Origin of the sequence: Bacillus cereus group sp. BfR-BA-01309 (assembly GCF_022664315.1) — a bacterium.
Lineage (GTDB): Bacteria > Bacillota > Bacilli > Bacillales > Bacillaceae_G > Bacillus_A > Bacillus_A mobilis.
Window position 1 is genome coordinate 1 of record NZ_JAKUHE010000015.1, and the last position, 55,646, is coordinate 55,646.

Genomic DNA, 55,646 nt, shown 5'->3' on the forward strand with positions numbered 1-55,646 from the left:
CATACGAAAAAACACCTCCATTGAATTTGCATACTTAGTATGCGAATTCAGGAGGTGTTTTTTTCATGTACCACTATTCGGGTTCACTTCAGATTCTAAGGTTTTTTAGTGCATATGACTCGAAAAGAATGGTCTGCTTTTTCTCATGAAATGATATCATTTTGCAGGTTTGAAAAAGGTATATATCGCTAAGAAAAAGCAAACGAAACTGAATGCGATAGGATCTTGATAGGGACTAGGTTCAGAGCCTTTCTGGATTTCTGTAAGGAAGTCGTGGGTTTTCATGTTCATTGCTCCTTTAACTAATCAGTTTTATATGATACGAGGGCTATGGTGGATAGAAGGTCTTTTTTGAAATTTCATACAATAATTATTGTATAGCAATTTGATTCCTAAAACTACAGAATGCAAAGCTTTCATAATATGTAAAATTGCATATTATTCTTTTTGGAAATTTTGTTATATTATCTTTATATTTCAATTAATGGATTTCATTAAGGTAAATGAGAATAACTGGAGGGATACTGTGAGTAAAACAGTGTTAGAAGCGTATAGTGTGGAAAGAGAAATAGAGAATATAACATATAAAAACCTATTTGTAATGATAGCAATGATTATAGGGATTTCACTCCTAGGAGGATTATTCCTTGGTTTAGCCTTTGAGATTTATGGAGAAGAAGTATTAAGTACTAATTTAGAAGGATATTATTTACTCTTATTTGATGCAGCTGTTGTTGCTATCATTTTATTAGCTTATAAACCAGTTCTTCATTTTATTAAATCTATTTGGGATGTATCCGTTTTGAAGAATGGGAAGACATATTTATATCTATTAATTGGTTTTATTATCATTGCGTTATCACAATATTTAATGTTACATGTGTTTAGTTTCGAAAGTGCAGCAGAACAGAAGGAACAATTAGGGAGCTTAAGGATTCAAAATAGCATACAAAGTATTATATATGTGTTAAGTGTTGCTATAATTACACCGGTTAAAGAAGAAATTCTATTTCGAGGTATTTTATATCGATTTCTAGAAAGGAAATATAATTTTTTAGTTGGTATTATTATTTCTTCCTTCATTTTTGGGATTCTTCATGGAGGTCTTCTAATTACAGCAACGATTATGGGGATTGTATTGGCCATGTTATACAAAAAGACGCAATCTATTATACCTAGTATTATTTTGCACATTGTATGGAACTTACTTGTGAGTATAAGTATGATTGTATCTCTATAAAAATGAATACATAACCAGTATAAAAGATGAATGGCTTAGCTATTCATCTTTTATTTTGTGTGCACGTGAAAAAGTTAATTCATGCATACAATCAAAAAATAGCTAAATACTAACAGTGAACGAACAAAGAAAGGTAGGAGTATTCTATGCAAAACTTAACAGAGCTTGAAGTAGAAAACTTACGTCATTTAATTGGTGGACATGCAACAATTATTAACAAGTTGGAGCAGTATGCACAGACGTGTACAGATCCAGAGTTGAAACAAATGCTACAAAAGGATGCGCAAGATGCAAGAAATACGAAACAGCAATTAATGACTTTCCTAGGATAGGAGGAAGCGACAGATGAATGAAAAAGATATGGTAAATGATTATTTAGCAGGGTTAAATGCAAGTTTAACAAGTTATGCAAATTATATTTCTCAGTCTGATAACGAACAGTTACATCAAACGTTAATTCAAATTCGTAATCAAGATGAGATGCGTCAACGTAATATGTATGAGTACGCAAAGCAAAAAAGTTATTATAAACCAGCTGCACCTGCGAATCCAATGATTGTCCAGCAATTAAAAAGCCAATTAAGTGCGGAATAATGGGGTGAAAAAACGAGCGAATGAAGTCGCTCGTTTTTTGTTTTGTCTCGCGATTTACTGGGCGGTAAAACCCTGCTGATTAAAGTTTTACTTTATATATGTCAATAAATATATAATGAATATTTTTCCAGTTGTAACAAATATGACGAAAATGGAATGTAACAATTCACAAAAAGGACAAAAAGTTTGTTCAATATTTCACAAAGTATCCATGGTTTATATCGTGGGAATCTCTATAATTAGGAGTGTAAAGAACACAAGAAATAGATTATATGATCAATTAGGAGAGATTGCTATGAAACGAAATACAAGAAAAATTGCAATTATCGGTACTGGATTAGTTGGATCAAGTTGTGCATATTCCATTGTGAATCAAGGCATTTGCGAAGAGCTATTATTAATTGATATAAATCATGAACGTGCAGTTGGGGAAGCAATGGATTTATCACACTGCATTAACTTTACAAATACAAGAACAAAAGTATATGCAGGAAGCTATGAAGACTGCAAAGATATGGACATCGTTATTATTACAGCAGGACCAGCACCAAAGCCTGGACAAAGTCGCTTGGATACTTTAGGAGCGAGTGCGAAGATTATGGAAAGTGTTGTTGGCGGAGTAATGGAAAGTGGATTTGATGGTATTTTCTTACTTGCATCGAACCCAGTTGATATTATTACGTATCAAGTGTGGAAATTATCTGGTTTACCTAGAAATCGTGTGATCGGTACTGGTACATCACTAGATTCTTCTCGCCTAAAAACAATTCTATCTGAAATGTTACATGTAGATCCTCGTAGTATTCATGGGTATTCATTAGGAGAACATGGTGATTCTCAAATGGTTGCTTGGTCTCACGTAACTGTTGGTGGAAAGCCAATTCTACAAATTTTAGAAGAGAAAAAAGACAAATTTGGTGAAATAGATTTAGATGAAATTGTTGAGAAGACTGCAAAAGCTGGATGGGAAATTTATAAACGAAAAGGTACTACTTATTACGGAATCGGAAATTCTCTAGCATATATTGCGAGTTCAATCTTTAACGATGATCACCGTGTCATTGCTGTATCAGCCATTTTAGATGGTGAGTACGGTGAGTATGATATTTGTACAGGAGTGCCAGCTATTATTACTAGAGACGGTATAAAAGAAATTGTAGAACTAAACTTAACAGAGGATGAGGAAACTCGATTCGCAAAATCAAACGATATTTTACGTGATTATATGAAAACAATTGGTTACTAACTTATAGGAGAAGGTGAAACAAATGAAGGAATATATAATGTCTCGTGTATTTAAAGCATCAGCTGGAATCGCACAAGGTATTTTCGTATCCCTTGGAATTGGTTTACTAATCGAAAATATAGGAAGAATTGTTGATATTCCATTGCTTATTACAATCGGAGTTGTTGCAAAATCACTTATGGCACCAGCCATTGGTGCCGGAATTGCTTTTATGCTCGGTGCAAACGGTCTTGTAATCTTCTCGGCTATGGTAGCTGGAGCGATTGGTGCCGGATCCATTTCAATTACTGAAGCAGGTCTAATCATTAAAACAGGTGAGCCAATCGGTGCATTATTAACAGCAACTTTAGCTGTATATATTGGTAAACGTTTAAGTGGGAAAACTGCATTAGATATGATGCTCGTTCCATTTGCGGCCATATTAGGTTCTGGTTTAGTCGGTATTTGGTTATCTCATAATATTACTCCTGTCTTAAATACAATTGGAGCATTTATTAAAGATAGCTCAGCTGGTAGCCCGTTCATTGCTTCTATCGTGATTGCAGTCGTTTGGGGACTATTACTTATCTCTCCAGCTTCATCAGCTGCGTTAGCGATCGCACTTAGCTTAGACGGTGTTGCAGGTGGTGCTGCTCTTGCAGGTTGCGTTGCTCAGTTTATCGGATTCTCTGTTATCTCAGCGAAAGAAAATAATTTAGGCGGTATATTAGCTCAGGCTCTTTGTACTCCGAAAGTACAGTTGCCAAATATCACTAAAAATCCAATGATTCTCGTCCCAACTGTTGTCGCCAGTGCTATAGTTGGTCCTGTATCCGCATTGATTTTCCAACTGGAAGCAGGAAAAGAAATTGCAGGTCTTGGATTAAGCTCTCTTATCGCACCAATTAATTTAATTTCCAGCGAAGGATGGGAAGTTGTTCCAGCGATGGTAATCACTTATATCATCATTCCAGTAGCTGTTTCTTATATACTTTACATTGCTCTTAAAAAAGCAGGTCGTATTCACTCTGGTGATATGACTGTACCGCAATCTTAAATTGAAAATCTCCTTTTATATAGAGAAAAGCAGACTGGAAGCCACAGTCTGCTTTTTACATTTTTTGATTTTGTTTTACTGGAACACGTACTGTTTCTTTTGCTAATAATAACTGAACGCCGAAGTAAAGTATGCTTGCAAGCGTCATTCCAGAGATGGCGTCTACAAACGCGTGTTGCTTCGTAAATAGTGTTGATAAAATAATAAGCGTACCGAAGAACATAAGGATATAATATTCAAAAGCATGTTGTTCTCTACGTCTAAAGGCAGCTAGCATAATGATGAAGGTAGTAAGTACGTGAATGCTAGGGAAACAGTTTACCGGTTGATCGATACTATAAATATAGCGGACTAGTTCGGAAAATACGTCTGATCCAACGACTGTTGGACGTGGTACAGTTGTCTGCCAAAAATAATAAATAGAAAAACAAGCAAGTTTTCCAAGAATGATACTACTTAAAGTGACATAATATTGTTTTCGATCCGCAAAGCAATAATAAATAAGTGCGCCGTATAAGTAAGGGAACCAAAGTAAATAAGGAATAATAAATGCTTTCACAAATGGAATCCAATCATCTACTACAGTTGTGACATCTACTGCGTGAACAGCCGATTTATTTAATACATCGTAAAGGGGACTTACGAGTACGAGTAGAAGTATATAACTTAACGGAAGAAAAGATGAAAGTTTAAATTTCTTCATGATAATCTCCTATGTTTAGTAATGTAAGTAAATTCAATTGATTATAATATAGAAACGTAATTTGAGCTATCGATTTTACTTACATTTTCTTGAATGAACCTTACGTTTTTGTCACTTGACTGAAAAGAAGGGGAGGGTGCTATATGAAGCGTTTATCGTATTTCTTATTTTTTATATTGATATGCCTAGTGAGTGCGGGGTGTGCAAAGGATAAAGAAGGAGAGAAATTAGAATATAACGGAAGAGCACTCGTAATTGGAGTTGTTGGAGAGAAACCGAAAGATACGTTTAGGAATGTAAAGTTCGAGGAAATAAAGTTAGAGGAACTGGAAAAGAAATCTAAGGAAGTGGATGGTTTTCTTGTCATGAAAAACCACTTTCAAGAAGCCTCAACAGAGCAGTATAAAGATGTATTTTCATCGCTAAAGAAACCAGTGTTTTTTATCGGTTTGCAAGATAAATCATATTCAACGTTTATTACAAAAGGGATAGAGTATAACAGTGCACGAAAAGATGTAAATGCTATGTATACACAAGGCTTTGCAAATATCGGAAGTGGTGAAGGACAACAATGGGCAGTTGGTTTATCAAATGGTGGAAATACTGAAGAAAGTATTCATAATATGTATATCGTCGTATTTCAAACAATTGCAGATTATTTGAGTCGATAAAGAAAGAGCATGTAAACAAGGCTTCTCCTTTATTTCACATGCAGGAATCGGTTATATAATGATCCAAATGATTCCATTGTTATGAGGTTGCTTGTAGGGACTTTTTATTAACAGTAATTCCTCAATATGCAAGAAATATGCAAATATGCATATTATATTTATTTGGATATTTTTGTATGTTAAAATTAAATATAGGGATTTTCACATATAAAGAACTGAAATCAGAAATATCCAATTAATTTTGAGAGGTGTTACATGTTTACAAATAAGAAATTAATTCGTTTTGGTCTAACATTACTTGTATGTTTATTTGTAATTGATTTTACAATTAGTTATTTTCAAACATATCTTGAATCAGCGGCAGGTATTAAATGGGTAGTCTCAGAAACTTGGAGAACTATTTTGTTAGATGCCCCTGAAAGTATACTAGTTATTTTAGGCGCAATTGCTTTATATGATTTCACAAAAGAAACATCGCCAAAAGACGCATCCATTTAAATGCGTCTTTTTTCTTTGCAGTAATTTCTTCAACATCATGGAATACTCTCCTATTATGGTCAAAATCGTTATTTCCTTTTCTCTGTACGCCTTTGTCATGTAAAGTGTTTCCAGGTTTTGTGACTATAGGATGAAATGGTTAAATAAACGTTTGTTTAAGGTATATGTTCGGTAGGAAGAAATCGATGTAGCTCAAGGGTTAACAAAGAAAAAATGGGGATTAATCAAACGTTTGTTTAAGATGTATGTTTGGTAGGAAGAAATCGATGTAGCTCAAGGATTAATGAAGGAAAGTGGGGAATTAATCAAACGTTTGTTTAAGATATATGTTCGGTGAGTGATAAGAGAAGAATCAAAAAAATTTATATATTTATTTTTTCTTAATAAATGGCGGAAAAATAAGAAAAATTTGCAGGATTATTAAAAATTATCACGAAATAAGTAAAAGTTTAGCGAATAATCGTTTGAAATAATAAAACGTTTTCTATATGATAAGGGTAAAGGTTAGTAAAAAAGTAGGTGAATTTATGACAGTAACATTTTATTCATATCCAAAGTGTGGCACATGTCAAAAAGCAAAGAAATGGTTTGAGGCAAACGATGTAGCATATGAGATGATTCATATTGTTGAAAATCCACCATCAAAAGAAGATTTACGTAATTTACATGAAAAAAGTGAATTACCATTAAAAAAATTCTTTAATACAAGTGGAATGCGTTACCGTGAACTTGGTCTGAAAGATAAGTTAAAGGATGCAAGTGAAGACGAAATGTACGAGCTTTTAGCATCTGATGGCATGTTGATTAAACGTCCAATCGTAACAAATGGAACGAATGTAACACTTGGTTTTAACGAAGAGCAGTTTGAAAGTGTGTGGAAAAAGTACCAATAAGGTATTTTTACATAATTAATACATTCACTGGAGGTACAGTCATGAGCATTCCAAATAATTTACGTTACTCTGAAGAACACGAATGGGTAAAAACTGAAGGTAATGAAGTTGTTATCGGTATTACTCACTTTGCACAAGGTGAGCTAGGCGATATCGTATTCGTTGAACTTCCTGAAGTAGGTGCAACAATCGAAGCTAACGAGCCATTCGGAAGCGTAGAATCTGTTAAAACAGTTTCTGAGTTATATGCACCTGTAAGTGGTAAAGTTGTAGCAGTAAACGAAGAATTAAGTGACCAACCAGAACTTGTTAACGAATCTCCATACGAGGGTGCATGGATGGTTAAAGTTGAACTTTCTGATGCAAGCCAAGTTGAGAAGTTATTAACTGCTGAAAAATATGCAGAAATGACAAACCAAGACTAATTATAGTCGACGAAAGGACAGCCTTTGTGCTGTCCTTTTTATTTTATGTAAAATAATGAATGCAGAATCATATACTAATTATTGTGTAGGAGAACGTTTTTTGAAAAAACTTTTCGTTTAAGTTTTTATTGTCCAGCTCCATCTCATGGCTAAACAGTCGGTTCCGCTTTTCTTTTTGATCTAGCTCCAGCGGCTAGAACAGTCGGTCATTTCACTCCTGAACTTGAGGCAAAGAGCGCCTCTAGTTCAGGAGTTCCAATGCTCTCTTGTTCTGAGCGAGCCGCTTGCGCTTTTCTTTGTCTAGCTCCACCTCCTAGTCCTTCATGTCTAAGAACCTTCCGCACGAGAAGACAAAAAGCGTCTTCTGTGCGAAAGAACCTTAGCCAACAGGGCTAAACAGTCGGCTCCGCTTTTCTTTTGCAAAAATAAACAGGAAACAACATGAAAATAACGAATATACTATATACTAAGTTAAAGGTTGTATAGTATATGGTGATCGGGTGATGACATATGATTTATGTGGAAAAAGTCATTATTGTAGAAGGTACATCAGATAGAAGAAAGATTGAATCTATTATTCGGGAACCGGTGGAAATTGTTTGTACAAATGGTACAATTGGTTTGTCGAAAATGGATGAGCTCGTTGATCAGTTTTTTGATAAGGAAGTGTATGTACTAGTGGATGCTGATGATGCTGGAGAAAAGTTAAGGAAACAGTTTCGAAAAGAATTTCCGCAAGCAGAGCATATTTATATTGATCGCTCGTACCGAGAAGTGGCAACTGCGCCATCTTCACACTTAGCAAATGTATTATGGGGAGCTGACATTGACGTTTATACAGAATATTTACGGTAAGGAATGATAGAAGTGATTGACTGGACAGGAGCCGAAGCAACAGCCCTAATAGAGAACGAAGAAAAAACAGTGTTATATGTATATACTCCAATGTGTGGAACATGCCAATTAGCAAAAAAGATGTTAACAGTTGTTGAGATGACAATTGAAGACCTCCAAATTGGAATGTTAGATTTAAATTATGCTCCGCATTTAGCGAAAGAGTATGGAATCGAAAGTGTACCGTGTTTACTTGTTTTTGAAAATGGGACACTCATGAAGAAGATATATGCATTTCATTCGGTTGAATATTTATATACGGAATTAAAGTAGGCGGCAAAGTTTTTGCCGCCTCGACATATTTCTCGGGAAATATGTCGAGATGCAGTGTGGTTACAGTATTTGTCGAGCGAAAGTAACAGGATTGCTCTTTAGTGAGAGGGAATGGTATGTGTAATAGAAAGTGATATGAAGGATGTGATTTAGGGTGAAATTATATTCTTTGCTGCAATCATTTGTAAATTACGCTAATGGTCAATATCATTTAGAGCCGCTTTTAAGACAAGGAGAAAAAACTGTTAATTTCCGCTTTGGAGATGAAAGTTGTTCGCTGCAAATTTCAAGGGATTATATAGAGTTGCTACACGAGGAAAGAGGAACGGAGCAAATCGTTTGTGTAGATGAAGAAGATGTAAAACAATTGGTGAACGGCAATGTAAGGTTGCAAATGTTAATGAACGATGGACGTGTACAATATTCAGGAACGTATCGAACGATGCTATTAGTTGAATCGATGTTTCATATATGTAAACCGATGTCAGTAGGTGCTTAAAATTCTGAAGGTTCATTTTTTACGAAAATTTCTGTTGACATGGTGTGTGGATATTGATACAATTCAATTCATAAAATATAGACAATTTCATAAATTACAAATCAGACGAAAATGTAATCTGATTTCTCTTATCAAGAGAGGTGGAGGGACTGTGCCCTGTGAAGCCCGGCAACCGTCAACTTATGTTGAAATGGTGCCAATTCCTGCAAAGCAAATGCTTTGAGAGATGAGAGAGAGGGATAATGTTGTTATATACGCATATAAACCTTTCTGCTTCTCTAAAGCGGAAAGGTTTTTTTATTGTTTGAATGTGGAGGACATTCAAATAATAAAAGTAGTGATAACGGTGGACTACACGCATTAAACATAAAAAATTGCGGAGTCGACCCAAATAAAAAAAGGGGTGATACACCATGATTCTATTAGAGAATGTAAAGAAAATATATAAAGCAAAAAGCGGTGATGTCACTGCTGTAGATAATGCCAATTTAAAAATAGACAAAGGCGAAATATTTGGTGTTATCGGATATAGTGGGGCTGGGAAAAGTTCGTTAATCAGATTATTCAATCAGCTAGAGAAACCAACTTCAGGCCAAATTACAATTGCAAATCGTGTGATTTCAGCAATTACAGGAAGTGAACTTCGTAAGGCGAGACAAGAAATCGGAATGATTTTTCAACACTTCAACTTACTTTGGTCACGAACTGTACGCGAAAATATCGAATTCCCACTTGAAATTGCAGGTGTGGATAAGGCGAAGAGAAGAAAACGTGTTGATGAGTTAATTCATCTCGTTGGATTAGAGGGAAGAGGAGATGCATATCCATCTCAGCTGAGTGGAGGACAAAAACAGCGCGTTGGTATTGCAAGAGCGCTAGCTAACAACCCGCAAGTGCTTTTATGTGATGAAGCAACATCAGCTCTTGATCCAGAAACGACAGATCAAATTTTAGATTTATTATTAGATATTAATAAGCGTCTCGGTTTAACAATTGTACTTATTACACACGAGATGCACGTGATTCGAAAGATTTGTAATAGAGTGGCGGTAATGGAAAAAGGAAAGATTGTAGAGACGGGTCCAGTACTTGATGTATTCCGTAATCCGCAGAAAGACATTACGAAACGATTTGTACAGCAGTTAACGGATTCTGAAGATACAAATGAAACGATTGAAAGTTTAATTGAAAAGTATCCAGATGGTAAAGTCGTTCGTTTGCAGTTTATCGGTGAAGCTGTAGAAAGACCAGTACTTCAAAGATTAATGCAACGCAGTGATATAGAAGTTAGCATTTTGCAAGGAAATATCGCACAAACGAATAACGGTTCTTACGGTAGTTTAGTTGTTCATTTAAATGGTGAGGAAACAGCGATTCAGCAAGCAATAGAGGGAATACATCAAGATCAAGTAGAGCTGGAGGTGATCGCACATGGATAAATTACTCGCAAATGTTGATTGGAATCAAATGTTAGAAGCAACTGGTGAAACGTTATATATGACGGCAATCGCAGCTCTTGCGACATTTGTTTTAGGACTAATTTTAGGATTGTTACTCTTTATGACAGCGAAAGATAATTTATGGGAAAACAAGACGGTTAACACAGCGATTGGAGCGTTCGTAAATATATTCCGTTCGATACCGTTCATCATTTTAATCATTTTATTAATCCCATTCACAAAGATTCTGCTTGGAACAATTCTTGGAGCGAGTGCAGCACTGCCGGCTTTAATTATTGGAGCGGCACCATTTTACGCGAGAATGGTTGAAATTGCACTTCGTGAAATTGATAAGGGTGTAATCGAAGCTTCAAAAGCGATGGGAGCAAAAACAAGCACAATTATTTTAAAAGTGCTAATTCCAGAATCATTACCAGCATTAGTATCTGGCATTACAGTTACGACAATTGCTTTAGTAGGCTATACAGCAATGGCGGGAGTTGTTGGTGCTGGTGGCCTTGGAACACTTGCATATTTAGAAGGATTCCAACGAGGAAATAACGATGTAACAATCGTTGCGACAATTTGTGTATTACTAGTTGTATTTTTCATTCAGTGGATTGGTGATCGTGTAACGGTTCGAATAGATAAACGATAATAAAAAAACGGGAGGATGTTTCAAATGAAAAAATTATTACTTACAGCACTTATTTCAACTTCAATTTTTGGGTTAGCAGCTTGTGGCGGGAAAGATAAAGATGAAAAGAAACTAGTTGTAGGGGCTTCTAACGTGCCGCATGCGGTTATTTTAGAAAAGGCTAAACCTTTATTAGAGAAAAAAGGAATTGAGTTAGAAATTAAAAAATTCCAAGACTACGTGTTACCAAATAAATCGTTAGCGGATAAGGATTTAGATGCAAACTACTTCCAGCACATTCCGTATTTAGAAAAAGAAATAAAAGATAAAAAATACGATTTTGAAATTGCAGGAAAAATTCATTTAGAACCAATTGGTGTATATTCTCAAAAATATAAGAGCTTAAAAGAGCTTCCAGACGGGGCGACAATTATTATGAGTAATTCCGTTACTGACCATGGACGTGGTTTAGCAATTTTACAAAAAGAAGGCATTTTAAAAATTAAAGACGGAGTAGATCCAGTTAGTGCAACTCCAAAAGATATTGCAGATAATCCGAAAAACTTAAAGTTCAAAACGGATATTGAGCCTGGTTTGTTACCACAAGTGTATAACAATAAAGAAGGCGACGCTGTTTTAATTAACTCGAACTATGCAATTGATGCGAAATTAACCCCAGAAAAAGATGCAATTGCAATTGAAGGCGATGATTCTCCATACGCAAACGTATTAGTGGTTCGTAAAGGTGATAAAGATAAAAAAGCAATTAAAGAGCTTGTAGAAGTATTACATTCTAAAGAAATTGAAGACTTTATTACTAAAGAATATAAAGGGGCAGTTGTTCCTGTAAAAGAATAATTGCGATTGAAGGATCAGACTCTCCGTATGCAAATATTATTGCAGTTCGTAAAGGTGACTAGAAGAAAAAAGAAATTAAAGAATTAGTAGAAGTACTGCATTCGAAAGAAATTCAAGACTTTATTAATAAAGAATATAAAGGTGCTGTACTTCCGGTAAGTGAATAAATATGAGGAAAGGACTGGAAAATTACCAGTCCTTTTTTCTTTATATAAATAAGAAGAAAGGTGTATCATATAAGGATGCAAGGGAAATACTTATATACATTTGTGAAAAAATTGTTACTTTTTTTCGTCGTTTGCGATATCATTTTATTTGATATAAGATTAGAATGAGAATAAAATGAGAATATGAACGTTTTAGGAATTTTTAAAATGTATATATAGGATTAATGGAGGTATTGAGATGGCTGGTTCTACATTAACGGTTAAAGACTTACACGTATCAATTGATGGCAAAGAAATTTTAAAAGGTGTAAACCTTGAAGTAAAAGGTGGAGAAATCCACGCAATTATGGGACCTAACGGAACAGGTAAATCAACTTTATCTTCTGCGATTATGGGTCACCCAAAGTATGAAGTAACAGAAGGTAGCATCATCATCGACGGTGAAGATGTATTAGAAATGGAAGTAGACGAGCGCGCACAAGCAGGTCTATTCCTAGCAATGCAATATCCAAGTGAAATTAGCGGAGTAACAAATGCTGACTTCTTACGTTCTGCAATTAACGCACGTCGTGAAGAAGGCGATGAAATTTCTCTTATGAAATTTATCCGTACATTAGATAAAAACATGGAATTCCTAGAAATGGATCCAGAAATGGCACAACGTTACTTAAACGAAGGTTTCTCTGGTGGAGAGAAAAAACGTAACGAAATTCTTCAATTAATGATGATTGAGCCAAAAATCGCAATCTTAGATGAAATCGACTCAGGTCTTGATATTGATGCATTAAAAGTTGTATCTAAAGGTATTAACCAAATGCGCGGCGAAGAGTTCGGTTGCCTAATGATTACGCATTACCAACGTTTATTAAACTACATCACTCCAGACTTCGTTCACGTTATGATGAACGGTCGTATCGTTAAATCTGGTGGCCCTGAGCTTGCACAACGTCTAGAAGCTGAAGGTTATGACTGGATTAAAAAAGAATTAGGTATTGAAGACGAAACAACAGAGCAAGAAGCGTAAGAGAGGAGCATAAACATGACAATCGGTACATTACCTTTCGATCAAGAAACAATCCGTCAACGCGCAAGCGAAGTAAACGAAGCTGCTTGGTTGACTGAGTTCCGCTTACAAGCTCTTGCACAAGCAACTGAACTTCCAATGCCAACGCCTGATAAAACGAAAATTGAGAAATGGGACTTTATCGGAAAAGGCGACGCTGCTAAGCAAGAGCCTGTAAGTTCTTTAACAGAGCTTCCAGAAGCAGTGAAAAACTTAATCGATGAAAATAACAGCGTATTGGTACAACGTACTGGTACAACTGCGTTCGTTTCTTTAGCAGACGAAGCAAAAGAAAAAGGTGTTATTTTTACAGACATCGTAACAGCTGCAACAGAGCATGCTGAACTATTACAAAAGTATTTAATGAAAGACGGCGTGAAAGTAGACGAGCATCGTTTAACTGCACTTCATGCTGCATTAATCAACGGCGGTGCATTCGTATATGTTCCGAAAAACGTTGTTCTTGAAACTCCACTTCAAGCTGTATTCTTAGTAGACGGCGAAGAAGCTAACGTATATAACCACGTATTATTCGTAGCTGATGCGAACAGTACTGCAACTTATGTAGAAAACTACGTTGCAAATGAAAATGCTAAAGGTATTGCAAATATCGTAGCAGAAGTAATCGTGGAACAAGGCGCACAAGTGAAATTCGGTGCGGTTGATCTATTAGCAAAAGACGTAACAACTTACGTTAACCGCCGCGGTGTTGTAGGTCGCGACGGCCGCATTGATTGGGCTCTAGGCCTTATGAATGACGGAAACACAATTTCAGAGAACGTTACAAACTTAATGGGCGACGGTTCATATGCTGATACGAAAACAGTAACAATTGGCCGTGGTAACCAAACACAAAACTTTACAACTAAAGTTGTTCACTTCGGTAAACACTCTGAAGGTTGGATTTTAAAACACGGTGTACAAAAAGATAGTGCAACATCTATCTTTAACGGAATTGGTAAGATTGAACACGGTGCATCTAAATCAAATGCACAACAATCTTCTCGCGTTCTTATGTTAGATGAGAAAGCTCGTGGGGATGCAAACCCAATTCTTTTAATCGACGAAGATGATGTAATGGCAGGTCACGCAGCTTCAGTAGGCCGCGTAGATCCGTACCAATTATACTACTTGATGAGCCGTGGTATTCCAAAACGCGAAGCAGAACGTTTAGTCATCCATGGATTCTTAGCACCTGTAGTAAATGAGCTTCCAATTGAAGGAGTAAAAGCACAGCTTGTTGAGGTAATTGAAAGGAAAGTTCGCTAATGAATATTCATGAAATACGCAAACAGTTTCCAATTCTTGATCAAAAAGTGAACGGCAAACAACTTGTATATTTCGATAGTGCAGCAACTTCTCAAAAACCAATTCAAGTCATTGAAACGTTAGAACGTTACTATAAAGAATATAATTCTAACGTGCATCGCGGTGTTCATACGCTCGGTACGAAAGCTACCGACGCGTATGAAGGTGCACGCGAGAAAGTTCGCAAGTTTATTAATGCGAAATCAATGGAAGAGATTATTTTCACGCGCGGAACGACAACTGCATTAAATACAGTAGCGGCTAGCTATGGTCTTGAAAATGTAAAAGAAGGCGATGAAATCGTTATTTCTTACATGGAACACCATAGTAACATCATTCCGTGGCAACAAGTTGCGAAGAAAACTGGTGCAACTTTAAAATACCTTCCGCTTCAACCAGACGGTACAATTTCTTTAGAAGATGTTCGTCAAACAGTTACACCGAATACAAAAATCGTTTCTATTATGCAAGTTTCAAACGTGCTTGGAACGATTAACCCTGTAAAAGAAATCGGAGCAATCGCACACGAAAATGGCGCAATTATGGTCGTTGACGGTGCACAAAGTACACCTCATATGAAAGTAGATGTACAAGATTTGAACTGTGATTTCTACGCATTATCTGCTCATAAGATGTGCGGACCTACAGGTATCGGCGTATTATATGGTAAAAAAGAATTGCTAAACAATATGGAGCCAATTGAATTTGGCGGTGAAATGATTGATTTCGTAGATTTACAAGAATCTACTTGGAAAGAGCTTCCGTGGAAGTTTGAAGCAGGCACACCGATTATCGGTAATGCAATCGGACTTGGAGCGGCAATTGATTTCCTAGAAGAAATCGGTCTTGATAATATTGAAAAGCATGAACATGAATTAGCGCAATATGCTTTAGAAAGACTATCAGAAGTAGATGGCGTTACAATTTATGGTCCAAAGCATCGCGCTGGTCTTGTTACATTTAACATTGACGACGTACATCCTCACGATGTAGCGACAGTATTAGATGTAGAAGGCATTGCGGTTCGCGCAGGACACCACTGTGCACAACCGCTTATGAAGTGGCTGAAAGCTTCTTCTACAGCACGTGCGAGCTTCTATTTATATAATACAAAAGAAGAAATTGATACATTTGTTGAATCGCTAATCAAGACAAAGGAGTATTTCACAAATGTCATTTAATAATTTAGATACGTTATATCGTCAAGTTATTATGGATCATTATAAGAATCCTCGTAACAATGGCGTGTTAGAAGATAGTGTTACAGTTAACTTGAACAATCCAACTTGCGGTGATCGTATTCAACTTACGATGAAAGTAGAAGAAGGTATTGTGCAAGAAGCGAAGTTTGAAGGAGAAGGATGTTCTATCTCAATGTCTTCAGCTTCAATGATGACACAAGCAGTAAAAGGTAAGAAAATTGAAGAGGCACTTCAGCTTTCTAAAATTTTCTCTGACATGATGCTAGGAAAAGAGTACGATGACAGCATTGATTTAGGAGATATTGAAGCATTACAAGGCGTATGCAAGTTCCCTGCACGTATTAAATGTGCAACATTAGCGTGGAAAGCGTTAGAAAAGGGCTTAAACGAAGATAAGTAATGTTAAAGGTTCCTAAAAACGAGGTTATCTAAGGAGGGACACACCAACATGGCGAAGCAACTGCCAGATATCGGCGATTATAAATATGGTTTCAAAGACAAAGACGTTTCGATTTTCCGTGCTGGACGCGGTTTAACAAAAGAGATCGTTGAAGAGATTTCACGTATGAAAGAAGAACCACAGTGGATGTTAGACTTCCGTTTAAAATCACTGGATAAGTTCTATGAAATGCCAATGCCACAATGGGGCGGCGACTTAAACGACTTAGATTTCGATGAAATTACGTACTACGTAAAACCATCTGAGAAATCTGAGAAGTCTTGGGATGAAGTACCTGATGAAATTAAAGCAACATTTGATAAATTAGGTATTCCAGAAGCTGAGCAAAAATATTTAGCTGGTGTATCTGCACAGTACGAATCTGAAGTTGTATACCACAACATGAAAGAAGACCTAGAAGCTCTAGGAATCGTCTTCAAAGATACAGATAGCGCATTAAAAGAGAACGAAGATATTTTCCGTGAGCATTTCGGAAAAGTAATCCCACCAACAGACAACAAATTCTCTGCATTAAACTCTGCAGTTTGGTCTGGTGGATCATTCATCTACGTTCCAAAAGGTATTAAAGTGGATACACCACTTCAAGCGTATTTCCGTATTAACTCTGAAAATATGGGACAATTCGAGCGTACGCTTATCATCGTAGACGAAGGCGCACACGTACACTACGTAGAAGGTTGTACAGCACCTGTTTACACTACTAACTCACTTCACAGTGCGGTAGTAGAAATCATCATTAAGAAAGATGCATATTGCCGTTATACAACAATCCAAAACTGGGCGAACAACGTATACAACCTAGTTACAAAACGTGCGGTTTGTGAAGAAAACGCAACGATGGAATGGATTGACGGTAACATCGGATCTAAATTAACGATGAAGTACCCAGCAGTTATCTTAAAAGGCGAAGGCGCTCGTGGTTTAACATTATCTATCGCGATTGCTGGTAAAGGCCAACACCAAGATGCTGGTGCGAAAATGATTCACTTAGCACCAAACACGTCTTCAACAATCGTTTCTAAATCGATTGCGAAGCATGGTGGTAAAGTAACTTACCGTGGTATCGTACACTTCGGACCAAAAGCGAAAAACTCTCGCTCTAACATCGAGTGTGACACGTTAATCATGGATAACCAATCTACATCTGATACAATTCCTTATAACGAAATCAAAAACGATTACGTTTCACTTGAGCACGAAGCGAAAGTATCAAAAGTATCAGAAGAACAATTATTCTACCTAATGAGCCGCGGTATTTCTGAGCAAGAAGCTACAGAAATGATCGTAATGGGCTTCATCGAGCCATTCACTCGCGAACTTCCAATGGAATACGCAGTTGAAATGAACCGCCTAATCAAGTTTGAGATGGAAGGTTCTATTGGTTAATAGATAAAGTAGAAGCGCCCTGCTATGCAGGGCGCTTTTTTATGTTGTGTTGGGTTCAGTTTAGGGCAGGTTGGGATACCCAGGTGGGTGTTCAGTTAAATATATCAGCGATTATTTTAATATATCGACTTATCAACAAATTACGACAGGAAGAACAGGCCTTATACCCCGAACCTAAATCGTATCCACTTTATCCACAGACTTAACACGGTCCCAAATATACTTCATCCCAGCAAAAGAAGCATATCCAATTAAAGCACCTAACATATTCAATATGATGTCATCAATATCGAAAACACCAGTAAAAGTAAGAAGTTGTAGCGATTCAATTAATAAAATAAACTTAATAAAAATTTTGGATGCCATTTTTACATTGTTTATTTGTTTAAATAATAAAGGTAGAAGGAATCCGAATGGGATGAATATGATGACGTTTCCTACTGTATTCATAAGTACGATCTCTATATTATAAGGATCTAGTAAATGGGTAGTATCGAATCCACTTAAATAGCTGATTGTACTTTTGAGTGGAATTAAGTTTATTAATCCGCCGTGTATAGAATGCCAGTCACCTGTTTCAAAGAAGTACTTCACATTACCAAGGTAAAAAGCTGGCCTCCCGAGTAACAGTTTAAATAATAAAACAAATGAATACGGTAAAAATAATCCCCAACCAATCCACTGTACATATTTTTGCGTAGAAGATTGCATCGCTTTTTCAATTTCAGTTCCTAAAGTAGAGGCTTCTCCGAAGTTTTGAATGGCTAATGTAGTAGCTTCTTCTTCGGATTTTCCTTGATCGAGAAATTCTTGTTTTAAGCTTGTAAGATGATCGTAAATTTCGAAGTAAAGTTCGTCTCTATCAGGTTGCGATAGGTTTGTTTTTTGAACGATACTCTGTATGTATTTTTCAATCGTCATTAATTTAAAGCTCCTTTCTGACAAGTTTTAATAAGAGCTGTAACTGAATTCCATGCTGTTAGTTTTTCTTCTAAAATTTTCTTTCCGCTCGTAGTAATGCAATAAAACTTTCGTTTCATACCAGTTTCAGATTCACCCCAGTAGGAATTAATTAAATCCTTTTGTTCCAAGCGTTTGAGTGCTGGATAGAGTGTACCTTGGCTCATCGTGTATAGATCATTGCTGTTTTCTTTTAGTTTTTGAATAATTTCATATCCGTACGTATCGTGCTGTTTAATGATGGAGAGAAGTAAAATATCAATACTTCCTTTTAATATCTCTTTATCCATTTTATGGTTCACCGCCTTGTAATGAAAGTGTAACACGACATATGTCGTGTTACAAGGTATATTTGCGGAATAATTTCCTATATAGGAGTTGGCAAAACACTCTTCGCCAAGTAAACTTCCTGACAAATATTTACCTTCTAACTAATCCACAGATTTGAAAAAATAAAGTTCCTCACATTAAAAGGGCAATCTTTTGCTTTTTCTCACAATGCGAGTACAATGTAAAATAGCAAGAAAAGACGAAAAGTATTTACAGGATTATTGCGTACGCATAGCGTAAATGGCAGTAAGGAACTGAGAGGAGGTTTTTTCTCTGAATATAAATAAAGAAACAATCATCCACCTTTATCATACAAACGATATACATAGTCATTTTGAAAATTGGCCGCAAATTTCTCGGTTTGTACAAGGAGAGAAAAGGCGAAGACAGGAAGCTGGAGAGACCGTTTTGACGGTTGATATCGGCGATCATGTGGATCGTTTTCATAGTATTTCGGAAGCGACGAATGGACTTGGCAATACGAAGCTTTTAAATGAGGCGTTATATGATTATGTAACGATCGGCAATAACGAAGGAATTACGCTAGCGAAGGAGCATTTGAATCGTCTATATGATGATGCTGGATTTGAGGTGCTCGTTGCGAATTTATTTGAAAAAGAAGGTGTACGTCCAGAGTGGGCAAGGCCTTATAAATTACATACAACGACAGACGGGATTACGATTGCTTTTATCGGATTAACGGTAGCTTATCCAGAGTTTTATCATATGCTCGATTGGCATATTGAAGATCCGCTTATCCATTTAGAGTCTATTTTAGAAGAAGTGCGAGATGAGGCTCATGTTACAGTTGTCCTTTCTCATCTTGGAAAAAGCATGGATGAGTATATAGCAGAGCATTATGATGTAGATGTTATTTTAGGGGCACATACGCACCATTTATTTGAGCGTGGCGTTCTTATGAATAATACGTTACTTTGTTGTTGTGAAAAGTGGGGACGTTACGTTGGGCACGTCCAGCTTACTGTGGATAAAGAGACGAAGAAGCTGTTGAAAAAAGACGGTAGAGCGATTAAGACAGAACGTTTAGGTGCTTATAGCAAACCGTTATCCACAATTGAATTGCTGCAGGAAGAAAGTGAACATATTATGGCCGAGCCTGTCGTTCATTTAAAGGAGGCATTACCGGTCGATTGGTTTCAGGAGACATCATTTTCGCACATGTTAGCAAATGCGCTGAAAACGTGGTGCGGTGCAGAAATCGGCATGGTGAACGCTGGTGTGCTATTAGAGGGATTAAATGAAGGTGTTGTGACGCGCGGAGATATTCACAGAATTTGTCCACATCCCATTAATCCATGTTTATTAAAAGTGCCAGGCAAAACGTTACGAGAAGTTATTTTGAAAGCGCGCCGTCCAAATATGGAGAATCTTGAGGTAAAAGGATTTGGATTTCGCGGGAAAGTGATGGGGAAAATGATTTACGCTGGTGTCGAGGTCATTCCAGATACGATTCCTGGGAATAAAATTTTACTCGAAGATGTATTGATTAACGGGGAATCGCTGGAATTAGATCGTATATATACAGTAGGAACGATTGATATGTTTACATTCGGCTACTTATACCCAGAGCTATCCACACTTTCTGACAAACAATATTATATGCCAGAGTTACTCAGAGATGTGTTAACAGACGTGTTGATAACTCATACATCTTCCGTCAAACTATAGGCTAGTTACTTGTAACACTCATTTTTCTCTTGTCATACAGATAAGAAAGAGAGGAGTGTGAACTATGGTTAATGTGGAGCCAATTATAATCGATAATTATACGTTTATTGCGGTTAGCGTCAAACTTCCAAAGACAAATTTGCTAGCTGTAATGAGCGATAAAGGATATATTATGTGCGGTGCATTAGATGTAGGTCTTTTAAATGAGAAGTTAGGGGATCGAGGAATTATTGCTGGCCGCGCGGTTGGTGTAAGAACGATTGAACAACTTCTTGAAGCACCGCTAGAATCAGTAACGATTGAAGCCGAATCTTTAGGTATTACGGCTGGCACAATCGGAAAAGAAGCATTATTAAAAATGAGATAAGCATATATCGTCCCTCCTTCTTGCATAGAAATGATATAAGAAGGAGGTTTTTTTATGAGTATATTTCGTTCGAAAAATTCGCGGTTTCGAAGGGGGCCTATTTCCTTTCGGTACATACTGCTTATGTCGTTTATTCTTTTTGTTATATTACTCGTGCAAGGATTATGGATTGTGAATAGTAGCATTCAGCCGACGTTACTTAAATATGGGGAAGTAGAGACGCATAAAATGGCGACAGCGATTATGACGAAGGCGGTAAAAGATAGAATTAATGAAGGATTCGATGTGGATTCATTAATGAAAGTACAAAATGATAAAAACGGGAAAGTATCCACAATTAATTTAAATACGAAGCAAGTAAATGAAATCGTAACATCAACGACCACATACATAGAAAAATATTTACAGCAAGTAGAACAAGGCGATTTGAAGGGACTAGGTATTTCTGAAAAAAATGGAGCAACGATGGCAGTTCCTTTTGGTCGTGTAACGGATAATGCGCTTCTTGGAAATATAGGACCCGATATTCCAATTGATTTCACGACGATTGGTCATGTGAATACGGATATTAAACAAAAAATTGAACCGCACGGGATTAATACGACAGCGATTCAAATTATTATGGAGATGGAAGTCACGTTGCAAGTAATTATTCCATTTCACACGAAAGAAATAACAGTAAAGCAAGATGTTCCAATTGCAACGCGCATTGTTCAAGGGGAAGTGCCTACTTATTACGGAAGCGGAAGTGTTGCTGTACCTGATAAAAAGAAAACGGATAGTTAGCCGAATTTAAAAAATAACCGTAGCATATTGCTACGGTTATCGTTTTGTATTCGCGCGTTCTTTTCGCTCCCAAAGGCTTAAATGCATGTATGGATCGAAAGCCCATTCTGTATAGCCATTGTCTTTATACATGCCGAAATGTAAGTGCGGAGGGAATTTTCCCGCTGTGCCGGGAGGGCCGTAACCGGTGCTACCAACAAATCCGATTACTTTTCCTGGTTCGACAATTTGTCCAAGCTGTATTTCTTTTGAGAATCCGCCTAAATGAGCGTAATAATGGTAATTATTATGAAGGTCACGAATACCGATGCGCCATCCGCCAAGGCGGTTCCAGCCCTTTGTTTCAATGATGCCATAGCAAGTGGATCTGACTGGTACGCCATAGCCTGCAAAAATATCGGTTCCTTCATGAACTCTTCTTCCCCCAAAACTTCTTCCAGCGCCAAAAGTACTACGGTAGCTATGGTCGCTACGAATTGGAAGTGGGAAAGCATTTCCTTCTAAGTTAATACGTCCATAATGTTTATAAATTTGGGCGTATTCGCTAATTAATTCAACTGTTTTCGCACGTCTATAATATTCCCAAAGCATAATGTGAACACGGTCTTCGGACGTTCCTTGTTTCTTTAAAATTGTTGCTGCTGTATGCAAAAGATCACGGTCGTTATTTGCATTTGCAAATCCATCTTTGTCACCATCTAAACCTAACCCGCCAAATAGAGAAATTGTATGTGGGAGAGTGTCGTTACCATTAACGGGTCCAGCCCATATTTCTGGTTTGAAATAAAGGGAAATGATGGCATCTGGTTTTTTCGGAATATCTTTTCTTACGCTCCGTATATTTCTTTCATATTGATCCATTGCAGCTAAGTAATACCACGGAATGCCTGAAGATTGCTCGGTTTCTTTATATAGTGCCATGCGCTTTTCGTATATGCTTTGCTGATTATCTTCACCGTAAGCGATGTTTTGGTGGAGAAGAAAGCAAATTGAAAGCAAAAGAGAAATTTTTCGAAGCATGAAATAGACTCCTTTCACAACATCACTCTTTTTAGTGTGGGATATACGGAGTATTTCATTATAGGGAACGATTGGAAAAAAATCTTAGAATCTTCATTTGAGCAAATCGCTTTCATACGTTAGAATAGATATGTTACATTGAAAGAAGCGAACACGGTAAACTATTTCATATTGTGCGGAGTTGATAACCATGACAAAACAAACAGAATATAAGCGCAAGCCCGAATGGTTGAAAATTAAGTTAAACACGAATGAAAACTATACAGGCTTAAAGAAAATGATGCGTTCTAAGAATCTTCATACAGTTTGTGAAGAAGCGAAATGTCCGAATATTCATGAATGCTGGGCTGTAAGAAAAACAGCAACATTTATGATTTTAGGTGCGGTTTGTACACGTGCTTGTCGTTTTTGTGCGGTTAAAACAGGCTTACCAACTGAGCTTGATTTACAAGAGCCAGAACGCGTAGCAGATTCTGTAGTACAAATGGGCTTAAAGCACGTTGTTATAACAGCGGTTGCACGTGATGATTTAAAAGACGGAGGAGCAGCTGTTTTTGCTGAAACAGTACGCGCTGTACGTCGTAAAAATCCATTTACGTCAATCGAAGTATTACCATCTGATATGGGTGGAGTAGAAGAAAACTTAAAAATGTTAATGGATGCAAAACCAGATATTTTAAACCATAACATTGAAACAGTACGTCGATTATCTAACCGAGTTCGCGCTAGAGCAAAATATGACCGTTCATTAGAGTTTTTACGTCGAGCGAAAGAAATGCAGCCTGATATTCCAACTAAATCGAGCATTATGGTGGGCTTAGGTGAAACGAGAGAAGATTTAATTGAAGCAATGGATGACTTACGTGCAAACAATGTGGATATTTTAACTCTTGGACAATACCTACAACCATCTAAGAAGCATTTACCAGTTCTTAAATATTACCCACCAGCAGAATTTGCAGAGCTTAAAGAAATTGCACTTAGCAAAGGCTTTAGCCACTGTGAAGCTGGCCCACTTGTGCGTTCTTCTTACCATGCGGACGAGCAAGTTCGTTCTGCAAAAGAAAAAACAGCAGAAGCAAAATAATGAAAAAAGAGAGCCGATCATTGGCTCTCTTTTTGTTTATATTCTAAAACAGTATTCGGACATGTTAATAAAATTTTCTTTAATTCCTCTGTGGATAATTCAATTGTAAATTCAGGTACACCAGGTGTGATTAAAATTTTGTCGTAAGCATAAATTGCACGATCCACAATAATCGTTACATGTTGTGAATAACCGAAAGGAGCGACACATCCTGGCGTACAGCCAGTTTCTTCTCTTAGCTCATCAGGAGAACAGAGAGATAAGCTTGCTCCTGTTATTTCCTTCATCTCTCCTCGGTTGAGTCTTGCGCCTTCTAACGTGAAAAATACGTAATAATCTCCAGACTTTGATTTTAAAAATAAGCTTTTACTTGGAGTGCCGTGTAAGCCAAGCCTTTCACGTACGATACGATCTGTTTCATAATCGAGTACTGGTTCGTGTTCAAACTTTTCGTAAGAAGCATTTGTTTTATGTAGTAAAGCAAGTACATCTTCGTACATATGGAGTGATACCCCTTTCTATTGTTAGTACAGTTTCTTCTCGTGGCGTCAACTGAATGTGTTGGAAAGAGATATTACTCGGACGGTGCTTCCCATAATCGTTTTAGGACACATTGTTCATCGATTGTAATTTCGTAAATATCAGGATTCGTTAGAGCTCTCCATTCATTAAAACCAATCGTATGATCAAAGTGCTTTAAAATGAGCGTAAGTAAGTTTCCATGTGTAACGAGTATTGTTGTAGTATGATTTAATTTTAAAACGTCTTGGATAAGCGATATAGCACGGTCCGTTGCTTGTTTTGTCGACTCTCCGCCTGAAAAGGCAATATCTATATTTGTAAAAGTAGATTCTAGTTTTTGCATCCAATCGTCCATTGGAACGTCGCTTAATATGCGTTCAGCTAATCGTTCATCTTCTTGGATAGATAAGTTAGCTTGGAGCGCATAGGGCCGAATAGAATCGATAGCTCGCACAAATGGGCTTGAAATAATATGATCTATTTGTGGTTGGTTTTCTAAGAGGAATGTAGCAAGGGTGTTTGCTTGATCTTTTCCTGCAATCGTTAATTCGGCATCACGTTCTTGGCCAATTGCTGAACAATGTCGTATTACAATCAATTTCTTCATAATTCATCCCCATCTTTCAAGTTGACGCTATATACTTCGACAAATGTGGAAATAATTCCTTTTTATTGGAAACGGCATAATGATTTAATTATGTGGAAAAGTAATGTGGATATTGAACATTTGAGGTGCACTTATGAAAAAAATGATATGTATTATATTCAGTCTTTGTTTTTTTCTGCACTTGTCCACAACATATGCAGAATCAAATACAAAATTAAATTATCCAAGCAACCGAAATAAATCGTTTGTGAGTGAAGATGTATTTTATGAACAGTTAGATAAGAAAATCTACAAAGAATACAATAATGCAGCATATAGCGTTCGAAAAAAAATCTTATTTAAAGAAGTGCCTGATGAAGAATTTTCTTTCTTACAAAAAACAGCTGTGGGTTGTCGGAGTAGTGTGGTGTTTCAAGATTCGTTTATTCACCCTGATCGCCAAGTTTATTTTTTTGCGTCCTTTTCTCAAAATGAAGCAGACGAATTTCGTAAGTACATCGTCATAGATGCAGAAACAAAGAGGGAGCTGCAAGGGGGAAAAAGCTATCATCATTATGATAATCCATATAAAAAATAACCCACCAACTGGTGGGTTATTTTTACGCCGGCACACTCATTAATTTCTTTTTTATTTTACGAATAAGAATGACAGCACCAATTGTGAAGAGAAGGGTAATTCCTTCTGCGACGAAGATGTTGATTGTTTGTGTTTGGTAAAGCGCCGCGAAAAAGTCTACAAATGCGTGGAATAATATAGCGTAAACAAGGAAGATATATTTCTTCTGTTTTACTGCGTATAAGACAAGCATCGTAAAGGCAATTTGCAACACAAGAGCCATAATTCTTTCTAGGCTACCAAATAAGTATAAATAGGCAGGTTGCTCTATTAGCAAGTCTTTAATATGGATTAACTGTGGATATTGATCAACCATTTGAGCGAAGCTGCCGTTGTTAATAGATGTTGCAAAAGTAAGAGTTTGAAGCCCAGCGAATCCGCCGACTAAAATCGATTCAATACCGCCGTGTCCAATTCCATATGCAAGACCGTCTGTATACTCACGATATTTTTTTAATAAGTAGTAAAAGGCAACGAAACGACCTAATTCTTCAAAAATACCAGCTGTTAGACCGCCATAAAGCGCAAAGACAAATGGATTTTCTAAAATTGGAGCGATTGACGGATTTCCGCGCATAAATAGGTGGAACGGTGTCTCGAGAATTTGAGTAAACCCAATAAAAATAAGAACACCAACGCCGACTACTTTCCAATTAATATGATATTTTTTACGAAAATAAACAAACGCAATAATAGGTACCAGAATCGAAAGCACAAGTTGAATCGTGATGCTGGCAATTACAGTATTTGAAACCATACTTTCACCGCTTTCTAATATATGTACATATCTATTATGCATGAAATATAGTGGAGATGAAACTTTTAACAAAAAATGAATGTACTTATTGACTCTAACGTTGCGTCATACTTTATCGTATGTATTAAGGGGGAGATACACATGACAATGAAGGTAAAAGAAGTAGCTAATTTAGTTGGAATTAGTGTGCGCACACTGCATCATTACGATGAAATTGGGTTGTTAACCCCAGACGAGACGACAGAGTCTGGATATCGTCTGTATTCCAATGAAAATTTAGAGACATTGCAGCAAATTTTATTTTTTAGAGAACTAGGCTTCCCTTTGAAGAAAATTAAAGAAATTATCATGAGTCCATCATTTGACCGAGAAGAAGCACTACAGCTTCATAAGAAGATGCTTCTTGAAAAGCGTGCCAGGTTAGATAATGTGATTGCGACAATTGATAAAACAATTCAGCATACAAAAGGAGAGATTGAAATGACGAATAAAGAGAAATTTGAAGGCTTCGATTTCAGCCATAATCCGTACGAAGAAGAAGCGCGTGAAAGATGGGGAGACGCAGCTGTAGATAAAGCGAATGAATATGCGAAAGGTATGTCAAAAGACAATCAAGAAGAGTTCAATACGATTTACAGAAATTTAGCGACGCTTAGACACGGCGCACCAGATTCTAAAGAGGCACAGGAAGCAATTGGAGTATGGTACGATTACTTGCAAAACTTCGGTGAATATTCATTAGATGCTTTTAAGGGACTCGGTCAAATGTACGTCGCTGATGAGCGCTTCACGAAAAATATCGATAAGTTTGGCAAAGGTTTAGCACAGTTTATGTGTGATGCGATGGAGGTTTATGCGGATCGTAAGAAATAGTCAAAAATAAAGAAGGTGGAGGTTTTCTCCATCTTCTTTATTTTTTAATCATATCATTCAAAGTCTGATCCCCCGTATTGTTCAAATGAGGATTTTTGCTCATTTCCCGTTTTAGCATGTCGAGGCTTTGTGTATATTCTGTATCATTTAAAGCACCAGATTGAAGGCCTTGAATTTGAGAAATCAATTTTTGGTCTGTTGATACATATGCTTTATAATAGCGAGGGACGATGGACAAAGCAGCTTTATATACTTGATCTGCTACGAGTTTTGGATCCGTTGTGTTTGCACGGTATACAACAAATACTTCATCGTCGGTAACGAGCGTAGCAGCGTTTGTAACGTCAGGAAGTTTGACTGTCATGCTTGTAATCATTTCAGCGACTTTCTCACGGTTAATAGCTCCTACTTGCTTGTTAGATACTTCATGCTTTTGTTTAGATGAATAACCGACTCTCGTTAATCGTGTATTTGTATTTTCCGTATGATACATGTCGTTTTTATTGGAAACAAGAACACGGCTTCCTTCTTCACGTTCCATTTCGGCTTTATTCGTTGATTGGCAGCCTGCAAATAAGGAAAGAGTGAGGAGAGAGAGTATAATTTGTTTTTTCACGATGTATCACCTCCTTCTCCATAGCATGCACTAATTTTCAATTTTTTGTATTTGAAATTGTTGGTTGGTATGCTTTGTGATACGATAAAAAGAAGAATGCTTAGAGAGGAAGTTAATGATGGAGCAAAAGCAAGAGCAAGAGATGCATGCTACGGTGAGCATTAATAATGTTCAGTACGAAGTAATTAAAAACTTTCGTGATGGTTTTAGTGAAGAAGCATTTAAAGAGCGTTACGCAGAAATTTTAAATAAATATGATTACATCGTTGGGGACTGGGGTTATGAGCAACTTAGATTGCGCGGTTTCTTTGATGATAGTAATCAACGTTCGACATATGATACGAAAATTAGTACTTTATCAGAGTATTTATACGAGTACTGTAACTTCGGTTGTGCACACTTCGTATTACGAAAAGTGAAGAAATAAAAAAATCCTCTTACGATTGTAAGAGGATTTTTTACTTGCTCACAAACAAATTGAAATAGAATCACCTTCAGAAAGTATTGCGTTTGGTTTCATGTGTTGTCCGTTCAATTGAATATCCCCATTTTTAATTTTATCCACAATACGTGTACGGCTCCAGTCGGAAATATATGTGGATAAGGCTTTATCCATTCGGTGTGAACCGAAAACGAGGTCTAATACGATCGTGATTTCGGCTATGCCGTTTTCTTTATGTTGCGTAATGGAAATGGTAGTAGTTGTTTCTGTTTGATCTTGCTGCGTCATATCGACTGTTTCAACATGATCAGTAAATGCTTTATAAATACGAAGTTTTTGATTCCACGTATGATCTTTCGGACATTTATAAATGGCAAAGCGGTATATATTTTTTCCATTGGCGTTATGCCTACGAATATTCGTGTCAGTAAATAGGGTATTGCGTCTGCAATTTTTACAATACTTTTCGATTGTGTTTTGCTCATTTCCATATAAACTCCAAGAAAGTTGTACTTTCTGCATTTTCCTTCACCTCTTATAGTAGTGGTAAAGGAACGTAATACAGCTATTTGGATGTCTTGTAGTATGAAGACATGAGAAATAGACAAAAATAAAAGGAGGTTCCCTTAGGAACCTCCGTAAACATCATACTACAGATGCGTTACGTTCCTTTGTAATGGGAATGGGCAGACTACTCCCTTGAAAAAGCGAGGTGCTTTTTTGAGAGTAATGCTATCCGATTGCTTATCCATCACAAAGTAAATGTTGGCATACGTAGATAACGTCCTTTCTATCCAAATAGATTTATTCTTAATTATAACATATTCGTTCGAAAATTCAAAATAATTAAAGCGGAAAAACACCAGCTAAAATAGCTGGTGTATACGATAAATTATATAAGTTCAAATAAAAATGAGCGTAGTTCTTCTGCAATTTCTTCAGTCATAGAAAATGCATGCTCTAAGTAGCCTGGTTCGTTTAAATCGTCAGGACCGATGATTGCAAATTTATTGCGCTGCATATCAAGGACAATTGTTTTACCGTAATGACGATCAGAGTATAAAAGCGCTAAATCATGACGCTCATTTTCTCCCATAAAGCTAACGAAACGAGTTCTTGTAGCGACTGTGTCGTCGTACAGAAAGAAACGTTCTTCCATACACATGGCTCCTTTATTAAATATCTAAGTTTAAGTGTGGTTTATGATCTAAATGGTGATGCGTTTTAATGAATCGTACCGTTCTTGTTTTGTAACGCATAACGATAGAATATGTTTCAGCTAAATCTCCGCCAAGGAATTTCACACCGTCTAATAACTCACCAGCAGATACGCCAGTTGCTGAGAAGATTGCATCATCCCCAGATACTAAGTCATCTAACATAAGAAGTTGACGAGGGTCTTCTAATCCCATTTCACGACAACGAGCTTCTTCTTCTTCGTTCATTGGAACTAAGCGAGCTTGCATTTCACCTTCAAGGCATTTTAATGCTGCTGCAGAAATAACACCTTCTGGAGCTCCACCAATACCTACGAATAAATCAATACCCGTTCCAGGTAGTGCTGTTGCGATTGACGCACCAACATCACCATCACCAAATAATTTTACGCGTGCACCTTTTGCACGAACACGGTCAATAATATCTTGATGACGTTCACGTTCTTGAACGATAACTGTTAGATCGCGAATCTTTTTATTGTTAGCTTCTGCTACAATTTCAATTGTTTTTTCAATTGGATCATCTAAGCTAATTTTACCAGCTGCTTTTGGACCAACCGCGATTTTTTCCATGTACATATCAGGAGCATGAAGAAGATTTCCTTTATCTGCGATTGCGATAACTGCCATTGCATTTGCAAGGCCTTTTGCAACGATGTTTGTACCTTCTAATGGGTCAACGGCGATGTCTACTTCTGGACCGTTACCTGTTCCTAGTTCTTCACCAATATACAACATCGGTGCTTCATCAAGTTCTCCTTCACCAATTACAACTGTACCTGCCATGTTTACTGAATCAAACATATCACGCATTGCTGTAGTTGCTGCATCATCTGCTTCGTTTTTCTTTCCGCGGCCCATCCACTGTGCGGATGCTAATGCTGCTGCTTCTGTTACACGGACAATTTCTAGTGCGAGTTCACGTTCCAAGATTCCATTCCTCCAATTTCAAAAATCATACAAATATAACTATAACAAATAACGGAGAAAAGGTGAATTCGAAAAATTGTCGATTTTTTCAGAAGAAAGCGTTACAATTAAAATGTAAATGCTTTAATTTCCAGGTAGGTGACATTCATGTATTTTGTAGACAGAAAGAAAATAGAACAAATGCTAGTATGTTTAGAACGAGCAACAAGTACATTTCAAGAGAAAAAGATATATGAAACCGAGTTTGAATTTTACGCATTAGAACGCATAACTCATCTAATTATTGATAGTGTATTAGACGTAGGGAATGCGATGATTGATGGATTTATTATGCGCGATCCAGGAAGTTATGAAGATATTATCGATATTTTGATGGACGAGCGAGTGATAAGTGCAGAAGAAGGACAAGGAATGAAAGAAGTGATTCTTCTTCGAAAAATGCTTACGCAAGATTATATTCAAATGAATCATGATGAATTATATAAGACGATTCAAAAACATATTGCCGTGGTAGAAAAATACCCAGCAAATATTCGCAGTTATTTAGAGAAGGAATTAGGACCTGTATCTGCATTTGTACCAGAATAATTATGCTTATAAGATCCCCGGGACTATCTTTTGGGGATCTTATATTGTATGTGAGAAAGAAAAGGGAGAAGGTTGAAACATGGGGGAAGCACGTACGACGAAAGATGAAATTGTGCAATTGTTGAAAGTAAAGGGAGAGCATACAGTAGCAGAACTAGCTGACGTTTTAGAGATTACAGAAATGGCGATCCGAAGACATTTAAGTAATCTTGAGAAAGATGGTTTTATTTATTCCAAGATGGTAAGGCAACATGTCGGAAGACCAACTTATTTGTATGGATTAAGCGAAAAGGGAGAAGATACATTCCCGAAGGAGTATAAGCAATTTGCGATTGATATGCTAGAAGATTTAGCTCGAATGGGTGATGAAAAAGTACTTAGTCACGTTTTAAAAGAGAGAACGAAGCGAATGGAAGACCAGTTGCAAAAGCGAGTGAGTAATCAAAAGAATTTAGCATATAAAGTGCAAGAGATAGCAGCTATGCAAGAGAAAAATGGTTATATGGTTCAAATAAAGAGAGATGGAGAAAACTCTTTCGTAATTGAAAAACAAAACTGTCCGTTAAAGGAAATTGCAGAGAGATTCCCGCAAGTATGTGAAGATGAAAAAGAGATGTATAAGCGTTTATTTGCAGGTGCAGATGTAAAAACATTAGCAAACATGTGTGAGGGCGATTGTAGTTGTTCTTACCAAGTAAAAGAGAAAAAATGAACGTTATGGGGCGCTTTAAGGTAAAGCGTTTTTTTCTTTGGAAAAAGCGGGTAATATAAGAGTGGTATGATAGGTGAGAACGTTAGCATAGAAGGAGAGACATAATCGATGTATAAAGGTTATTTAATTGACTTAGACGGTACGATGTATCGCGGAGAAGAACAAATTGAAGAAGCGAGCGACTTCGTAAAAGCATTAGGAGAGCGCGGCATTCCTTATTTATTCGTTACGAATAATTCAACGCGTAAACCAGAACAGGTGGCAGAAAAACTTGTTCGTTTCGATATTCCAGCGAAAGCAGAGCAAATATTCACAACGAGCATGGCGACTGCGAACTTCATTTATGAACGCAAACAAGACGCAACTGTATATATGATTGGTGAAGAGGGCTTACATGATGCACTTGTGGAAAAAGGATTTGAACTTGTGGATGAAAATCCTGATTTCGTTGTTGTTGGTTTAGATCGTGACATTACATATGAAAAATTAGCAAAAGCTTGTCTTGCTGTACGTAACGGCGCAACGTTTATTTCTACAAATGGAGACATTGCTATTCCGACTGAGCGCGGATTATTACCAGGTAACGGTTCATTAACATCAGTTGTAGCAGTATCAACAGGTGTGGATCCAATCTTTATCGGAAAACCAGAATCAATCATTATGGAACAAGCGTTAAAAGTGCTTGGTATGGGAAAAGATGAAGCATTAATGGTTGGGGATAACTACGATACAGACATTTTGGCGGGAGTAAATGCTGGTATGCATACGCTTCTTGTCCACACTGGAGTCACAACTGTGGAGAAGTTAACAGAATATGAAGTACAACCAACGCAAGTTGTGCATAACTTGACGGAGTGGATTGAGAAGATGTAATGAAATGCAGGTAACCGGAATAGGTTACCTGTTTTTTTTATGCATAATTGCATATTCGCTGTTGTTATATAAAATGTAAAATTTATATGTAATGATGCAAGGGGAGGGAATAAGAGTGTACTGGATGTCATGTATTATGTTTGTTTTTACATTATGTGTTTTGTTTTTTGTTCTATGGAAGATATATAAAATAAATGAAATGAAAAAAAGTGCGGGAAAACTTATTGCAACATATCCACGAGTGAAGAGACGGTGGATCGCTTTACTTGGGCCAGCATATTTCATTGGACAATGTATGTATATATATGCTCAGTACGTAAGTGGCGATATGGATACAGCTGAACAGTTTCTTATTCAGTCGGGTAGTTATGCTGTAGCAAGTTGTTTTATGACTTTAATAGCTATCCATCTTATTAAAAGTGTAGAAATATATGAAAAAGGTGTAGTAGACGGATTAAACTTTTATTTATATGAAGAATTAAAAGGCTATAAAACATCGACATGGGAAAATCCAAAAGAAAATATATTTTTATATCGCGGGCGAGAAAAAATGAATGACAATGTGAATTTGCTTATTAGACAGGAAGATATGAATGAATTAGAAAGCATTCTTCAAAGATATATTCCGAAATTAATGATGAAATAAAAAACTCCGGTTTTAACAACCGGAGTTTTTTTATTAGAATGCACGATTCACAACATCTTTAACTCCTTCAAGATATTGTTTACGCACATTATCATCCACAGAAGGAACACTCGTATAGAATGTATGCTCAATTGTTTCAATGCCTGTAAATTCAAAAATACCAACATCTGCTGTTTTCTTCATTGCATCAAACATACCGCCTGCTGTGTATGCTTCTTTCGTATTTCCCATTGTAGATAATAATAAGCCTTTTTTACCGCTTAATAACTTCTCGATACCATTTTCACCGTAAGCATAAGCGAAGCCGTGGCTAAATACACGATCAACGTATCCTTTTAAAATAGCAGGAAGTCCCGCCCACCAAACTGGATAAATGAATGTAATGCTATCAGCCCAAGAGATATGCTCTTGCTCTTCTTTAATATCTGCTGGTGTGTTCCCTTGAGAAAATGAGATGAAATCGGAAGCGTCTAATACGGGATTGAAGTTTAATTTGTATAGGTCGCGAACGCGTACTTCATGACCTTTTTCTTCTAATTCACTTTTTACCGTTTCTAAAATCGCATGGTTGAAGCTTTCTGTATTTGGGTGTGCATAAACGATTACATGTTTCATTGTTCTTCCTCCTATTTGTGGATATGTGAATAGTTTTTTAATTCATCCCGCTTTAATGGGCAGTAAGACCCCCATCTCCAAATTCAGCGAAAGCAAAGGAGTTAGGCGGGGGGCAACTGCCCATAAAAGTCCGATTGGTGAGGGCTGATTAAAGTTTCACCTTATGTAACTATTATGGTTACTTCTGTTGTGAGAGTCAACTTTTCTGACGTGAGAAATAAAGTGAAAATGTAATTAGCTAATATGGGATACATGTTAGTATGTGACAAAAAAATACAAAAAAGTAGGGATTTTGCATTCTGAATAGAATATATAGATTGGTAAATAGAGAGAGAAGGGGATATTGGGATGAATATTATTGAAATTGAAAGGTTAGAAAAATCATTTGATATTGGGGATAGTAAAGTCAAGATATTAAAAGGCATTAATCTTCAAATTCAAAAAGGAGATTTTGTTTGTATTATGGGGGCAAGTGGTTCAGGGAAAACGACTTTATTGCAGCTATTAGGTGGATTAGATATTCCATCGATAGGTAGTATTCGAGTTGATGGTACAGAGATTTCAACATTAAAAGAAAAAGAGCTCGCTTTATTTAGAAGGCATAAAATCGGTTTTATTTTTCAGCAGTTTAATTTGATTCCAGTGTTTAGTGCGGAGGAGAATGTAGGATTACCTTTACTGTTAGATAATGTTTCGCAAAAGAAGGCAACGGTGACAGCAAAGCGATTATTAGAACTTGTCGGATTGAAGGGGAAAGAAAAACATTTACCAGCACAGTTATCAGGTGGGCAACAGCAAAGGGTTGCGATCGCAAGAGCTTTTGCAAATGAGCCGGCTATTATATTAGCAGATGAACCGACAGGGGCACTAGATTCGGAAAATAGCAAGAACATAATTGCGGCACTTCGCAATGCGTGTGATGAATTAGGGCAAACAGCTGTCATTGTAACGCACGACCCGTTCGTAGCGGCCCATGCGGATAAAGTTGTTTTCTTATTAGATGGTGAAGTGATTCATGAACATGCTGAAAGTAAAGGATGGAAGTTTCGAAATATCCCGCAACAAGTTACTCACATTCAAGAGATTATGAATCGTCACTTTAAAGTAGGGGGTAAAGGTGATGCGATGGGTAATTAAGTATGCAGTAAAATCGATGAAACAAAATTGGTTACGTAATATGTTGATTGCCCTCGGTGCAGCTTTAGGTGTTATGTTAGCGACGATGTTATTACTAGGTAATCAATCAGTAGAGAAAAGCGTGAAGGAACAAGTAGTAAGCCGGTATGGAGATTATAATTTACAATTTGGTTATATAAAAAATGATATGTATTTAAATAATGAAAGTTTAAAAGGAATAGATGGCTTAGAAAATGCTGAAAAAATATCAAAAGTACTTATACCATATCCTTTTCCAAATTATAAAGAGTTATCGGGAAAACCGTCCTATTGGGGGGTGGAGCAAGATTCTCCAGAAATGAATTCTTATAAAATATTAGAAGGTCGATATCCGAAAGAAGGGGCTGAAGTAGCACTGACAAAAGGATATACAGATCGTGAAAATATACGGGTAGGAGATACGATTCAGTTGCCATTCCCGCAACATGGAGAAAAGACTGTAAAAGTCGTCGGCATTTTAAATCCACCGCTAATGGCAGCAATGGGGCACGGTGCTTATTTTCCAATCCATTGGCTTCAAAAAGAATTAAATTTACCAAATCATTTCAATCTCGTTCAAGTGAAAACAGCCGATGTAAATGTGAAAAGAGCAATTGCTCTTGATGTAAATAAGAAGATAGAAAATATAAAGGTGGATCAACGTACTTATGTTGATAAGGCGTTTGAACGACTAAATGTAATGAAGCCGTTAATTTTTAGTTTAGGTGGTATTGCTTTATTTGTTGTAGCTCTTTTAATAATGGGAAGTTTCTTCTTATCTGTTAGAAGTCGATTTAAGCAGTGGGCATTATTACGTGCGCTCGGTAGTAACCCAAATCAAATTATAGTAGTCGTTTTATTAGAGGCTTTATGCATCGGAGCAATCGGATCGCTAGCAGGAGTTATTCTTGGAGCAGGTACGCAAACAATTGCTGCATCATTCATTAATAAATGGGTGAATATTGAGGGTGCAGGGAAAGCATCATTCTCGATCTCAGGTGAGATTTTACTCATTACTTTTTTACTAGGGATTGTTATGTCTATCATAGGGGCCATTATACCAGCTTTCATGGTTAGAAAGATTCCACCAGTTCAAGCACTTCGTCCTGGTCTTCCTAGTAATGAAAAAAAAGAAAAAAGATGGAGTGCTTTTAGTCTTAGCATTTTAATCATTGGTACCGTTATTGGACTCACGGGTAGCGTATTAGAGCAGTATATCGGTTTTAATCCAAGTGCGATAGGAGCGCTTTTATTTGCGGTCGGTTTGTTATTGGCGATTCCGTTATTTATTCGCGTAATAGCACCAGTGATTGCAAAACCGTTTCAAATGATATTACGAATTGAAACGACGATTAGTAGCCGGAATGTAATTCGTTATCGAAACAAGGCAGCCGTGTCGGTTGCTATATTAGCATTTGGTTTTATGTTAGCACTTGTTGGAACGATGTATGTAAATTCTATGTATGAAGGTATGAAAAAAGGGTTACAAAAACATTTACCAGCGGACTTAGTAGTAAGAATTCCAGTAGAGTCGCAAGGAATAGAAACATTACCGTTTAGTTGGATGGAGAAGGTTAGAAAAATTGATGGTGTGGAATCGAGTGTTGGGAATGCTACTGACTTTACCGCAAAGCTTGTGAATTATGACTTTAAAAAAGCGAATCAAGAATGGTATGAATTTATGAAAAAAAACAATTTGACCTATGATTCAATGGAAGTTGTAGGAAACGATATTGTAGCGTACCAGAAAGTAACAAAGGCGAAAGTAATTGCAGGACAAGCTTTAAATAAGCCATTACAAGATGGTGAGGGAGTTATTACGAAAGAAGTGGCTAAAAATTTAGGGCTTCAGTTGCATGATACGGTTGACGTACAAGGAAAAGGGAAAGAAAAACAAACAATTAAAGTCGTTTCGATTATTGAGCAAGGATTAAGGTTAAGGAGTTTGGATATTTTCGTAAATGAACAATGGGCTCGCGATAAGTTTCACGTACAAGGATATGAAGCAATTCAAATTATGACTAATTCCAATCAATCATTTGAAGGGATTAAGAAGCAAGTAAAACAAGTTACAAATAATAAAGAGAATGTAGAAGTTATAAACAGTTATGATTTATTGAAAGAACAAGAGCAGTTATTATCGCAAATGATGATGTTAATTCGCTTGTTAGTTGTAATTGTTTTCATTATTTCTGGTATAGGATTAATGAATGCGATTGTTGCAAGCTTGCATGAAAGACGTGCTGAAATTAGTATGATTCGTGCGGTAGGAGCTATTCCGAAGCAGATGAGACGGATCGTTTTATTAGAAGGAATTTTACTTGGAGCGATAGCTGGTTGTATTGGTATTTTTGGTGGGATTTTGTTTAGCTATATCGTGTTATCAAGCTTAGAGTTAACAGTTATTATTATTCCATATAATCAAGTTGCCATACTAGCTCTAGCTAGCGTGATACTTGGAGCAGGGGCAGCATTGATTGCTTCATTACAATTAAGAAAGTTTAAATTAAGTGATACTTTAAAGGAGTTATCAGCATAAAAGATTGCTATACCCCGCTCATACAAAGAACAAAGAAAACAAATAAAATGATAACAATACCAATGCCGAAGTTAAATACGAGAGTACTATCCATACTATGGAACCTCCTTATGTGAAAGTAAAAAGCACTCTAGCCAAGAGTGCTTTTTATTTTGAATCTGCTTCAAAACTTTGAGGAAAGGATTCATGCATGTAAAGAGTTACATTATTTTATGTGTTTATATGTTGAAATGAGTAAGTCCTCGTGAGATATAAAAAAAAGACACTCTTTCGAGTGTCTTTCATGATGACAAATGTGCCAATTGCTTGAGTTTGATAAGGCGCTAATATCCGTTTTAACGCCTTTTCTTTGATCAAGAAGTGTAGCAACAGCGATTCAAATAAAATTGTACCATTTGTTTCATAGGTGTGCGTATGCAATTGTGCATATTTCGATTATGAGGTAGGTAATGAACTGTGAATAATTTGAAGTGATTTATTTACGATTTCTTCTGCGGCATATATGCCGATTGCATCTGTTTTTACAACATGGGGTTGTAAGTGATTATATGTTGCCCCTAATTCACCGTGAAGTGGTGCGAAGGCATAGTTAGCTTTTTCAAGCATGCATAAATCAAGTAAAGAATCCCCAGCTGTAATAATAGTATCTATTTGTAGCACTTCTTTTATATATTGCACAGCATCCCATTTGTTAATAGGCTTCGGTACAAAATATAATTTTCTACCTTGAAGTGAATGAGCCCAGCCTTGTTTGTCTAACCAAGAAATAAAGGATGTTAATTCGTCATAAGGAATGTTCTCTCGTTTAATGATGCAATAGTGGAATAAATCATCAGCTGTTTTTTTTGATATAACCCAATCTTTATGAGCGATTTGTTCAAATTCCTTTAGTATATCATTTCTCTCTAAACATTCTACTGAAAGTCTTTTTTTTATTCCTTTGTTCCAAGTAACATCTTGCTTGCCGTCATGAAGGATATTACCGCCGTTACTTGTAATGGCATATTCGGGAATGATTTCATTTTGGAATACAGTAATACGCTGAAACTGTTCAATCGTTCTTGTTGTAACGGGGATAAAATATGAGTGCAGTTGCAATTTTTTTAGTAGTGAAATGGCTTTATGTGATATGAAAGAAATTTCTTTTCCGTCTAAAGTTTCAATGAGTTGAATTGACTCATCTTCTATAGGCGCACGAAATGATTTTCGGGAATAAATAAGCGTCTGATCAAGATCACTGGCGAAAATCATATCGTTTCCCTCCCAAGAGGCTTAATGAGCCCGCAACATGAATAAGCCATATCCTCATATATTTCAATAGGGACATTCTTTTCTTTAGCAAGAAGTAAAATATGCTTTAAATCGGGATTGTTTTGCTTGCGTATTAAAATTTTCCACGGTATTCTCCGGAGTAATACGCGAGTCGCTTCACCGACTCCTGGTTTAATTAAGTTAATATCGTCAATTTCAAAGTGAGCTTGGATAGACTGTATATCTTTTAATCCTTGCCAAGATGGATCGGTGTATGTTGAAGCAATATAATGTAACTGGTTATCTATATGAGAATGAACAGAAGGGAATAGATTTGTTACTTCATCGATGAAGTAATTTGATAAATCTTCTTGTTCTAGCTCTTTATAATATTTAACACCATGAAAATCACTTGGGCCAATATAGGTGTCATTTAGTACAGTGCGGCTAATTAGTCCAGAGACGGTTGCATTTAAGCAAGCACTAGGGATAAGAAAATCTTCGCGTGTACCGTAAATTGAAGTACAGTAACCTGGATCAGCAAGTACAGCCATACAATGAGAAAGGTGTGTATTATTTCTCTCGTTAAATGTATGTACTGCATGTTCCAATTCCTTTTTTATTGCACCTTTTCCAGTCCAACCATCAATGAATTGAATTGTTTCTTTAGGGTGATGTTCTAAAATATAGCGAAGTGCATTTTCATCGATACCGCGTCCACGAATAATGGAAATACAATAGTGAGGTACATCAAGGTTATATTGATAGCGTATATAGCGTTTTATAAGAATCCCGATAGGTGTACCAGCACGAGCTAATGAGACGAGGACAAGATTCGTTCCTTTAGTCTGTATAATTTGTTCAGCGACAACTCCAACTGCAGTTGCTAGTTTGTGCTTGTATTGTTGCAGGGAGGAAAAGAATAAGTCCATATATGCTTTAGATGGTTTATATTCTACTGGTAACATTTCAGAATAATGTGTGCCGGCTTGAATTGCTTGTTCTCTAGTTTCTGTGGAACTTTCTTTCATTAAATCACTAATATCTTTTAATAGAAAAATAGCATCATTTGGATCGTAACTACTAATATGGGAATTTACTTTTACCATAATTATCAACCTTCCTTTTCTGTGCTATTTGAAAATGAGACGATATGAATACAGGGAATAACTGTTTGTAACTGATATAGAAGAGGAGATAGGGCTTCTTCTTTTACATCACGTTCCAGAAAAACAAATACTTCATCGTAATCATGAGGTGAAATGTTATAAAAGTAATTTGTAATAGTAGAATCTTCGGGACTTGGATATGGGAAATGATTATGAATGGCGTAGTTCACATCATTTGAAACGGGGTGGATCGGACTTCGTGTTGTAGATTGATATAAAATATTTTCACCCATTTCAGCAGCGATTTTCATTGGAATATACATAAATTCGCCCGTTCCGAGGCAGAGCGCTCGTTTTCCAATTCTCTTTCTTTGTAACATTTTTCCTGCTTCTTGAGTAAAAGAATGAATGTGCTTTTGTTCATATGATGAAATGCCAAAGCGTCCAGTATATTTTATGTAATTTGATGTATAGGATAATGTTGGACAAGTAATGGCATGCTTTTTGAAATAAGGTTTTGTTTCTTCAGTTTGCATAGTTGGTTTTGAAACATTCGATGGTTGACCAGTTGTATGAATGATTCCTTCTAATAAAGAAATAACATGAATTTTTATTTGAAGTTCTTCTTCTAGTTGTTTAAATTGTCTTCTATTAGTATTAGAACGCCAGTCTAATAAAGAAGCAATGGTATATTCTTCTCGTGGAAATTGCTGTTGAATGGATCTGATAATATTTAGTGCGGTTTTTCCGGTTGTCATCTCATCATCTACGAGAACGATTGGATTGTTGTTTTGAAAAAAGCTCTTATCGACATAACAACGGTGTGATGTTGCATGAGAATGTTCTTCCTCGAATGTAATGACAGATTCGAGATTGGGTATCGATTCCCTAGTTGTATGTACATACTTTGCATTTTGAAAGCATTGAAACATAGAATGGCCAAGTGCTGTTGCTGTTTCAGCGAATCCGATAAATAACACTTCTTCTTGCAAGGGATATTGATAATGAAATACTTCTTCTGGAATTTCATCAACTTCTAATGAAATAAGATTTAAAATTTCTTTTTGAAACGGATGAAAAGCATTATGTAGTATTTCCATATATCTTGCAGCGAGAGCAAATCCACTTGCTAGAGAGACTGCCGGTTTAATAGGAAGATGCTTTCCAAGAATTGTACTCACAAATAAAAAACTCCGCTTCTTATTTATCCTCGCTGCCATTTGAAAAAGATTGTTTAATTCTAAGTTATATGGATTATCACGTACTTCTACATGAACCTTTATATTATTTAAAACGTTATACGTGTTGTTTTGCGTTTGTAATAAGGAAGTCGGTGAATTGTTTGTTTTCATGTAGCACCCCGTAAATATTAGATTTTAAAATGGTTTTGCGAGCCCAGTTATAATGTGGTTTTACTTCATTCATTTTGTTAGCAAAACTGCTTTTTAGCACTCCGTTATACGTATCTGCATTTTGTAAAATTGACCTTGCGTCTAAATAATCTTCCATTGTGACAATGTGCATTGCTTGTACAACTTTAATATGAGATGGGTGAATAACTGTCTTTCCGATTAATCCATTTGCATGGTCAAGCGATACCTCTTGAATGAGCCCTTTTTCGTAATCATTAGAAAAATATTCCCATACACATCCTGAAATAACATATTCATTTGTCACTCTGGAGAAAATATTAATAATGTCTGAAATACAATCACGAACAACGGTAATATGATAGATTGGTGTGTATTTATTGCGCCGAATACCAAATATACTTGAAAAATCAGTGGCGCCAATACGTACATTTAAGATGTAATCACGATAGGAATCTAGTAAATCTTTTATTTGTAATAACGACTCTACGCGTGTTTCTTTATACATAATTTCTGGTGATTCTAAAATCGGCATTCCATAAAGGGTTAATGAATATAGTTCGTTTATATATGCAAGCTGATCGATATAAGTCTTTCCATTAACGGGTGTGAATTTTGGAAAGACGAAACCACATAAGCAATGAACGGCACTACCTAATTCAGTAACAATTGTCTTCATTTGACTTGGCTGTCGAACTCTAATAAAAAGAAGTGGAATGTCTGATTGACTTAGTATGTTGGCACTGACTAAGTTGGCGATTTGCTGTATTTGAACGACGATGTTCTGCTCTGCAAATTTTACTTCCTTATCGCTAATAGAGTCTTCTAGACAAAAAATAATAGAGGTAGCTTCCACATGTTTTTTTCTAATTATATCTTCTGCAATCGTTTCTTTCGTACCAGGAGTATACAGTGTAGCCCCTAATGCGTAAGCTAATTGCTCTTTCTCTATACTTTTTGAAAAACTAAGAGGTTCTTTATAGAAAAATTTTTGACGTTCTTCTAAGGAGAGATAAGAAAAGTAATTCAAATTGTCACCACCTTATTTCAAATGATTCTGTTTAATCGTAACATAATAAGGAAAATCTTCCATGAAAATGAAACAATAAATTTAAAAAATATATTGAGAAAGATGAATTATAAGATGAATATCGAATATTGTTAGTAGAAATATAATAGGGGGAGAGAAGGGTGGATATACATCAGTTAACCGTAGAAGAAGCAAATGAGATAAATACGTGGGCGTATGAAAAACCTTATGATTTGTATAGTTTTTCAGGAGAGGAAGAAGCAATAGAAGAATTATTAGATGGGACGTATTATGGCTGTTGTGACGACAAGGGAGAGTTTATCGGCTATTTTTGTTTTGGGGAAAATGCACAAGTACCTGGGGGAAGAGATGCTCATTTATATGGCAGAGAAGATGTAATTGATATCGGACTTGGCATGAAGCCAGCGTTAACGGGGAAAGGGTTGGGGGAGATATTTTTTCAAGCTGGGATAGCCTTTGCAGCGAAAGAATATAAACCGAAGACATTTCGACTTAGCGTAGCGACATTTAATACAAGGGCGATTACGCTATATAAAAACATAGGTTTTCAGCAAGGTCCTATTTTTTTGAGCCGCGGAAGAGAATTTATGATTATGGAATATGAAAGACCGTCAGTATGAAACTGACGGTCTTTCATGTTTTACTCTGAATGATCAGCTCGGTGCGCTAAACGGCTTGAAGCAGCGGCAGCGATTCCGCCAACGATATCATCAAGGAATGTGTGCACCTTTCCAGTTGATTTATCATTTAAGTATTCTAAAATACCAGGTTTTAATTTATCGATATATCCAAAGTTCGTGAAACCGATAGAGCCGTACACATTAACGATAGAAAGTGCGATCACTTCATCAATTCCGTATAAGCCTTCATCACGTTTTACGATATCTTGTAACGGCTCACTTAACATTCCTTTTTCAGCAAGAACATCGAGTTCGATACCAGTAATCAGTGCGTTTTGTACTTCACGTTTTGATAATACGCGTTCAACGTTATAACGGCATTCTGACATCTCTAAATTTGGATGATATTTTTTTTGAAGAAAATGAACAAGCTCAGCAATATCGTCAATTGTTACACCGCGCTCTTGTAATAGTTGTAATGCTCTTTCTTGTAGTTGATTTGATTCTTTCATGTTTATCACCTTTTTTTCTTTTTAGTATTTGTATACGTTTCTTTGCTTTATCATGTGCATAGGAATGAAAGGCGAGCACAAGCTCATATATATAAAGAAAAACCATAGGTGGCGACTGCGATGATTCATCATATTTATGAGCATTATCACATGCATGTTAAAGAATTAATCCCCCTTGGCCCCTATAAAAGCTTTTGGATTCGCAACAAAATTTATGTACTTGTTCCAATTGGAGACATGGAGGAAGAAGTACTTGTAGAGATGAAAAAGCTCAGTGACTATATGAACCAGCAAGGGGATATAACTGTAGCGACTTTCGTTCCGACTATACACGGCTACTATGTAAGCGAGATAGAAGAACAAAATTACTGCTTATTAAAAGGTATGCGTGCGTTAGAACGACATGCTACATCATTAGGAAGTGAGCTTTCTATATTCCATAAACGAGGCGCATTCTTTCCAGAAGAAATCGAGCAATTAAGTCGCATTGGTGAATGGAAAGCGTTATGGGAAAAAAGGCTCGATCAATTAGAAAAGTTTTGGCAATCACAAGTGATGAATCACCCTACAGACGTATTCGATCAATTGTTTATTGAATCCTTCCCGTATTACTTAGGAGTTGCAGAAAATGCAATCCAGTATGTTGTCGATACAGAGATGGATGATACGCCGCAAATGACTGATGCGGCAACAATTTGCCAAGAACGATTTACACCCTTATTATGGCATCAAACGAAGCGCCTCAAACTTCCTTTCGATTGGGTGTATGATCACCCAACTCGAGATATGGCAGAATTAATCCGCTATATGATGATAGAAAAAAAGAAAGACTGGGAGCAAACAATCGTTCAATTTGTTACAGACTATGAACGAAATTATTCGCTATCCTCATTTGGTTGGCGCTTATTATTTGCAAGGCTCCTGTTCCCACTCCACTACTTTGAAACAGTCGAACGATATTACCAAACTGGAAATGAAGAACAAAAAAGCATATATAGAGATCGCTTAGAAGCCATTTTACACGATGTGAACCGCTCTGAGCAATTTATGAAGCACTTTTATGGCTCACTTCGTTTACCAGTTGATAAGTTAGGGATTAAAAAATTAGATTGGCTATCTTAAAATAAAAAAGAGACCGGATGGGGTCTCTTTTTTTATACTACAATTGTATGTAATACATTATGCCCCTACCTGTTGATCTGCACATATATTTAAAATGAATTGATGTTGTTCGATTTTTTCATTTACTTTACTCAATAATTCTTGCTGGATTTCTTTAAATAAAAATTGGTAGCTCGCATTCCACGTTGGTATAACGGATGAAAGATCTAATAAATACTCTTTTTTCTTTTCTAGTTCTTGAATTGTTAAAAAAGTGTTCCCCATTCTTGGCATGTGTCGTCCCCCTATGTTTTTTCTGTATATGTGTGAACGATTCTATAGTATTAATTATCTCATTTTTTGAGAAGGATTTCCAATTTTGTTTTATGATGTTAAAGGAGAGGTGCTATTTGAATAAAAAAAGAGACCCATTTGGGTCTCTTTCTAGGAAGAGATTCTGAACGAGCCGCTTCCGCTTTTAGATTAATATCTAGCTCCAGCGGCTAAAATGTTCGGTGGCTTCGCTTCTTCCGCCGAGGCAAAATGCACCTCTATGTCAGAAGCTCCATCCTCCTCACATTTTGAACGAGCCGCTTCCGCTTTTAATTAAAATACTTGTTCTACTTCAATAACGCCTGGTACTTCTTCAAGTAATGCGCGTTCGATACCAGCTTTTAGTGTGATTGTAGAACTTGGGCAGCTTCCGCAAGCACCCATAAGGCGTAATTTTACGATACCTTCTTCAATGTCTACTAATTCAACGTCTCCGCCATCGCGAAGTAAGAATGGACGTAATTTATCTAATACTTCTAATACTTGTTCTTCCATATGTGGGTTTTCCATTTTTATCGACTCCTTTCATCAGTTTTATTATAATCAAGATAGAGGGGAAAATCTATTTTTTCTCTTCTTGTTTTATTGTCGAAATATTTTATTGTGTTTTTTCAGTATAGGGGTAGGGAATAAGTTTGTAAAATGATGTGCTTATGTAATAAGACATCTTAATATGCTGTTGAAACAAGAGGTGGGGGAGAAGAAATGGTTAATGTGCAAGTGTATGGGACGAAAGTAATTTGTGCGAGCTGCGTTGGAATGCCATCTTCAACAGAAACGTTTGAGTGGCTACAAGCGGCGATTGGTCGTAAATATGAAGGGCAAGAAAATAAATTTAATTTCGAGTATATTGATTTTCAAGAAGAGCAAGAAGATGAAGATAAAAAAGCATTCGCAGAGCGCGTAGTGGAGGAAGATCTATTTTATCCAGTCGTTCTTGTAAATGGAGAAATTGTTGGAGAAGGAAATCCTCGTTTGAAGGATGTTTACGAAGAAATCGAGAAATATTTATAAAGCAGGAAGTCTTTGCGAATTCGCAAAGGCTCTTTTTTATTGGAGGGATAGATGTGAAAAATGGAGTGAAGCATGCGTTACCAGAGGAAGTACAACAGTTAATGGAGCGGTACACAGTAGAATTAAAAGAAATTTTTTTGGATGAAAAAATAGTTGGGGTATATATTTACGGCTCTATCGCACTCGGTGCATTTCATGCAGAAACGAGCGATGTTGATTTTGTTACAGTAATAAGTGATTCTGTGAATGAAGCTGAAAAACAGCAACTTGTAGAACTTCATAAGAAACTTAGTGATGGTACGTTAGGGAAAAGAATGGATGGTATGTATATTCCGCTTGCTGACTTAGGGAAATACAATGATGAAATGAATGAGTACGCGTATTGTGCAGATGGTAAAGCGAATGTAGGTCATTGGGATATTAATGCGGTCACATGGTGGACATTGAAAAATCAAGGTATTACAGTTACCGGGAAAGAAGCGGAAGATCTTCCGTTTCAAATAAGGTGGGACGATGTAGTCAATACAATGAAATACAACGTAGAACAATACTGGAGTGAAAAAGCAAAGCAGCCATATTTATTTTTCGTAGAAGAGTGGGTAGAATCAGCTGTCGTTACGATGGGCCGTATTTTATATACACTAGATCATAAAACAATCGTTTCAAAAGATAGTGGATTGCAATACTTGTTAGAACGTTCAGGGGAAGAATGGGAGCTTTTATTAAAAGAAGTAGCGAGAATACGGCAGAATCCAAAAGAAAAGCGAATGCTCTCAAGGTGGAGAAGAGCAGATATGACGAGGAAGTACTTACTGCATTTAATTGAAACATGTAGAGAGAAGTGGTAGGGAAAAAACAGACGATACATTAGATTGTATCGTCTGTTTTTGTGTTGAAATTGGTATATAATGGTTTAAAAGGTTTAATTATACTGGAGGGAAGAGGATGAATACAGAATTAGCTATTTATGAAGAAAAGTATGTAGTAATGAGTATGTGCGAAGTAATTAGCATGATAATAATTATTTTTGGAGTAATACATGGAATTGGTTTTTTAAACATTATATATGACTCTTCCTTATATCCATGGTATGTAGGCCATCTTATTCCGCCTTTAACATTTCTTACTATTACTTTTATATATGCACCAGCAAGAAATTACTGTGTGTATTTATTAAAATCAATACAACTCAACAATTTTTAACATTATGTAACGATAGTAATGATGATGGTAGTACTGCTTATATATCTTGCGGTATTAAATTTATTTTTACCACATGGGCTTCGTGTGGATGAATCTAATATAGTAATAGAGCCTACTAAAAGTGAAATCATTTTATACGTAGTTGTACTCACGATTTTTGCACCGATTTGGGAAGAGCTTGTATTCCGAGGTATGTTTTTTATGAAATTATCTCAGCACTTTTCTACACTTAGTAGTGCTGTTATAAGTGCTTATATATTTACTTTAGGTCATCCCCTTACGGAAGGTAGTGTTTTATATATTTTTGGTATGGGTGTATGTTTAGCCTACGCATATAAGAAAACAAATAATTTACTCGTTCCAATTGGAATTCATGTATTAAATAATGCATTTTATTTATTATTGAATTTTCAACTGTAAAAAGACGCCTTTTTTTGAAAAGGGCGTCTTTCGTATTTTGTAGAAATGGGTTTACATGTACTGTGTAGAGGAAAGGTAATACGAAATATGGATAGTTTCATGTGAAACATTTTATTATCAAATATATAAAATGATTAACTCAGTGTATTAAATGTATCATTCATAAGTATTCTAATATATTTAAAAGTAAAATAGAATAATAAACGGGTAATTGTCGGAATAAAGTCGATTTCTGTTCATTTTTATGAAATATATGTACTTTTTGTTAGAATCCTTCTTTTTATTTCTATAAAATACACGTATGTAGAAATAAGAAAAGGATGATGTACGTGAAGGACACCGTTTTACAAGAAACAATTTCTCCGCAACAGTTACATACAGTTGTTCAAAAGAATACGGCGTATTATGACTTTAAGTGGGGGAAAGTAGAAAATCCAGCGCAAGGGAATACGTGGAATTGGGTAGCCTTTTTCTTCCCACCTTTTTGGTTAGCTTATCGTAAAATGTATAAGTTGTTTAGTATACTTATGTTATTATCGGTTCCTAGTATACTTATACCGCCTTTTATAGACATTCCCGATGGGATTTTTATATCAATTAGTTTAGTTTTTCAATTAGGAATGATGATATTTACTGGATGGCAAGGAAACCGTTTATATTATAAGCACGCTGTTCGTATTTTACATAAGGGAGAAAATATGCCTGATCATGAGAAGGCGTATTACTTACAATTAAAGGGTGGCGCTAGTTTTGCTGGCATGATTGGTTTACAAGTTATAGTGACGATAGTATTTGGTGGAGCTATGTTTGGACTTTCCCTTTTATCAACTGAGCCGAACATTAAAAATATGGTTCGTTCAAGTGGTGAAGGTGTTACTCTAGAGATTATGACGGATAATCCAACGTGGAAGCTTGTAAAGAAAGAAAAAGATTATGATGTAGTAGAATTTACTGGTTATGATTATACAGAGAAGAAAAACGTGAAAATAAAATTTGCTGTTTATTTCGATGAAGAGTATTTCGAGTGGCAAGAGGTATATGAAAATAATAAGAAGTTAAGTGAAGAAGAGTTAGAAGAGTATCAAATTTACGTTGAAGAAAATATGTGGGTTTTCTAGAGGGAAACTCATTCATTTTGAAAAGAAGAATCTTGTGAAGGTTCTTCTTTTTTTATTGGAAACACCATACGAATTGAAATTTTGTAAAATACAATAAAAAATGAGAATTTGAGGTAGGCTTGTCAATAACGTAAGACTGTGGCACTATAAAGAAATGCTATACAAATTTTATTTATCGAGATGTAAACATCAATTTTGATTTTTACGTATAAATAATGAACGGAGGAAATGAATTTATGGCTACTTTACCAAATTGTCCAAAATGTAATTCAGAATATACGTATGAGGATGGCGTTCTTTTCGTATGTCCTGAGTGTGCTCATGAGTGGGGCAAAGAAGCAGAAGCTGAAAATAATGATGGTGCGAAAGTTGTAAAAGATGCGAACGGAAACGTTCTTCAAGACGGCGATGCTGTTACTGTTATTAAAGATTTAAAAGTAAAAGGAACTTCTTCAGTTGTGAAGATCGGTACGAAAGTAAAGAGTATCCGTCTAGTTGATGGCGATCACGATATTGATTGCAAAATCGACGGTTTCGGAGCTATGAAGTTAAAATCACAATTCGTTAAGAAGGCGTAAATAATAAAAAAAAGAGGAGGCGAGTAGCCTTCTCTTTTTTTTATTGTCATTTTTTGTCGGTAAGTCGATATTCCTTGTCGAATCGCCGATATATTTCAAAAATCGTTGATATAATTTGAGTTACGATAGATATATTCGAAAAATCGTCGATATAATTTCATTTACCATGAACAGTGGACAATTTATCGCGCACTATAGTCAATCTCTTTCAACTGACACCGCTTATTAAAGAATGTTTTATATCCAAGCTGTAAGAAGATAATAACAGCAAAGGCAGTACTTCCTGAAATACCGAGTATGATAGCAATTTGATATTGAATAGCTGTAAATGGTGATACACCAGATAAGATTTGCCCTGTCATCATGCCTGGTAGGCTTATAATCCCCATTCCGACCATAGAATTGATCGTTGGTAAAATAGCAGAGTCAAAAGCGTCACGGATGAGCGGAGCGGCGGCTTCTTTCGGTGTTGCGCCGAGCATAAGTGCTCCTTCAATTTGACCTCTTTGTGATTTCATATTGTTTAAGAATGTATTTGCTCCGAGAGAAACACCTGTCATTGCATTCCCAACTAACATTCCTGTAATCGGAACGATGTATTGCGGTGCATACCAAGGATCGTGACCGATAATAACAAAGATAAATAGTAGAAGTGGTCCAATTGATCCGGCAACCATGGAAAGAGCGGCTACTCGTTTTAAGTCTTTTGACATTGGGATGTTAACTCGTTTATAAATATTAAAAATTGCAAAGGTAGTAATAGAAGTAATAAGAGCAATTGTATAAAATGGATTACTATTTTCAAATACGTATGTAAGGACATAAGCAACAAGTACGAGCTGAATCGTCATACGGAATGTTGCGAGTGCAATTTGTTTCTCACGCGGAATCCCTTTTAATTTTACAAGTCCAATTAATATAAGAATAAAAATATATGCAGCGGCAAGTTGCCAAATTTGGAGTTCAATAACGCCCTTCAACTGAGAGCACTTCCTTTCTGGTTGCACCGTTTGCTTTACTAATCTCAATAATATCGTCTGCAATTTCTTCTGGAAGTTGTTGTGAGTGTGTGATGAAGATAACTGTTTTTTTCTTTTCTTTTGCTAGTATAGTAAATTGTTTCATAACGCGGCGTTCTGTATCACTATCTAGCGCCGATGTTGGTTCATCTAATAAATAGACAGGTGGATCCATAAGTACGATACGTGCAAAAGCAAGTCGTTGTTTTTCCCCGCCTGATAATGAATCGGCATTGTCTTCTAAATTTTTTTCTAAGCTAACAGTCGTTAATGCGCTACGCAGTGCATCATCATTTGGAAATGGTTTTTCAGAAAGACGAAGTCCCATTAATAGATTGTCTTTAATCGTTCCATCAAAAATAGGTGGCGTTTGCCCAAGCATGATTACATCACGTCGTAATTGAATAGGTGGATAGTCAGAAATTAGTTTTCCGTTATATTCAATTGTACCAGATGTTGGTGATTGCAAATCATTTAGCATGCGGAGTAATGTACTTTTTCCGCTCCCACTCTCACCGATAATACATGTGATTTTTTCTTTTTGAATCTGTAAATAAGGAATGTGTAGTATATCTTTATATGTAACGTCTTTTAATATAAACATAAATGGCTCCTTTCTGATTCTAGCACTATCGTATCAAAAAAGAGAGGATAACGGTTATAAAGAGCAACGTTTTTTCTTCGTCTTGAGTTCTATTAATAAGTTAAGTAAACGATCTAATTCTTGGCTGAAAGAAATTACTTTATCATGAGTGAATCCATATTGTTCAACGAGATAAATCAGCTCTTTCTTCTTTGCTTCTATTCGATCGTTTAGTTTCGTTAAGTTCATAAGTGAAATGGAATGCCTCCTGTAAAAGTATTTACAACACAAAAAATAAGACCGAATGACTTCGGTCTTAAAGGAAATAAAACAACTTATAAATAGCATACACTGTTTATCGATAGTTTTTAATATAAAAATGAAAAATAAAGCATTATTCATATTGAGAAAGATGTGTCTGATAATTATATTGTAACTCATAAAAGAGGCTGCCTACTTAGTAGACAGCTTATAAAGTATTAACCTTTATGATATTTGTACATCCAAAGAAGACCAGATTTTAATAATCTCGGTACACGTCCCATTAATGGTTGGTTTGCTAGTAAACCAAAGCCGTGCTTCTTTCCAAGAGAACCGAGAACACCTTTTAATTTAATAACCGGTAGTTCGTCAGGAAGTGGTTCATTATTCCAACGTTTTAATAATATTTGGACAATTTGTTCTCCTTGACCTTCAGCAAGTTGGGCAGATGGTGCGTGTGGAAGTGCTGCGCAATCCCCTACAACATACACGTTCTCGTTATTTGGAATATTGTGATATTTTGTTAAAACGACCCGTCCGCTACCATCTTGTTCAACTGGAAGATTTCGAACAACTTCATTTGCTTGAATACCAGCTGTCCAGACGATTGCATCACATTCAAGTGGTTCATCATGGTTGTACACAATATTTGGTTCTACTTTTGTAATGTTAGAGTTTCGTATAATAGTAACTTTATGTTTTACGAACCATTCTTCTACATATCTACTTAGTTTCTCTGGATATGGGAATAGAATCCTATCTTTTCGATCAAATAAGTGAATTTTTAAATCAGAACGGCTTTCGCGAAGTTCACTTGCAACTTCAACGCCACTTAATCCAGCACCAACGACAGCTACTGTTGCGTTTGGTTCTAGACTATTTAATTGTTCATATGTCTTACGTGTTTGTTCAATCGATTGTAGGCTATGTGTATATTCCTTCGCCCCAGGAACGTTATGATATTTATCTTCACAGCCAAGACCGATAATTAAATCATCATATTGGATCGCTTCGCCGCCATCGAGGTGAACAGCTTTTTCTTCGAGATCAATATTTGTTATTGTGCCGTATTGAATATTGAGGCGTGGGTGCTCAGGAAACGGTATACGAATATGCGTTTCTGAAATAGTACCCGCAACTAATGCATAATATTCAGTTTTGAAGCAATGATATGGTACTTTGTCGATTAATGTCACTTGTACATCATCTGGAAGTTGGTTGCTTGGAAGTAGCCGCTGCAGAATTCTCATTCCACCGTAGCCGCCACCTAGTATTACGAGGTGTTTCATGATGGATTACCCCTTTTCTGTTGAAATATCCCCTAATCATACAATTTTATATTAATAAAATATTTTGACTTTACTCAATCAAATTATATCGAATTTGTGAACAAATAACAATGCATGAATGAATACTCTGTTGTACAATAAGAAGAAAAGTAAAGTAAACTGTTTTGCCTTTTTAGTTACTATTTTATTGCAAGTAGCATGTTATATAAACTAAAACCATCTACTTTGAAGTGAAATAGTGAAGTAACTAAATAGTTTAGAATGTATAACGAAAACAACAAGAGACAGCTTAGTTTTCTTCTTATAGATAAAGTCAGAAGGTAATTTGTTTTGTAGTACAGGGGGGAGAATTTTGATTAAACCATTAATTGAATTTTGTGTAGGTAACCTTGCAAGTGGTTCACAAGCAGCTTTAGAGAAATTAGAAAAAGATCCGAATTTAGATGTAATGGAGTATGGTTGTTTAGGATATTGTGGCATTTGTTTTGAGGGGCCATTTGCACTTGTAAATGGTGAAGTAGTACAAGGTGCTACAGTAGAAGAACTAGTCAATAATGTATATGATTATTTGGATGAAAATCCAATGTTTTAAGGTGTTGCAATCGGCAGCACCTTTTTCTTTTTCTATTAGATAAAATCCTATTTCGCAGGGGAGGATAATACTGAATATAAATAAAAAAAGGCCCTTTTAAAAGGGCTTTTTTCTTACACAATTTGTGCAAGAGTGGCTCATCGCCAAATGTTGTCAAATATGAGAAACGGGGGACATTCATATTGTGTTCTAAAAGCATGCATTTTATACTTGAAATAACAAATTATTTTTGGAGTGAATATAAATGAGCCAATTTTCTTTTACAAAAATGCATGGTCTTGGCAATAGTTATATATATGTAAATATGTTTGAAGAACAAATTCCGGAAGAAGATTTAGCTCTTGTGGCGGAAAAGGTTTCAAATATTAATACTGGTATTGGAGCAGATGGAATGATTTTAATTTGTCCATCTGACGTAGCTCCGGTGAAAATGCGCATGTTTAATAATGATGGATCAGAAGGAAAGAGTTGCGGTAACGGTTTACGCTGCGTAGCGAAATATGCGTATGAGCATAAACTAGTGGAAGAAACAGTTTTTACAATTGAAACGTTAGCTGGTATTGTAACGGCGGAAGTAACGGTAGAAGAAGGGAAAGTTACGTTAGCGAAAATCGATATGGGAGCACCGCGTTTAACGCGTGCAGAAATACCGATGCTTGGTGAAAGTGAAACACCATTTATTCGTGAAAACTTCTTATACAATAATCATCGTTATGCATTTACAGCTGTTTCAATGGGGAATCCGCATGCAGTTATTTTTGTGGATGATGTAGAACAAGCACCTCTTACAACACTTGGTCCAGTCCTTGAGACACATGAAATGTTTCCAGAGCGAGTAAATGTTGAATTCATCGAGATTTTGAATGAGGAAGAGATGAACTTCCGCGTTTGGGAACGAGGATCTGGTGTAACACAAGCTTGCGGGACAGGGGCGTGTGCTGCGGTTGTAGCCTCTATTTTAAATGGAAAGATGGAACGTGGTAAGGAAATTACAGTTCATTTAGCTGGTGGCGATTTAATGATTGCATGGACAGAAGAAGGCAATGTGTTAATGAAAGGACCAGCGGAAGTAATTTGCCGCGGAGTGTATGAGTACAAGATAGAAGCGTAAAGATGTATAATAGAATGAGAACAGAAAGGATGTGTATTTCATGATTGAAGTAACAGAACAAGCAGCTTTTCAAATTAAAGATATGTTAAAAGATGCTGAAGATGGAGAGAAGTACGTGCGCCTTGCTGTACATGGCGGCGGATGTACTGGCCTTTCTTACGGCTTAGGATTTGAAGTAGAACCAAAAGAAGACGACACAGTTCTTGAATTTTTCGGTGTTGAATTTGTTATCGATACAGAAAGTGCTCCAATTGTTAAAGGAGTAAAAATTGATTATAAACAATCTATGCTTGGCGGCGGATTCACAATCGACAATCCAAACGCAATCGCATCATGCGGATGTGGATCATCTTTCCGTACAGCGACGAATGCTGGTAAGCCGGAAGAGTGCTAAGTTTTTAGCAGAAATAAAGAAAGACCTTTTTAGCGATGAAATAAAATCGTTAAGGAGGTCTTTTCTTTTGTCGTAAAAAGCAAAAACGTCGCATTCCCAATTTAGAAACCGATCTTAAGATATGTTGCATAACGAATGTTAAAATCTAATTTATCCCGCTTTAATGGGCAGTAAGACCCCCACTGATTAAAGTTTCACTTTATCTTTGCATAGATGCAAGTATCAGTTAGTTGTTTGCCGTCAGCTGTAAGGTCTTCATTACGTAATATTCCTTCAAGCTCAAAACCTAATTTTTCAGGAATCGCACGACTTTTCGTGTTATTACGTTCACATCGTATTTCAACCCTTCTAAATTTGAATAACTGAAATCCAAGGTTTATTAACGCATTTACTACTTCTATCATATATCCATTTCCACTAAATTGGGTGTTAATCCAGTATCCAATTTCAGATTTAGAAACCTTCCAATCAATTCTGTGAAGGCTAGCAGTTCCAATAAAATCATTCGTCTCCTTATGGTAGATAAGATAGCGAAAGCTTTCTCTTTTCAAAAAATCTATATGCGCATTTCTCAGGAGAATTTCCGTTTCTTCAACAGTAGGAATTGACTGAAATAAAAGCAACCATTGCTTTAATTCATTAATGGAATCTTTAATAGCTTGTTGTACTATATTCCCTTCGCCAGCTTGAAGTGGTGCTCGAAGAATGAGTCTGTCTGTTTCTATTTGTAACGGAACATCTAATAAAATAGGGTTCATATTATTTCACCTCTCGAAAACTTTAAATTAGGACAGAATGAAACGTATGTAAAAAACTTTCGCTTAAAAGTTAGAGAACAATAAATATATATTCAATTCATCATTTAGGAATCCCTTTTCATATGTTGAAGACGAAACTGCCAGTTGGTACAAAAAAATAGCTGCTGAAGTAGCTTTAAGTTGTTCAACTCAGGCATTATTATTTATTTGAGCTTCTTTTAAAGTTCTCTTTTTTCGAATTATAATTGAAGGATAGAAAGAGGGGGATATATGCTGGAAGATATTTTTGAATTTATATTGAAGTACGTTATAGGTCCTATTCTTAGATTTATAAGATACCTTGTGATAGATATTATAATAGAATGCATAATAGAAGGTGTAATAAACGGTATAAGGGAATTACGTGATAAAATCCGTGATAAGTGGCGAAACTGGCGTGAAAGACGTTATTGGCGGTAATAGGTACATAAAAAATTGGCAAGAGATAGAGGATAAAAAGCCTTAAGGGAGATGATTAATT

At 36.3% G+C, this 55,646-nt stretch carries 67 protein-coding genes, 2 pseudogenes and 1 riboswitch; of the genes and pseudogenes, 45 read left to right on the forward strand and 24 right to left on the reverse strand.

Annotated elements, in window-relative coordinates:
* Positions 1-526: 526 nt before the first annotated feature.
* The 5 genes from MR115_RS23030 (at position 527) to MR115_RS23050 (ending at position 4,116) form a co-directional block, all read left to right on the forward strand.
* On the forward strand, positions 527-1,240 hold the full coding sequence (locus tag MR115_RS23030; RefSeq protein ID WP_098596841.1) for a CPBP family intramembrane glutamic endopeptidase: 714 nt from the start codon (positions 527-529) through the stop codon (positions 1,238-1,240).
* A 146-nt stretch (positions 1,241-1,386) separates the two neighbouring features.
* Positions 1,387-1,572 (forward strand): hypothetical protein, encoded by a 186-nt coding sequence (locus MR115_RS23035; protein WP_001180553.1) that lies wholly within the window; start codon positions 1,387-1,389, stop codon positions 1,570-1,572.
* A 13-nt stretch (positions 1,573-1,585) separates the two neighbouring features.
* On the forward strand, positions 1,586-1,834 hold the full coding sequence (locus MR115_RS23040) for a spore coat protein (RefSeq protein ID WP_001002992.1): 249 nt from the start codon (positions 1,586-1,588) through the stop codon (positions 1,832-1,834).
* A gap of 295 nt (positions 1,835-2,129) precedes the next feature.
* Complete coding sequence (locus tag MR115_RS23045) at positions 2,130-3,080, forward strand: L-lactate dehydrogenase (RefSeq protein WP_472926394.1); 951 nt, start codon at positions 2,130-2,132, stop codon at positions 3,078-3,080.
* 22 nt (positions 3,081-3,102) lie between these two features.
* Positions 3,103-4,116, forward strand: a complete 1,014-nt coding sequence (locus MR115_RS23050; protein ID WP_000666174.1) for a PTS sugar transporter subunit IIC — start codon at positions 3,103-3,105, stop codon at positions 4,114-4,116.
* A gap of 55 nt (positions 4,117-4,171) precedes the next feature.
* On the opposite strand, the gene MR115_RS23055 is transcribed toward MR115_RS23050, so the two are convergent.
* The gene (locus MR115_RS23055; RefSeq protein ID WP_061678016.1) at positions 4,172-4,819 is read right to left on the reverse strand and encodes a phosphatase PAP2 family protein; all 648 of its coding nucleotides are present in this window, start codon (positions 4,817-4,819) and stop codon (positions 4,172-4,174) included.
* 143 nt (positions 4,820-4,962) lie between these two features.
* Here MR115_RS23055 and MR115_RS23060 point away from each other — a divergent pair, with 143 nt between their 5' ends.
* From MR115_RS23060 to sufB, 16 genes and pseudogenes are all read left to right on the forward strand, one after another.
* Complete coding sequence (locus tag MR115_RS23060) at positions 4,963-5,490, forward strand: hypothetical protein (protein WP_242242915.1); 528 nt, start codon at positions 4,963-4,965, stop codon at positions 5,488-5,490.
* Positions 5,491-5,745: 255 nt separating this feature from the next.
* Positions 5,746-5,988: a DUF3937 family protein gene (locus MR115_RS23065; RefSeq protein WP_242242916.1), complete on the forward strand. Its 243-nt coding sequence runs from the start codon at positions 5,746-5,748 to the stop codon at positions 5,986-5,988.
* Positions 5,989-6,515: 527 nt separating this feature from the next.
* Positions 6,516-6,881 carry an arsenate reductase family protein gene (locus MR115_RS23070; protein ID WP_000218969.1) on the forward strand — a complete coding sequence of 122 codons (366 nt, stop codon included), beginning with the start codon at positions 6,516-6,518 and terminating at the stop codon, positions 6,879-6,881.
* A 41-nt stretch (positions 6,882-6,922) separates the two neighbouring features.
* A complete protein-coding gene (gcvH, locus tag MR115_RS23075; protein WP_000026897.1) occupies positions 6,923-7,306 on the forward strand; it encodes a glycine cleavage system protein GcvH in 384 nt (127 codons plus the stop codon).
* Between the two features lie 510 nt (positions 7,307-7,816).
* Positions 7,817-8,161, forward strand: a complete 345-nt coding sequence (locus MR115_RS23080) for a toprim domain-containing protein (protein WP_000640869.1) — start codon at positions 7,817-7,819, stop codon at positions 8,159-8,161.
* Positions 8,162-8,164: 3 nt separating this feature from the next.
* Positions 8,165-8,473: a thioredoxin family protein gene (locus MR115_RS23085; RefSeq protein WP_076541789.1), complete on the forward strand. Its 309-nt coding sequence runs from the start codon at positions 8,165-8,167 to the stop codon at positions 8,471-8,473.
* A 154-nt stretch (positions 8,474-8,627) separates the two neighbouring features.
* On the forward strand, positions 8,628-8,972 hold the full coding sequence (locus MR115_RS23090) for a hypothetical protein (protein ID WP_000781217.1): 345 nt from the start codon (positions 8,628-8,630) through the stop codon (positions 8,970-8,972).
* Between the two features lie 125 nt (positions 8,973-9,097).
* Positions 9,098-9,205, forward strand: a riboswitch (SAM riboswitch).
* 180 nt (positions 9,206-9,385) lie between these two features.
* Positions 9,386-10,411: a methionine ABC transporter ATP-binding protein gene (locus MR115_RS23095; protein ID WP_000601756.1), complete on the forward strand. Its 1,026-nt coding sequence runs from the start codon at positions 9,386-9,388 to the stop codon at positions 10,409-10,411.
* Complete coding sequence (locus tag MR115_RS23100) at positions 10,404-11,069, forward strand: methionine ABC transporter permease (protein WP_061678021.1); 666 nt, start codon at positions 10,404-10,406, stop codon at positions 11,067-11,069. The genes MR115_RS23095 and MR115_RS23100 overlap by 8 nt, the downstream gene beginning before the upstream one ends.
* 24 nt (positions 11,070-11,093) lie before the next feature.
* On the forward strand, positions 11,094-11,906 hold the full coding sequence (gene metQ, locus MR115_RS23105) for a methionine ABC transporter substrate-binding lipoprotein MetQ (RefSeq protein ID WP_242242917.1): 813 nt from the start codon (positions 11,094-11,096) through the stop codon (positions 11,904-11,906).
* A pseudogene (locus tag MR115_RS30355) lies at positions 11,897-12,073 on the forward strand (MetQ/NlpA family ABC transporter substrate-binding protein); the annotation flags it as partial. The gene metQ and the pseudogene MR115_RS30355, both read left to right, overlap by 10 nt.
* Before the next feature lie 238 nt (positions 12,074-12,311).
* On the forward strand, positions 12,312-13,097 hold the full coding sequence (gene sufC, locus MR115_RS23110) for a Fe-S cluster assembly ATPase SufC (protein ID WP_000929163.1): 786 nt from the start codon (positions 12,312-12,314) through the stop codon (positions 13,095-13,097).
* 15 nt (positions 13,098-13,112) lie between these two features.
* A complete protein-coding gene (gene sufD, locus MR115_RS23115) occupies positions 13,113-14,405 on the forward strand; it encodes a Fe-S cluster assembly protein SufD (RefSeq protein WP_000152177.1) in 1,293 nt (430 codons plus the stop codon).
* Positions 14,405-15,625: a cysteine desulfurase SufS gene (sufS, locus tag MR115_RS23120; protein ID WP_242242918.1), complete on the forward strand. Its 1,221-nt coding sequence runs from the start codon at positions 14,405-14,407 to the stop codon at positions 15,623-15,625. Before sufD ends, sufS begins: the two co-directional genes overlap by 1 nt.
* Complete coding sequence (gene sufU / locus MR115_RS23125) at positions 15,615-16,046, forward strand: Fe-S cluster assembly sulfur transfer protein SufU (RefSeq protein WP_000009525.1); 432 nt, start codon at positions 15,615-15,617, stop codon at positions 16,044-16,046. Before sufS ends, sufU begins: the two co-directional genes overlap by 11 nt.
* A gap of 48 nt (positions 16,047-16,094) precedes the next feature.
* Complete coding sequence (sufB, locus tag MR115_RS23130) at positions 16,095-17,492, forward strand: Fe-S cluster assembly protein SufB (protein ID WP_001118824.1); 1,398 nt, start codon at positions 16,095-16,097, stop codon at positions 17,490-17,492.
* A 174-nt stretch (positions 17,493-17,666) separates the two neighbouring features.
* Here the strand turns inward: sufB and MR115_RS23135 are convergent, their stop codons facing one another.
* On the reverse strand, positions 17,667-18,413 hold the full coding sequence (locus MR115_RS23135) for a VanZ family protein (protein WP_242242919.1): 747 nt from the start codon (positions 18,411-18,413) through the stop codon (positions 17,667-17,669).
* Entirely contained in the window at positions 18,413-18,742 is a 330-nt protein-coding gene (locus MR115_RS23140; RefSeq protein WP_075312377.1) for a PadR family transcriptional regulator, read from the reverse strand. The genes MR115_RS23135 and MR115_RS23140 overlap by 1 nt, the downstream gene beginning before the upstream one ends.
* 337 nt (positions 18,743-19,079) lie before the next feature.
* On the opposite strand from MR115_RS23140, the gene MR115_RS23145 reads away from it, so the two are divergent.
* From MR115_RS23145 to yunB, 3 genes are all read left to right on the forward strand, one after another.
* The gene (locus MR115_RS23145) at positions 19,080-20,471 is read left to right on the forward strand and encodes a bifunctional metallophosphatase/5'-nucleotidase (protein ID WP_309243109.1); all 1,392 of its coding nucleotides are present in this window, start codon (positions 19,080-19,082) and stop codon (positions 20,469-20,471) included.
* 64 nt (positions 20,472-20,535) lie between these two features.
* Entirely contained in the window at positions 20,536-20,838 is a 303-nt protein-coding gene (locus tag MR115_RS23150; RefSeq protein WP_000248464.1) for a YunC family protein, read from the forward strand.
* Positions 20,839-20,892: 54 nt separating this feature from the next.
* On the forward strand, positions 20,893-21,624 hold the full coding sequence (gene yunB / locus MR115_RS23155) for a sporulation protein YunB (RefSeq protein ID WP_242242920.1): 732 nt from the start codon (positions 20,893-20,895) through the stop codon (positions 21,622-21,624).
* A gap of 36 nt (positions 21,625-21,660) precedes the next feature.
* Here yunB and MR115_RS23160 read toward each other — a convergent pair whose 3' ends face one another.
* Positions 21,661-22,644: a M23 family metallopeptidase gene (locus MR115_RS23160; RefSeq protein WP_000944676.1), complete on the reverse strand. Its 984-nt coding sequence runs from the start codon at positions 22,642-22,644 to the stop codon at positions 21,661-21,663.
* Between the two features lie 190 nt (positions 22,645-22,834).
* On the opposite strand from MR115_RS23160, the gene lipA reads away from it, so the two are divergent.
* Positions 22,835-23,731, forward strand: coding sequence for a lipoyl synthase (lipA, locus tag MR115_RS23165; RefSeq protein WP_000166375.1), 897 nt, complete (start codon positions 22,835-22,837; stop codon positions 23,729-23,731).
* Between the two features lie 17 nt (positions 23,732-23,748).
* Here lipA and MR115_RS23170 read toward each other — a convergent pair whose 3' ends face one another.
* Complete coding sequence (locus MR115_RS23170) at positions 23,749-24,231, reverse strand: YbaK/EbsC family protein (protein ID WP_061678026.1); 483 nt, start codon at positions 24,229-24,231, stop codon at positions 23,749-23,751.
* Positions 24,232-24,305: 74 nt separating this feature from the next.
* Complete coding sequence (locus MR115_RS23175) at positions 24,306-24,860, reverse strand: histidine phosphatase family protein (protein WP_242242921.1); 555 nt, start codon at positions 24,858-24,860, stop codon at positions 24,306-24,308.
* Between the two features lie 133 nt (positions 24,861-24,993).
* Here MR115_RS23175 and MR115_RS23180 point away from each other — a divergent pair, with 133 nt between their 5' ends.
* Complete coding sequence (locus tag MR115_RS23180) at positions 24,994-25,437, forward strand: hypothetical protein (RefSeq protein ID WP_242242922.1); 444 nt, start codon at positions 24,994-24,996, stop codon at positions 25,435-25,437.
* Positions 25,438-25,459: 22 nt separating this feature from the next.
* Here MR115_RS23180 and MR115_RS23185 read toward each other — a convergent pair whose 3' ends face one another.
* The gene (locus tag MR115_RS23185) at positions 25,460-26,275 is read right to left on the reverse strand and encodes a YhfC family intramembrane metalloprotease (RefSeq protein ID WP_242242958.1); all 816 of its coding nucleotides are present in this window, start codon (positions 26,273-26,275) and stop codon (positions 25,460-25,462) included.
* A gap of 99 nt (positions 26,276-26,374) precedes the next feature.
* Between MR115_RS23185 and MR115_RS23190 the strand changes: the two genes are divergently transcribed.
* A complete protein-coding gene (locus MR115_RS23190) occupies positions 26,375-27,106 on the forward strand; it encodes a MerR family transcriptional regulator (protein ID WP_242242923.1) in 732 nt (243 codons plus the stop codon).
* Positions 27,107-27,143: 37 nt separating this feature from the next.
* Here MR115_RS23190 and MR115_RS23195 read toward each other — a convergent pair whose 3' ends face one another.
* Entirely contained in the window at positions 27,144-27,722 is a 579-nt protein-coding gene (locus MR115_RS23195) for a YhcN/YlaJ family sporulation lipoprotein (protein WP_002191082.1), read from the reverse strand.
* Between the two features lie 115 nt (positions 27,723-27,837).
* Between MR115_RS23195 and MR115_RS23200 the strand changes: the two genes are divergently transcribed.
* Positions 27,838-28,149 (forward strand): YutD family protein, encoded by a 312-nt coding sequence (locus MR115_RS23200; protein WP_002003766.1) that lies wholly within the window; start codon positions 27,838-27,840, stop codon positions 28,147-28,149.
* A 39-nt stretch (positions 28,150-28,188) separates the two neighbouring features.
* Here MR115_RS23200 and MR115_RS23205 read toward each other — a convergent pair whose 3' ends face one another.
* The 3 genes from MR115_RS23205 to glpX all read right to left on the reverse strand — a co-directional run bounded on the left by MR115_RS23205 (position 28,189) and on the right by glpX (position 30,311).
* Positions 28,189-28,686, reverse strand: a complete 498-nt coding sequence (locus MR115_RS23205) for a cytoplasmic protein (RefSeq protein ID WP_242242924.1) — start codon at positions 28,684-28,686, stop codon at positions 28,189-28,191.
* 370 nt (positions 28,687-29,056) lie between these two features.
* Positions 29,057-29,323, reverse strand: coding sequence for a DUF3055 domain-containing protein (locus MR115_RS23210; protein WP_000392615.1), 267 nt, complete (start codon positions 29,321-29,323; stop codon positions 29,057-29,059).
* A 16-nt stretch (positions 29,324-29,339) separates the two neighbouring features.
* Entirely contained in the window at positions 29,340-30,311 is a 972-nt protein-coding gene (glpX, locus tag MR115_RS23215; RefSeq protein WP_000439090.1) for a class II fructose-bisphosphatase, read from the reverse strand.
* Between the two features lie 147 nt (positions 30,312-30,458).
* Here glpX and MR115_RS23220 point away from each other — a divergent pair, with 147 nt between their 5' ends.
* The 4 genes from MR115_RS23220 (at position 30,459) to MR115_RS23235 (ending at position 33,130) form a co-directional block, all read left to right on the forward strand.
* The gene (locus tag MR115_RS23220; protein ID WP_061678031.1) at positions 30,459-30,899 is read left to right on the forward strand and encodes a DUF86 domain-containing protein; all 441 of its coding nucleotides are present in this window, start codon (positions 30,459-30,461) and stop codon (positions 30,897-30,899) included.
* A gap of 79 nt (positions 30,900-30,978) precedes the next feature.
* Complete coding sequence (locus tag MR115_RS23225; RefSeq protein WP_242242925.1) at positions 30,979-31,611, forward strand: helix-turn-helix transcriptional regulator; 633 nt, start codon at positions 30,979-30,981, stop codon at positions 31,609-31,611.
* Between the two features lie 108 nt (positions 31,612-31,719).
* Positions 31,720-32,484, forward strand: a complete 765-nt coding sequence (locus tag MR115_RS23230) for a TIGR01457 family HAD-type hydrolase (protein WP_097817446.1) — start codon at positions 31,720-31,722, stop codon at positions 32,482-32,484.
* Positions 32,485-32,599: 115 nt separating this feature from the next.
* Positions 32,600-33,130, forward strand: a complete 531-nt coding sequence (locus tag MR115_RS23235; protein ID WP_242242926.1) for an iron ABC transporter substrate-binding protein — start codon at positions 32,600-32,602, stop codon at positions 33,128-33,130.
* A gap of 33 nt (positions 33,131-33,163) precedes the next feature.
* Here the strand turns inward: MR115_RS23235 and MR115_RS23240 are convergent, their stop codons facing one another.
* The gene (locus tag MR115_RS23240) at positions 33,164-33,745 is read right to left on the reverse strand and encodes an NAD(P)H-dependent oxidoreductase (RefSeq protein ID WP_242242927.1); all 582 of its coding nucleotides are present in this window, start codon (positions 33,743-33,745) and stop codon (positions 33,164-33,166) included.
* A gap of 348 nt (positions 33,746-34,093) precedes the next feature.
* Here MR115_RS23240 and MR115_RS23245 point away from each other — a divergent pair, with 348 nt between their 5' ends.
* The gene (locus tag MR115_RS23245) at positions 34,094-34,882 is read left to right on the forward strand and encodes an ABC transporter ATP-binding protein (RefSeq protein WP_242242928.1); all 789 of its coding nucleotides are present in this window, start codon (positions 34,094-34,096) and stop codon (positions 34,880-34,882) included.
* A complete protein-coding gene (locus MR115_RS23250; RefSeq protein WP_242242929.1) occupies positions 34,866-37,439 on the forward strand; it encodes an FtsX-like permease family protein in 2,574 nt (857 codons plus the stop codon). Before MR115_RS23245 ends, MR115_RS23250 begins: the two co-directional genes overlap by 17 nt.
* Before the next feature lie 435 nt (positions 37,440-37,874).
* Here the strand turns inward: MR115_RS23250 and MR115_RS23255 are convergent, their stop codons facing one another.
* From MR115_RS23255 to MR115_RS23270, 4 genes are read right to left on the reverse strand one after another with little or no spacing between them, the layout of a single operon-like run.
* The gene (locus tag MR115_RS23255; protein WP_242242930.1) at positions 37,875-38,690 is read right to left on the reverse strand and encodes an HAD family hydrolase; all 816 of its coding nucleotides are present in this window, start codon (positions 38,688-38,690) and stop codon (positions 37,875-37,877) included.
* On the reverse strand, positions 38,687-39,799 hold the full coding sequence (locus MR115_RS23260; RefSeq protein ID WP_242242931.1) for a cysteine protease StiP family protein: 1,113 nt from the start codon (positions 39,797-39,799) through the stop codon (positions 38,687-38,689). The genes MR115_RS23255 and MR115_RS23260 overlap by 4 nt, the downstream gene beginning before the upstream one ends.
* Positions 39,800-39,804: 5 nt before the next feature.
* Positions 39,805-41,151 (reverse strand): phosphoribosyltransferase family protein, encoded by a 1,347-nt coding sequence (locus MR115_RS23265; RefSeq protein ID WP_242242932.1) that lies wholly within the window; start codon positions 41,149-41,151, stop codon positions 39,805-39,807.
* On the reverse strand, positions 41,096-42,199 hold the full coding sequence (locus MR115_RS23270; RefSeq protein WP_242242933.1) for an HpcH/HpaI aldolase/citrate lyase family protein: 1,104 nt from the start codon (positions 42,197-42,199) through the stop codon (positions 41,096-41,098). The genes MR115_RS23265 and MR115_RS23270 overlap by 56 nt, the downstream gene beginning before the upstream one ends.
* A 161-nt stretch (positions 42,200-42,360) precedes the next feature.
* Between MR115_RS23270 and MR115_RS23275 the strand changes: the two genes are divergently transcribed.
* Complete coding sequence (locus MR115_RS23275) at positions 42,361-42,840, forward strand: GNAT family N-acetyltransferase (RefSeq protein WP_242242934.1); 480 nt, start codon at positions 42,361-42,363, stop codon at positions 42,838-42,840.
* Between the two features lie 20 nt (positions 42,841-42,860).
* Here MR115_RS23275 and MR115_RS23280 read toward each other — a convergent pair whose 3' ends face one another.
* Positions 42,861-43,352, reverse strand: a complete 492-nt coding sequence (locus MR115_RS23280) for a phosphatidylglycerophosphatase A family protein (RefSeq protein ID WP_000665102.1) — start codon at positions 43,350-43,352, stop codon at positions 42,861-42,863.
* A gap of 120 nt (positions 43,353-43,472) precedes the next feature.
* On the opposite strand from MR115_RS23280, the gene yutH reads away from it, so the two are divergent.
* Entirely contained in the window at positions 43,473-44,474 is a 1,002-nt protein-coding gene (gene yutH, locus MR115_RS23285; protein WP_098375254.1) for a spore coat putative kinase YutH, read from the forward strand.
* Positions 44,475-44,531: 57 nt separating this feature from the next.
* Here yutH and MR115_RS23290 read toward each other — a convergent pair whose 3' ends face one another.
* Together MR115_RS23290 and MR115_RS23295 are read right to left on the reverse strand one after the other, a co-directional pair.
* Entirely contained in the window at positions 44,532-44,747 is a 216-nt protein-coding gene (locus MR115_RS23290) for a hypothetical protein (RefSeq protein ID WP_001137787.1), read from the reverse strand.
* Between the two features lie 312 nt (positions 44,748-45,059).
* Complete coding sequence (locus MR115_RS23295) at positions 45,060-45,296, reverse strand: NifU family protein (RefSeq protein ID WP_000431158.1); 237 nt, start codon at positions 45,294-45,296, stop codon at positions 45,060-45,062.
* A 195-nt stretch (positions 45,297-45,491) separates the two neighbouring features.
* Here MR115_RS23295 and MR115_RS23300 point away from each other — a divergent pair, with 195 nt between their 5' ends.
* The 5 genes and pseudogenes from MR115_RS23300 (at position 45,492) to phnA (ending at position 49,119) form a co-directional block, all read left to right on the forward strand.
* The gene (locus MR115_RS23300) at positions 45,492-45,800 is read left to right on the forward strand and encodes a YuzD family protein (RefSeq protein ID WP_000248590.1); all 309 of its coding nucleotides are present in this window, start codon (positions 45,492-45,494) and stop codon (positions 45,798-45,800) included.
* A gap of 53 nt (positions 45,801-45,853) precedes the next feature.
* The gene (locus MR115_RS23305) at positions 45,854-46,648 is read left to right on the forward strand and encodes a nucleotidyltransferase domain-containing protein (protein WP_242242935.1); all 795 of its coding nucleotides are present in this window, start codon (positions 45,854-45,856) and stop codon (positions 46,646-46,648) included.
* Positions 46,649-46,745: 97 nt separating this feature from the next.
* Positions 46,746-47,423 (forward strand): annotated as a pseudogene (locus tag MR115_RS23310) (lysostaphin resistance A-like protein).
* 323 nt (positions 47,424-47,746) lie between these two features.
* On the forward strand, positions 47,747-48,541 hold the full coding sequence (locus MR115_RS23315; RefSeq protein WP_242242959.1) for a DUF2628 domain-containing protein: 795 nt from the start codon (positions 47,747-47,749) through the stop codon (positions 48,539-48,541).
* Positions 48,542-48,777: 236 nt separating this feature from the next.
* A complete protein-coding gene (gene phnA / locus MR115_RS23320; RefSeq protein ID WP_000212733.1) occupies positions 48,778-49,119 on the forward strand; it encodes an alkylphosphonate utilization operon protein PhnA in 342 nt (113 codons plus the stop codon).
* Between the two features lie 182 nt (positions 49,120-49,301).
* Here phnA and MR115_RS23325 read toward each other — a convergent pair whose 3' ends face one another.
* The 4 genes from MR115_RS23325 to MR115_RS23340 form a co-directional block, all read right to left on the reverse strand.
* A complete protein-coding gene (locus MR115_RS23325; protein WP_088022635.1) occupies positions 49,302-50,099 on the reverse strand; it encodes an ABC transporter permease in 798 nt (265 codons plus the stop codon).
* Positions 50,083-50,742 (reverse strand): ABC transporter ATP-binding protein, encoded by a 660-nt coding sequence (locus tag MR115_RS23330; RefSeq protein WP_131931694.1) that lies wholly within the window; start codon positions 50,740-50,742, stop codon positions 50,083-50,085. Before MR115_RS23330 ends, MR115_RS23325 begins: the two co-directional genes overlap by 17 nt.
* A gap of 54 nt (positions 50,743-50,796) precedes the next feature.
* A complete protein-coding gene (locus tag MR115_RS23335; protein ID WP_061679578.1) occupies positions 50,797-50,970 on the reverse strand; it encodes an aspartyl-phosphate phosphatase Spo0E family protein in 174 nt (57 codons plus the stop codon).
* Positions 50,971-51,200: 230 nt separating this feature from the next.
* Positions 51,201-52,271, reverse strand: a complete 1,071-nt coding sequence (locus MR115_RS23340) for an NAD(P)/FAD-dependent oxidoreductase (protein ID WP_242242936.1) — start codon at positions 52,269-52,271, stop codon at positions 51,201-51,203.
* 352 nt (positions 52,272-52,623) lie between these two features.
* Here MR115_RS23340 and MR115_RS23345 point away from each other — a divergent pair, with 352 nt between their 5' ends.
* From MR115_RS23345 to MR115_RS23355, 3 genes are all read left to right on the forward strand, one after another.
* Positions 52,624-52,863, forward strand: coding sequence for a YuzB family protein (locus MR115_RS23345; protein ID WP_000595025.1), 240 nt, complete (start codon positions 52,624-52,626; stop codon positions 52,861-52,863).
* 244 nt (positions 52,864-53,107) lie between these two features.
* Entirely contained in the window at positions 53,108-53,974 is an 867-nt protein-coding gene (gene dapF, locus MR115_RS23350; protein WP_242242937.1) for a diaminopimelate epimerase, read from the forward strand.
* 40 nt (positions 53,975-54,014) lie between these two features.
* A complete protein-coding gene (locus tag MR115_RS23355; protein ID WP_000573830.1) occupies positions 54,015-54,368 on the forward strand; it encodes a HesB/IscA family protein in 354 nt (117 codons plus the stop codon).
* A 194-nt stretch (positions 54,369-54,562) separates the two neighbouring features.
* Here the strand turns inward: MR115_RS23355 and MR115_RS23360 are convergent, their stop codons facing one another.
* The gene (locus MR115_RS23360; protein ID WP_242242938.1) at positions 54,563-55,126 is read right to left on the reverse strand and encodes a GNAT family N-acetyltransferase; all 564 of its coding nucleotides are present in this window, start codon (positions 55,124-55,126) and stop codon (positions 54,563-54,565) included.
* 270 nt (positions 55,127-55,396) lie between these two features.
* On the opposite strand from MR115_RS23360, the gene MR115_RS23365 reads away from it, so the two are divergent.
* Positions 55,397-55,585: a hypothetical protein gene (locus MR115_RS23365; protein ID WP_242242939.1), complete on the forward strand. Its 189-nt coding sequence runs from the start codon at positions 55,397-55,399 to the stop codon at positions 55,583-55,585.
* Positions 55,586-55,646: the final 61 nt, after the last annotated feature.

Coding starts and splice junctions, on each gene's coding strand:
- MR115_RS23225 (WP_242242925.1), top strand. CDS start 30,979: ATGGGGGAAGCACGTACGACGAAAGATGAAATTGTGCAATTGTTGAAA.
- metQ (WP_242242917.1), top strand. CDS start 11,094: ATGAAAAAATTATTACTTACAGCACTTATTTCAACTTCAATTTTTGGG.
- MR115_RS23295 (WP_000431158.1), bottom strand. CDS start 45,296: ATGGAAAACCCACATATGGAAGAACAAGTATTAGAAGTATTAGATAAA.
- MR115_RS23290 (WP_001137787.1), bottom strand. CDS start 44,747: ATGCCAAGAATGGGGAACACTTTTTTAACAATTCAAGAACTAGAAAAG.
- MR115_RS23185 (WP_242242958.1), bottom strand. CDS start 26,275: ATGCATAATAGATATGTACATATATTAGAAAGCGGTGAAAGTATGGTT.
- MR115_RS23245 (WP_242242928.1), top strand. CDS start 34,094: ATGAATATTATTGAAATTGAAAGGTTAGAAAAATCATTTGATATTGGG.
- MR115_RS23055 (WP_061678016.1), bottom strand. CDS start 4,819: ATGAAGAAATTTAAACTTTCATCTTTTCTTCCGTTAAGTTATATACTT.
- MR115_RS23100 (WP_061678021.1), top strand. CDS start 10,404: ATGGATAAATTACTCGCAAATGTTGATTGGAATCAAATGTTAGAAGCA.
- MR115_RS23355 (WP_000573830.1), top strand. CDS start 54,015: ATGATTGAAGTAACAGAACAAGCAGCTTTTCAAATTAAAGATATGTTA.
- MR115_RS23315 (WP_242242959.1), top strand. CDS start 47,747: ATGTACGTGAAGGACACCGTTTTACAAGAAACAATTTCTCCGCAACAG.
- MR115_RS23080 (WP_000640869.1), top strand. CDS start 7,817: ATGATTTATGTGGAAAAAGTCATTATTGTAGAAGGTACATCAGATAGA.
- MR115_RS23050 (WP_000666174.1), top strand. CDS start 3,103: ATGAAGGAATATATAATGTCTCGTGTATTTAAAGCATCAGCTGGAATC.
- MR115_RS23085 (WP_076541789.1), top strand. CDS start 8,165: ATGATAGAAGTGATTGACTGGACAGGAGCCGAAGCAACAGCCCTAATA.
- MR115_RS23175 (WP_242242921.1), bottom strand. CDS start 24,860: ATGAAGAAATTGATTGTAATACGACATTGTTCAGCAATTGGCCAAGAA.
- MR115_RS23205 (WP_242242924.1), bottom strand. CDS start 28,686: ATGCAGAAAGTACAACTTTCTTGGAGTTTATATGGAAATGAGCAAAAC.
- MR115_RS23140 (WP_075312377.1), bottom strand. CDS start 18,742: ATGGATAAAGAGATATTAAAAGGAAGTATTGATATTTTACTTCTCTCC.
- gcvH (WP_000026897.1), top strand. CDS start 6,923: ATGAGCATTCCAAATAATTTACGTTACTCTGAAGAACACGAATGGGTA.
- MR115_RS23170 (WP_061678026.1), bottom strand. CDS start 24,231: ATGTACGAAGATGTACTTGCTTTACTACATAAAACAAATGCTTCTTAC.
- MR115_RS23070 (WP_000218969.1), top strand. CDS start 6,516: ATGACAGTAACATTTTATTCATATCCAAAGTGTGGCACATGTCAAAAA.
- MR115_RS23035 (WP_001180553.1), top strand. CDS start 1,387: ATGCAAAACTTAACAGAGCTTGAAGTAGAAAACTTACGTCATTTAATT.
- MR115_RS23200 (WP_002003766.1), top strand. CDS start 27,838: ATGATGGAGCAAAAGCAAGAGCAAGAGATGCATGCTACGGTGAGCATT.
- MR115_RS23240 (WP_242242927.1), bottom strand. CDS start 33,745: ATGAAACATGTAATCGTTTATGCACACCCAAATACAGAAAGCTTCAAC.
- MR115_RS23300 (WP_000248590.1), top strand. CDS start 45,492: ATGGTTAATGTGCAAGTGTATGGGACGAAAGTAATTTGTGCGAGCTGC.
- lipA (WP_000166375.1), top strand. CDS start 22,835: ATGACAAAACAAACAGAATATAAGCGCAAGCCCGAATGGTTGAAAATT.
- sufC (WP_000929163.1), top strand. CDS start 12,312: ATGGCTGGTTCTACATTAACGGTTAAAGACTTACACGTATCAATTGAT.
- phnA (WP_000212733.1), top strand. CDS start 48,778: ATGGCTACTTTACCAAATTGTCCAAAATGTAATTCAGAATATACGTAT.
- MR115_RS23065 (WP_242242916.1), top strand. CDS start 5,746: ATGTTTACAAATAAGAAATTAATTCGTTTTGGTCTAACATTACTTGTA.
- MR115_RS23095 (WP_000601756.1), top strand. CDS start 9,386: ATGATTCTATTAGAGAATGTAAAGAAAATATATAAAGCAAAAAGCGGT.
- MR115_RS23180 (WP_242242922.1), top strand. CDS start 24,994: ATGAAAAAAATGATATGTATTATATTCAGTCTTTGTTTTTTTCTGCAC.
- MR115_RS23265 (WP_242242932.1), bottom strand. CDS start 41,151: ATGAAAACAAACAATTCACCGACTTCCTTATTACAAACGCAAAACAAC.
- sufB (WP_001118824.1), top strand. CDS start 16,095: ATGGCGAAGCAACTGCCAGATATCGGCGATTATAAATATGGTTTCAAA.
- MR115_RS23335 (WP_061679578.1), bottom strand. CDS start 50,970: ATGAACTTAACGAAACTAAACGATCGAATAGAAGCAAAGAAGAAAGAG.
- sufS (WP_242242918.1), top strand. CDS start 14,405: ATGAATATTCATGAAATACGCAAACAGTTTCCAATTCTTGATCAAAAA.
- MR115_RS23280 (WP_000665102.1), bottom strand. CDS start 43,352: ATGAAAGAATCAAATCAACTACAAGAAAGAGCATTACAACTATTACAA.
- sufU (WP_000009525.1), top strand. CDS start 15,615: ATGTCATTTAATAATTTAGATACGTTATATCGTCAAGTTATTATGGAT.
- MR115_RS23230 (WP_097817446.1), top strand. CDS start 31,720: ATGTATAAAGGTTATTTAATTGACTTAGACGGTACGATGTATCGCGGA.
- MR115_RS23045 (WP_472926394.1), top strand. CDS start 2,130: ATGAAACGAAATACAAGAAAAATTGCAATTATCGGTACTGGATTAGTT.
- yunB (WP_242242920.1), top strand. CDS start 20,893: ATGAGTATATTTCGTTCGAAAAATTCGCGGTTTCGAAGGGGGCCTATT.
- MR115_RS23210 (WP_000392615.1), bottom strand. CDS start 29,323: ATGGAAGAACGTTTCTTTCTGTACGACGACACAGTCGCTACAAGAACT.
- sufD (WP_000152177.1), top strand. CDS start 13,113: ATGACAATCGGTACATTACCTTTCGATCAAGAAACAATCCGTCAACGC.
- yutH (WP_098375254.1), top strand. CDS start 43,473: ATGATTCATCATATTTATGAGCATTATCACATGCATGTTAAAGAATTA.
- MR115_RS23190 (WP_242242923.1), top strand. CDS start 26,375: ATGACAATGAAGGTAAAAGAAGTAGCTAATTTAGTTGGAATTAGTGTG.
- MR115_RS23220 (WP_061678031.1), top strand. CDS start 30,459: ATGTATTTTGTAGACAGAAAGAAAATAGAACAAATGCTAGTATGTTTA.
- MR115_RS23330 (WP_131931694.1), bottom strand. CDS start 50,742: ATGTTTATATTAAAAGACGTTACATATAAAGATATACTACACATTCCT.
- MR115_RS23365 (WP_242242939.1), top strand. CDS start 55,397: ATGCTGGAAGATATTTTTGAATTTATATTGAAGTACGTTATAGGTCCT.
- dapF (WP_242242937.1), top strand. CDS start 53,108: ATGAGCCAATTTTCTTTTACAAAAATGCATGGTCTTGGCAATAGTTAT.
- MR115_RS23255 (WP_242242930.1), bottom strand. CDS start 38,690: ATGATTTTCGCCAGTGATCTTGATCAGACGCTTATTTATTCCCGAAAA.
- MR115_RS23340 (WP_242242936.1), bottom strand. CDS start 52,271: ATGAAACACCTCGTAATACTAGGTGGCGGCTACGGTGGAATGAGAATT.
- MR115_RS23160 (WP_000944676.1), bottom strand. CDS start 22,644: ATGCTTCGAAAAATTTCTCTTTTGCTTTCAATTTGCTTTCTTCTCCAC.
- MR115_RS23360 (WP_242242938.1), bottom strand. CDS start 55,126: ATGAACCCTATTTTATTAGATGTTCCGTTACAAATAGAAACAGACAGA.
- MR115_RS23150 (WP_000248464.1), top strand. CDS start 20,536: ATGGTTAATGTGGAGCCAATTATAATCGATAATTATACGTTTATTGCG.
- MR115_RS23250 (WP_242242929.1), top strand. CDS start 34,866: ATGCGATGGGTAATTAAGTATGCAGTAAAATCGATGAAACAAAATTGG.
- MR115_RS23060 (WP_242242915.1), top strand. CDS start 4,963: ATGAAGCGTTTATCGTATTTCTTATTTTTTATATTGATATGCCTAGTG.
- MR115_RS23260 (WP_242242931.1), bottom strand. CDS start 39,799: ATGGTAAAAGTAAATTCCCATATTAGTAGTTACGATCCAAATGATGCT.
- MR115_RS23135 (WP_242242919.1), bottom strand. CDS start 18,413: ATGACGATTGAAAAATACATACAGAGTATCGTTCAAAAAACAAACCTA.
- MR115_RS23040 (WP_001002992.1), top strand. CDS start 1,586: ATGAATGAAAAAGATATGGTAAATGATTATTTAGCAGGGTTAAATGCA.